The 57,671-nt window shown below is 34.0% G+C and carries 43 protein-coding genes and 1 pseudogene (1 of these 44 running past the window's edge); 16 read left to right on the forward strand and 28 right to left on the reverse strand.

Going from position 1 to position 57,671, the window contains the following annotated elements; genetic code table 11:
* From HRU49_RS00360 to HRU49_RS00385, 6 genes are all read right to left on the reverse strand, one after another.
* Positions 1-480, reverse strand: a 480-nt coding sequence (locus HRU49_RS00360; RefSeq protein ID WP_296352986.1) for a YebC/PmpR family DNA-binding transcriptional regulator, incomplete at its 3' end; no start/stop codon positions are given.
* Positions 481-551: 71 nt separating this feature from the next.
* Positions 552-926: a hypothetical protein gene (locus HRU49_RS00365; RefSeq protein ID WP_296352987.1), complete on the reverse strand. Its 375-nt coding sequence runs from the start codon at positions 924-926 to the stop codon at positions 552-554.
* Between the two features lie 17 nt (positions 927-943).
* Positions 944-1,231, reverse strand: coding sequence for a 4a-hydroxytetrahydrobiopterin dehydratase (locus tag HRU49_RS00370; protein ID WP_296352989.1), 288 nt, complete (start codon positions 1,229-1,231; stop codon positions 944-946).
* Between the two features lie 95 nt (positions 1,232-1,326).
* The gene (locus HRU49_RS00375; protein WP_296352991.1) at positions 1,327-2,157 is read right to left on the reverse strand and encodes a sugar nucleotide-binding protein; all 831 of its coding nucleotides are present in this window, start codon (positions 2,155-2,157) and stop codon (positions 1,327-1,329) included.
* Between the two features lie 25 nt (positions 2,158-2,182).
* Positions 2,183-3,265 (reverse strand): glycine cleavage system aminomethyltransferase GcvT, encoded by a 1,083-nt coding sequence (gene gcvT / locus HRU49_RS00380; RefSeq protein ID WP_296352993.1) that lies wholly within the window; start codon positions 3,263-3,265, stop codon positions 2,183-2,185.
* Positions 3,266-3,382: 117 nt separating this feature from the next.
* On the reverse strand, positions 3,383-3,859 hold the full coding sequence (locus HRU49_RS00385) for a hypothetical protein (protein ID WP_296352995.1): 477 nt from the start codon (positions 3,857-3,859) through the stop codon (positions 3,383-3,385).
* A gap of 105 nt (positions 3,860-3,964) precedes the next feature.
* Here HRU49_RS00385 and HRU49_RS00390 point away from each other — a divergent pair, with 105 nt between their 5' ends.
* The gene (locus HRU49_RS00390) at positions 3,965-6,892 is read left to right on the forward strand and encodes an FAD-binding and (Fe-S)-binding domain-containing protein (RefSeq protein WP_296352996.1); all 2,928 of its coding nucleotides are present in this window, start codon (positions 3,965-3,967) and stop codon (positions 6,890-6,892) included.
* On the opposite strand, the gene HRU49_RS00395 is transcribed toward HRU49_RS00390, so the two are convergent.
* Entirely contained in the window at positions 6,884-7,741 is an 858-nt protein-coding gene (locus HRU49_RS00395) for a UDP-2,3-diacylglucosamine diphosphatase (RefSeq protein ID WP_296352998.1), read from the reverse strand. The two genes, HRU49_RS00390 and HRU49_RS00395, sit on opposite strands and share 9 nt — an antisense overlap.
* 206 nt (positions 7,742-7,947) lie before the next feature.
* On the opposite strand from HRU49_RS00395, the gene aroC reads away from it, so the two are divergent.
* The 6 genes from aroC (at position 7,948) to HRU49_RS00425 (ending at position 13,857) form a co-directional block, all read left to right on the forward strand.
* On the forward strand, positions 7,948-9,018 hold the full coding sequence (aroC, locus tag HRU49_RS00400; protein WP_296353000.1) for a chorismate synthase: 1,071 nt from the start codon (positions 7,948-7,950) through the stop codon (positions 9,016-9,018).
* Positions 9,019-9,066: 48 nt separating this feature from the next.
* Positions 9,067-10,392 carry a dicarboxylate/amino acid:cation symporter gene (locus tag HRU49_RS00405; protein ID WP_296353003.1) on the forward strand — a complete coding sequence of 442 codons (1,326 nt, stop codon included), beginning with the start codon at positions 9,067-9,069 and terminating at the stop codon, positions 10,390-10,392.
* Between the two features lie 65 nt (positions 10,393-10,457).
* Entirely contained in the window at positions 10,458-11,495 is a 1,038-nt protein-coding gene (gshB, locus tag HRU49_RS00410) for a glutathione synthase (protein WP_296353005.1), read from the forward strand.
* Positions 11,496-11,531: 36 nt separating this feature from the next.
* Positions 11,532-11,864 carry a hypothetical protein gene (locus HRU49_RS00415; protein WP_296353007.1) on the forward strand — a complete coding sequence of 111 codons (333 nt, stop codon included), beginning with the start codon at positions 11,532-11,534 and terminating at the stop codon, positions 11,862-11,864.
* Between the two features lie 2 nt (positions 11,865-11,866).
* Positions 11,867-12,697, forward strand: a complete 831-nt coding sequence (locus HRU49_RS00420) for an N-formylglutamate amidohydrolase (protein ID WP_296353009.1) — start codon at positions 11,867-11,869, stop codon at positions 12,695-12,697.
* A complete protein-coding gene (locus HRU49_RS00425) occupies positions 12,697-13,857 on the forward strand; it encodes a tyrosine/phenylalanine carboxypeptidase domain-containing protein (protein ID WP_296353011.1) in 1,161 nt (386 codons plus the stop codon). Before HRU49_RS00420 ends, HRU49_RS00425 begins: the two co-directional genes overlap by 1 nt.
* A 499-nt stretch (positions 13,858-14,356) precedes the next feature.
* On the opposite strand, the gene HRU49_RS00430 is transcribed toward HRU49_RS00425, so the two are convergent.
* Entirely contained in the window at positions 14,357-14,779 is a 423-nt protein-coding gene (locus HRU49_RS00430; protein ID WP_296353013.1) for a DCC1-like thiol-disulfide oxidoreductase family protein, read from the reverse strand.
* Positions 14,780-15,041: 262 nt separating this feature from the next.
* The gene (locus HRU49_RS00435) at positions 15,042-17,207 is read right to left on the reverse strand and encodes a DNA mismatch repair protein MutS (RefSeq protein WP_296353014.1); all 2,166 of its coding nucleotides are present in this window, start codon (positions 17,205-17,207) and stop codon (positions 15,042-15,044) included.
* 101 nt (positions 17,208-17,308) lie between these two features.
* Between HRU49_RS00435 and HRU49_RS00440 the strand changes: the two genes are divergently transcribed.
* On the forward strand, positions 17,309-17,983 hold the full coding sequence (locus tag HRU49_RS00440; RefSeq protein ID WP_296353017.1) for a uracil-DNA glycosylase: 675 nt from the start codon (positions 17,309-17,311) through the stop codon (positions 17,981-17,983).
* A 348-nt stretch (positions 17,984-18,331) separates the two neighbouring features.
* Here the strand turns inward: HRU49_RS00440 and HRU49_RS00445 are convergent, their stop codons facing one another.
* The 5 genes from HRU49_RS00445 to HRU49_RS00465 are packed head-to-tail and all read right to left on the reverse strand — an operon-like array spanning position 18,332 to position 22,301.
* A complete protein-coding gene (locus HRU49_RS00445; RefSeq protein ID WP_296353018.1) occupies positions 18,332-19,186 on the reverse strand; it encodes a substrate-binding domain-containing protein in 855 nt (284 codons plus the stop codon).
* A gap of 25 nt (positions 19,187-19,211) precedes the next feature.
* Positions 19,212-20,084 (reverse strand): nucleoside phosphorylase, encoded by an 873-nt coding sequence (locus HRU49_RS00450; RefSeq protein ID WP_296353020.1) that lies wholly within the window; start codon positions 20,082-20,084, stop codon positions 19,212-19,214.
* On the reverse strand, positions 20,074-21,015 hold the full coding sequence (locus HRU49_RS00455; RefSeq protein ID WP_296353022.1) for a DUF1835 domain-containing protein: 942 nt from the start codon (positions 21,013-21,015) through the stop codon (positions 20,074-20,076). Before HRU49_RS00455 ends, HRU49_RS00450 begins: the two co-directional genes overlap by 11 nt.
* A 2-nt stretch (positions 21,016-21,017) precedes the next feature.
* The gene (locus tag HRU49_RS00460; RefSeq protein WP_296353023.1) at positions 21,018-21,350 is read right to left on the reverse strand and encodes a translation initiation factor; all 333 of its coding nucleotides are present in this window, start codon (positions 21,348-21,350) and stop codon (positions 21,018-21,020) included.
* Positions 21,351-22,301, reverse strand: coding sequence for a 2-oxoglutarate and iron-dependent oxygenase domain-containing protein (locus HRU49_RS00465; RefSeq protein WP_296353025.1), 951 nt, complete (start codon positions 22,299-22,301; stop codon positions 21,351-21,353).
* A gap of 146 nt (positions 22,302-22,447) precedes the next feature.
* Here HRU49_RS00465 and HRU49_RS00470 point away from each other — a divergent pair.
* From HRU49_RS00470 to HRU49_RS00480, 3 genes and pseudogenes are all read left to right on the forward strand, one after another.
* Positions 22,448-24,448 (forward strand): annotated as a pseudogene (locus HRU49_RS00470) (dehydrogenase E1 component subunit alpha/beta).
* 102 nt (positions 24,449-24,550) lie between these two features.
* A complete protein-coding gene (locus HRU49_RS00475; protein ID WP_296353027.1) occupies positions 24,551-26,878 on the forward strand; it encodes a T9SS type A sorting domain-containing protein in 2,328 nt (775 codons plus the stop codon).
* 522 nt (positions 26,879-27,400) lie between these two features.
* Positions 27,401-27,736, forward strand: a complete 336-nt coding sequence (locus tag HRU49_RS00480) for a hypothetical protein (RefSeq protein WP_363146041.1) — start codon at positions 27,401-27,403, stop codon at positions 27,734-27,736.
* On the opposite strand, the gene HRU49_RS00485 is transcribed toward HRU49_RS00480, so the two are convergent.
* Complete coding sequence (locus HRU49_RS00485) at positions 27,733-28,299, reverse strand: biopolymer transporter ExbD (RefSeq protein WP_296353029.1); 567 nt, start codon at positions 28,297-28,299, stop codon at positions 27,733-27,735. The genes HRU49_RS00480 and HRU49_RS00485 overlap by 4 nt on opposite strands.
* A 139-nt stretch (positions 28,300-28,438) precedes the next feature.
* Here HRU49_RS00485 and HRU49_RS00490 point away from each other — a divergent pair, with 139 nt between their 5' ends.
* Together HRU49_RS00490 and HRU49_RS00495 are read left to right on the forward strand one after the other, a co-directional pair.
* Positions 28,439-29,947 (forward strand): DEAD/DEAH box helicase family protein, encoded by a 1,509-nt coding sequence (locus HRU49_RS00490; RefSeq protein WP_296353030.1) that lies wholly within the window; start codon positions 28,439-28,441, stop codon positions 29,945-29,947.
* A gap of 99 nt (positions 29,948-30,046) precedes the next feature.
* Entirely contained in the window at positions 30,047-30,787 is a 741-nt protein-coding gene (locus HRU49_RS00495) for a hypothetical protein (protein WP_296353032.1), read from the forward strand.
* On the opposite strand, the gene HRU49_RS00500 is transcribed toward HRU49_RS00495, so the two are convergent.
* From HRU49_RS00500 to HRU49_RS00510, 3 genes are all read right to left on the reverse strand, one after another.
* A complete protein-coding gene (locus tag HRU49_RS00500; protein WP_296353033.1) occupies positions 30,777-31,337 on the reverse strand; it encodes a pseudouridine synthase in 561 nt (186 codons plus the stop codon). The two genes, HRU49_RS00495 and HRU49_RS00500, sit on opposite strands and share 11 nt — an antisense overlap.
* A 52-nt stretch (positions 31,338-31,389) precedes the next feature.
* On the reverse strand, positions 31,390-32,202 hold the full coding sequence (locus HRU49_RS00505; RefSeq protein WP_296353036.1) for a DUF1853 family protein: 813 nt from the start codon (positions 32,200-32,202) through the stop codon (positions 31,390-31,392).
* A gap of 77 nt (positions 32,203-32,279) precedes the next feature.
* A complete protein-coding gene (locus tag HRU49_RS00510; protein WP_296353039.1) occupies positions 32,280-37,175 on the reverse strand; it encodes a PQQ-dependent sugar dehydrogenase in 4,896 nt (1,631 codons plus the stop codon).
* A gap of 312 nt (positions 37,176-37,487) precedes the next feature.
* On the opposite strand from HRU49_RS00510, the gene HRU49_RS00515 reads away from it, so the two are divergent.
* A complete protein-coding gene (locus HRU49_RS00515) occupies positions 37,488-38,051 on the forward strand; it encodes a DUF4251 domain-containing protein (RefSeq protein WP_296353041.1) in 564 nt (187 codons plus the stop codon).
* A 341-nt stretch (positions 38,052-38,392) separates the two neighbouring features.
* Here the strand turns inward: HRU49_RS00515 and HRU49_RS00520 are convergent, their stop codons facing one another.
* On the reverse strand, positions 38,393-38,638 hold the full coding sequence (locus HRU49_RS00520; RefSeq protein ID WP_296353043.1) for a hypothetical protein: 246 nt from the start codon (positions 38,636-38,638) through the stop codon (positions 38,393-38,395).
* Entirely contained in the window at positions 38,635-39,195 is a 561-nt protein-coding gene (locus tag HRU49_RS00525) for a YceI family protein (RefSeq protein ID WP_296353044.1), read from the reverse strand. The genes HRU49_RS00520 and HRU49_RS00525 overlap by 4 nt, the downstream gene beginning before the upstream one ends.
* Before the next feature lie 128 nt (positions 39,196-39,323).
* Between HRU49_RS00525 and HRU49_RS00530 the strand changes: the two genes are divergently transcribed.
* Positions 39,324-40,166 carry a winged helix-turn-helix domain-containing protein gene (locus tag HRU49_RS00530; protein ID WP_296353046.1) on the forward strand — a complete coding sequence of 281 codons (843 nt, stop codon included), beginning with the start codon at positions 39,324-39,326 and terminating at the stop codon, positions 40,164-40,166.
* Here HRU49_RS00530 and HRU49_RS00535 read toward each other — a convergent pair.
* From HRU49_RS00535 to HRU49_RS00565, 7 genes are all read right to left on the reverse strand, one after another.
* On the reverse strand, positions 40,161-41,150 hold the full coding sequence (locus HRU49_RS00535) for a type IX secretion system membrane protein PorP/SprF (protein ID WP_296353048.1): 990 nt from the start codon (positions 41,148-41,150) through the stop codon (positions 40,161-40,163). The genes HRU49_RS00530 and HRU49_RS00535 overlap by 6 nt on opposite strands.
* 27 nt (positions 41,151-41,177) lie before the next feature.
* On the reverse strand, positions 41,178-49,400 hold the full coding sequence (locus HRU49_RS00540; protein ID WP_296353049.1) for a T9SS type B sorting domain-containing protein: 8,223 nt from the start codon (positions 49,398-49,400) through the stop codon (positions 41,178-41,180).
* A 67-nt stretch (positions 49,401-49,467) separates the two neighbouring features.
* Positions 49,468-51,669: a PorP/SprF family type IX secretion system membrane protein gene (locus tag HRU49_RS00545; protein ID WP_296353050.1), complete on the reverse strand. Its 2,202-nt coding sequence runs from the start codon at positions 51,667-51,669 to the stop codon at positions 49,468-49,470.
* Positions 51,670-51,672: 3 nt separating this feature from the next.
* Positions 51,673-51,798, reverse strand: a complete 126-nt coding sequence (locus HRU49_RS00550; protein WP_296353052.1) for a hypothetical protein — start codon at positions 51,796-51,798, stop codon at positions 51,673-51,675.
* Complete coding sequence (locus HRU49_RS00555; protein WP_296353055.1) at positions 51,799-53,217, reverse strand: gliding motility-associated C-terminal domain-containing protein; 1,419 nt, start codon at positions 53,215-53,217, stop codon at positions 51,799-51,801.
* Positions 53,218-53,322: 105 nt separating this feature from the next.
* Positions 53,323-54,642: a hypothetical protein gene (locus HRU49_RS00560; RefSeq protein ID WP_296353056.1), complete on the reverse strand. Its 1,320-nt coding sequence runs from the start codon at positions 54,640-54,642 to the stop codon at positions 53,323-53,325.
* A gap of 268 nt (positions 54,643-54,910) precedes the next feature.
* Positions 54,911-55,381 (reverse strand): hypothetical protein, encoded by a 471-nt coding sequence (locus HRU49_RS00565; protein WP_296353059.1) that lies wholly within the window; start codon positions 55,379-55,381, stop codon positions 54,911-54,913.
* Between the two features lie 404 nt (positions 55,382-55,785).
* Between HRU49_RS00565 and HRU49_RS00570 the strand changes: the two genes are divergently transcribed.
* The gene (locus HRU49_RS00570) at positions 55,786-56,370 is read left to right on the forward strand and encodes a hypothetical protein (protein ID WP_296353061.1); all 585 of its coding nucleotides are present in this window, start codon (positions 55,786-55,788) and stop codon (positions 56,368-56,370) included.
* A 1,017-nt stretch (positions 56,371-57,387) separates the two neighbouring features.
* On the opposite strand, the gene HRU49_RS00575 is transcribed toward HRU49_RS00570, so the two are convergent.
* Positions 57,388-57,671, reverse strand: the 3' portion of a protein-coding gene (locus HRU49_RS00575; protein ID WP_296353063.1) for a HupE/UreJ family protein. 298 nt of this gene lie beyond the right edge of the window; 284 of the gene's 582 nt are visible here — the last part of the coding sequence; its start codon lies beyond the right edge, outside the window; the stop codon is at positions 57,388-57,390.

The following is a 57,671-nucleotide window of genomic DNA, read 5'->3' on the forward strand; positions in this document are numbered from 1 at the left end:
TTCCTCTACTCCAAAATCAATTAATTCTAATTCTAGTTCTTCCATATCTAAATCATCACCTTTAATTTTAAAATTACAAGTGTGATCAAACATAAAAACAACAGAACCGGAAGTACCTAAACTACCATCGCATTTATTAAAGTAAGACCTCACATTAGCCACAGTACGTGTATTATTATCCGTAGCAGTTTCTACTAAGATTGCAATACCATGTTGCGCATAGCCTTCAAAAACAACTTCTTTATAATCGCCTTGATTCTTGTCGCTGGCGCGTTTTATGGCACGCTCTATATTATCTTTAGGCATATTTACTGCCTTGGCATTTTGGATAACAGCTCTTAGACGTGCATTACTATCTGGATCTGGACCTCCTTCCTTTACTGCCATTACAATATCTTTACCGATGCGTGTAAAGGCTTTACTCATCGCGGCCCAGCGCTTCATTTTTCTGGCTTTTCTAAACTCAAAAGCTCTTCCCATAGTAGTGTGTTAAAATTAGTTTATTTAATAATGCGCCTTTTTTTGAAGGCAAACAAATTTAAAAAAATCAATTAATCATTTGGGATATGCTTGCCCAAAAAATTCTGATTGGTATTGTTTAGCGTATTGATAACCTTTTGGCGTTTGGTATTAAGATCAGAGTTCGTCCTATTGTATCCTTTATTAAAGTAGTTATTTAAATAAAACTCATCATTTTTAAAAACCTCGATATCCTTATCTAGAAAAAAGCGCTTGTCTTCATCTAATTGCTCTAGAAATAGCCAAAAAACGCCTCTAGATAAACTATCATTTTCAGTTTTTGGTTGGTAATGTGAAGTTGCAACGATTTCACGGATAGATTTCAACTCGCTACAAAAGGAAGCGTCTTGAGCCCTAATCGCAATAGTAATAAGTGATAGCGTAAAAAGTAGTCGTAATTTAAACATGAAAAAAATTACATAACTTACTCTTCAACTTCAACTATAGCTTCAATTGCTTCTGCAAGTTTAAAGTCTTTATTAGTAACTCCATCCGCATCATGCGTAGAAAGAGAAATCTTAAGCACATTATAAATATTAGACCAATTTGGGTGATGATTCTGTGCTTCACATTCAAAGGCAATGCGGCTCATTGCACTAAAACAATCTTTGAAATTATCAAATTCAAATTCAGCGTGAATGGCATTATCATAATATTCCCAATCCGGAAAGTGGAGTAATTTTTTTTCTATAGTAGCGGCATCTAACTTCATAAGTTCATTTTAATATTTGAAGTTATGAAATTACGGTTAGTACTACAAGTATTAGGACATCAATAAACTATAAAATCGTCAAAGCCCCTATAAATCTATTTTAAAAGGTCTTCTAAGACCTTATCACTTGTAATTTGAAGATGCTTAGGTAGCTTATTGAATTTAGGTAATACTGCTAGATAGCGATCTTCATTAGTTGTATAAACATGCTTGAATAGTACCTTTTTGTCTGTTAGTGAAGAAAGGATATTTTTGACAAATTCATCATGATGCACTAAATCTGTACTTCCGAGATGAAACACCCCATACTTGTTTCTGTTGATAATATAATGTATTTGCTGTGTTACTTTCTTATCGAGAGTAACATTCATTATAAGATTTGGGAAAATTTCTACTGATTCATTTTCAGTAATTAAACTTTTCATTTCTTGAATTCTTGGGCAATTATTCCCAAAAACCATGGGTAATCTCAACACTGCCACTTGCTTTTTTGGCAAGCGTAAAAGCATATTTTCAATTTTAATCTTGAAATGTCCGTAAATACTATGACTGAGTGTTTTGTCTAATTCGTAGCTAGGATATTTACTGTAAGCATCAAAAGCATTGGCAGAAGATAAGAAAATGATTTTACTACCGAATTCTAGAGCATACTCAGCAATGTGTTGATGTGCAATTGTTTGCGCATTAAAGTCACCACGAACGGCAGAAATGATTACAGTAGGTCTAGCAGCTTCTAAAATTTCATAAACATCGTCTTCCTCAACATTGTATTGAAAGAAGTGTTTATTGGTTTCAAATTCCTTTTTCGGAGTTCGATAGGTTCCAAAAGTTTTAAAGTAAGGGCCTAATTCTTTATAAATGGCATTGCCTAAATAGCCACTAGCTCCAAGAATTAATATGCGATGCTTGTTTACAGTATTCTTCATTAATCAAACAACATTCGAACAAAATTTATACTTTATAGAATGGTAGTTTAACAACGGTTGCAGGAATGGCTTTCTTTCTTACCTGAATATTAATCTTACTGTCAACCGACGAAAAAACTTTAGGCACATAGCCTAAACCAATACCAACACCTAAGCTTGGACTCATAGTCCCTGAAGTAACGTTTCCTATTGTATTTCCATTGCCATCAACAATAGCATAACCATGACGTGGAATTCCACGATCATCTAATTTGAAGGCTACTAACTTGCGCTCAGGAGTATGTTCTTTTTCAGCTTGAAGGGCTTCACTATTTATGAATGATTTGTTAAACTTGCATATCCAGCTTAGGCCAGCTTCGATAGGAGACGTGCTATCATCAATGTCATTACCGTATAAACAGTAACCCATTTCTAATCTAAGCGTATCTCTTGCCGCTAAACCAATTGGTTTAATACCAAAATCTGCACCCGCTTCTAATACTTTATCCCAAATTTGTTTGACTTCTGCGTTTTTACAATAAATCTCAAAACCACCACTTCCAGTATATCCTGTAGCAGATATAATCACATGCTCTATTCCTGCAAAATCTCCAACCACAAAATTGTAGAATTTTATGGCTGATAAATCATAATTAGATAAGGATTGCATGGCTTCAATGGCTTTTGGCCCTTGTATAGCTAATAAGGAATAGTCCTCACTTAAATCGCGCATTTCTGCTCCAACTTCATTTTTAGAAGTTATCCAGTTCCAATCTTTTTCTATATTACTTGCGTTTACTACAAGTAAATAGGTCTCTTCTTTTAGCTTATATATGATTAAATCATCAACAATGCCACCTTCATCATTAGGTAAGCAGCTATATTGCGCTTTGCCAATTTCTAGTTTTGAGGCATCGTTGCTTGATACTTTTTGTATTAATTCAAGCGCATTAGGGCCTTGAATTAGAAATTCTCCCATATGTGAGACATCAAAAACACCAACAGCTTTACGAACAGTTTCGTGTTCGAGATTAACACCTTCGTATTGAACTGGCATATTGTAGCCTGCAAAAGGCACCATTTTAGCGCCAAGGGCTTTATGTGTTTCTGTTAATGCTGTATTTTTCATATGGAATTGATTTCTAAAATTTGAAAGCAAAATTAAATAAATTTTATACGATTACTTTCAAAACAAATCATAAAAAACCACCTCGCTAAATGCAGTTGATTTTAACACCAAATTCACCTAGAATTGGTATCGAACACCTAATGCTATATCAAAGTCTAGATCGTCTCTAAAGGCACCAAATCCTAGTTCTGGTCTAAAGTCTAAAGAGATTAACAACGGTATATCAAAGTTATATTCAATGCCGATATCTCCAGCTAAGAAGAGGAAGGTTTCATCATCTAGTGCATTATCATCAAAACTATAAGAGCCTAGACCACCACCAGCACCAGCATACCAGTTAAAATTACCATCTAATTCCCATATCCATTGATAAAGTCCAGTGAGCTTAAAGCCATCATAACCATTTCCGGTTCTCCATCCAAAGTTTGCTTCTAAGCGATTATTACCGCCCAAGGCACGTTGATACGAAATTTCAGCACCGAAACCATCACTATCTCCTAATCTTAATCCAATAGTATTGTCTGCTATCTCTTGTGCATTCATAAATGCAAATCCTGCTAAAATTGTAAAGCTTGTCAAAATTAATTTCTTCATAAAATTACGTTTTTAATTGAAAGGTCTATTTGAAACAAAAATAACGTCAATACTGACATTATATTTGGATTTCTTTATAGTTTTATGAAAATATTTATTTCATAAATGATAAAAGATAAAGCCTTAAAAGAATTAAAATCAAAGCTTAATGGTGAACTTTGTTATGATGATTTAATGCTTAAACTGTATGCTACAGATGCTTCAGTATATAGAATGATACCCGCTGCTGTTGCACTTCCTAGAGATGTGAATGATTTAAAACGTCTTATACATTTTGCAAAAACAAATACTACTTCTCTGATTCTAAGAACTGCTGGCACCTCTTTAGCAGGACAAGTTGTCGGTAAAGGTATCGTTGTAGATTTTTCAAAGTATTTCAATAAGATTTTAAACATTAATGAAACTGAGCAAACAGTTACAGTGCAACCTGGGGTTATTAGGGATGAATTAAATAACTATCTCAAACCCTTTGGATTATTTTTTGGCCCAAACACATCGACATCCAACCGCTGTATGATTGGCGGAATGGTTGGCAACAATTCATCTGGAACAACTTCAATACAGTATGGTGTAACCAGAGACAAAATAATAGCACTCAAAACCTTATTGTCTGATGGGAGTGAAGTTGTGTTTTCAGACCTTTCTAATGATGCTTTTAATGGCAAAATGGAATTAAAGACTTTGGAAGGTAAGTTGTATAGAACACTGTATAAGAAACTAAAGTCCAAAGCGGTTCAAAATCAAATAAAAACCAGTTATCCAAAGCCAGGAATTCACAGAAGAAATACGGGCTATGCGATAGACGAACTAATAAACACGAATATATTTTCTCCATCTAATAAGGATTTCAATATGTCTTTATTATTAGCTGGGAGTGAAGGAACATTAGCATTAACAACTGAAATCACTTTAAAATTAGATGTGTTACCACCAGAAAAAAGTGCATTAATTGCCTTTCATTTTAACAGTATATCTGATTGTATGAAAGCTGTAAAATCTGTGATGCACCACCAATTACATACTTGCGAAATGATGGATGATACCATTCTAAATTTAACGAAGCATAATAAGACACAACAAGCTAATAGAGCTTTTGTTATTGGTGACCCAAAAGCGATACTAATGTGCGAGGTAAAAGCGGATACAGATAAATCTCTAAATACTCAAATTGATGCATTATTATCAGAAGGAAGAACAAATGCTTTAAGTTATGCCGCAGCCATTTTAAAAGGTAATGACATTAACAAAGCTATGGAATTGCGAAAGGCAGGTCTAGGTTTATTAGGCAATATGATTGGTGATAATAAAACCGTGGCTTGCATAGAAGATACAGCTGTGGCTTTAGATGATTTGGATAGCTATATAGCCGAGTTTACTCAACTAATGGATTCTTATGATCAAAATGCTGTGTATTACGCTCACGCTGGTGCTGGAGAACTTCATTTACGTCCTATACTAAATCTAAAATCTTCGAAAGATGTTAAGCTTTTTAGAGCAATTACTACTGATATTGCCAAACTGGTAAAGCGTTATAACGGATCTATGTCAGGTGAGCATGGCGATGGTATTGTAAGGGCAGAATTTATCCCTATGATGATTGGAGAGGTTAATTATGACATCTTAAGGCAAATAAAATTCACTTTTGATCCCGAGAACATTTTTAATCCAGGTAAAATAGTGGATGCGTTTCCAATGGATAAGAATTTACGATATGAAACGGGACGCAAAGAACCTGAAATTGATACTGTTTTAGATTTTTCCAGTTCACAAGGAATCCTAAGAGAAACAGAAAAATGCAATGGTTCAGGCGATTGTAGAAAGTTACCTGAGTTTGGAGGGACTATGTGCCCTAGTTACAGAGCTACCAGAAATGAGAAAGATACGACTAGAGCTCGTGCTAATGCTTTACGTGAGTACCTCACCAACTCTGAGAAGCCAAATCGTTTTAATCATAAAGAATTAAAGGATGTTTTTGATTTATGTCTAAGTTGTAAAGCTTGTTCTAGTGAATGCCCAAGTAGTGTTGACGTAGCAAGTTTAAAAGCAGAATTCCTATATCATTATCAAGAGGCAAATGGTTATAAATTTAAAGATCGATTTTTTGCAAACTCCACTAGGTATAACAAAATAGCATCCAGAGCTCCGAGATTTTACAACGCATTATTTAATTCTAAATTTGTATCGAGATTTATAAAATTAGCTTTAGGCATTCATCGAAAGCGTAGTTTTCCAATGATATCAAAATCATATACAAGTATACAGGCAAGAACGGACAGTACTCATTCTAACTTAACCATAGATAATCCTATTAAAACGGTAATACTTTTTGTTGATGAGTTTACCAATTATTTGGAATCTTCAATAGCTATTGATGCTAAATTACTACTTAACTCATTAGGGTATAATGTGCTGCAAATATGTCATTTAGAAAGCGGTAGAAGTTATTTATCTAAGGGGCTTTTAAAAGAAGCTAAAGCCATTGCTAATGAAAATGTCAATTTCTTTACTGACGGTATAAACGAGGATTTTTATTTAGTAGGTATCGAGCCTTCCGCTATACTTACGTTTAAAGATGAATACCCAAGGTTAGCAGATGATAAAGTCGCATCCAAATCAATAGCGGAACGTACATTCTTAATTGAAGAATTTATTCAAAATGAAATTCAATTAGATCATATAAAATCGGATCAGTTTACTAAAGACACTAAGACTATTAAATTTCATGGTCATTGCTATCAGAAGGCTTTAACCAATCAAAGATCAAGTTTTGATGTTTTAAATCTACCTTTAAACTATTCGGTATCTATAATACCAAGTGGCTGCTGTGGAATGGCAGGGAGTTTTGGTTATGAAAAAGATCATTATGACATAAGCATGATTGTAGGAGAGCAAACCTTATTTCCAGCAATACGAAAAGCTGATGCAGACACGATTATCTCTGCAAATGGCACAAGCTGTAGACATCAGATTAAAGATGGTACTGGGCGAATAGCAAAACACCCAATCACAATACTTAAAGAAGCATTAGTTTAATTTCTTTTGTTTCTTTTTAGGCTGCTCCACGATGGTAATTGCAGCGATAAGTTCATTAGTATCCATTTCCTTTAAATCTTCATCAGCAAAGAACGGTGAAAGCTTATCATTATTGTAGTTATAGATTTTCCAACGTTTAAATTGGTATTCGAGTGCCGTAAAGTTTTCCACCCAATCACCAGAATTTAGATACGTAGTCTTACCATACTTATTTTCTTTAATCAATATTTTAGGCTGATGAATATGACCACATACCACATAATCATAACCATTTTCTATCGCTAACTCTGTAGCTACATTTTCAAAATTACTTATGTATTTTACCGCGCCTTTTACACTGTTTTTAATTCTTTTAGACAAGGAGTAACGTTCTTTTCCCACTTGCTCAAGGCACCAATTAACAAAACGATTAATAAGAATTAGAATATCATAACCCCAACCACCAAGTTTAGCCAACCATTTTGCATTTTGAATAGACATGTCAAAAACATCACCATGAAAGAACCACGCTTTTTTTCCATCTAAATCTAATACGGCTTTATTTACAATAGAAATATTACCAATTTCTGTATCACTAAACTTGCGTAACATTTCATCATGATTACCAGTAATATAAATTACTTCTGTACTATTAGCAGCAAAATCCATGATTTTCTTGATAACGCTTAAATGAGATTTTGGGAAATACCGTTTTTTAAACTGCCAAACATCCACAATGTCGCCGTTAAGGATTAACGTCTTGGGTTCAATACTGTTGAGATAAGTCAATAGCTGTTTTGCATGACACCCAAAGGTGCCAAGGTGAACATCTGAGATGACTACTATTTCAACTTTTCGTTTTAGATTCAATTTTCAACTTTACGGATACAAAGAACTAAACCAACTATTAACTTAGTGTAACAGAATAATTAACTATTTATGAGTAAAATGTTACCAATATGTTACTAGAATTCAAATAATTACTTCAGGCTTAACCTTAATCTAACAACGCAAAAAATTGGGATGCATTTTTGTTTCTCTGATAATAGATTTACATTAGCGTAAAATATGATTTAATGGCAGGAAATTCCTTTGGAAAAGTATTTAAACTAACTACATTCGGTGAATCACATGGTATTGCAATAGGTGGTATAATTGATGGATGCCCGTCAGGCTTGAAGTTAAATTTAGACGCAATACAATATGAACTTGATCGTCGTAAACCAGGACAATCTAAAATTGTAACACAGCGTAAAGAACCAGATTCAGTTGAGTTTCTATCAGGTGTTTTTGAAGGAGTAACTACCGGAACACCTATAGGTTTTGTAATTAAAAACACCAACCAAAAATCAAAAGACTATTCACATATTAAGAATGTTTACCGTCCGAGTCATGCCGATTACACCTACGATAAAAAGTATGGCATAAGAGATTATCGTGGTGGTGGTCGTAGTTCTGCAAGAGAAACTGCTTCAAGGGTAGTTGCGGGCGCTATAGCCAAGCAATTGATTTCATCTATTAAAATTAATGCATTTACCTCTTCAGTAGGTGATATTTTTATTGACAAACCTTATCAAGACTTAAATTTTTCAAAAATAGAATCTAATGCCATTCGTTGCCCAGATGAAGCAATTGCAGAACGAATGATTAATAAAGTTAAAGAGATCAAAAAGAAAGGTGATACTATAGGCGGTACTATAACCTGCGTACTGCAGAATATACCTGTTGGTTTAGGTGAACCTGTCTTTGATAAACTGCATGCCGAATTAGGTAAAGCTATGCTTTCAATAAATGCTGTTAAAGGTTTTGAATATGGCAGTGGGTTTTGCGGTGCTAAAATGAAAGGTAGCGAGCACAATGATAAATTTAACGAAGACGGCAGTACACAAACCAATTTATCAGGTGGAGTACAAGGAGGAATAAGTAATGGGATGGATATATATTTTAGAGTTGCTTTTAAACCTGTAGCGACAACGTTGCAAAAGCAAGAGACGATAAACAGTGCTGGTGAGACTGTCGAAATGCAGGGAAAAGGACGTCATGACCCGTGTGTAGTGCCAAGAGCAGTGCCAATTGTGGAAGCTATGGCAGCATTAGTTCTGGCCGATTATACCTTATTACGCAGACAAGAAACTAAAGACTGGTAATAATTAAATAAATAGATTTCTATATCTAGGAAATCAAACACTATTTTCATGAAAAAATTAGCATTACATTGGAAGATCATCATCGGAATGGTATTAGGTATCATTTTTGGTTTTATAATGAATTCTTTCAACGGTCAACAATTTGTTACTGATTGGATAGCACCATTCGGTAAAATCTTTATTAATCTTCTAAAGTTAATTGCAGTTCCCTTAATTCTTGCCTCGTTAATAAAAGGGATTTCAGACTTAAAGGACATCTCTAAAATTAGAGATATGGGTTTAAAAACTATTGCCATTTATATTGGAACTACTTTGGTGGCTATTGTTATTGGTTTATCGATTGTCAATTTCGTAAAACCTGGAACAGGGATGCCACAAGAGACACTAAAAAAAATTAAGTTAAAGTATGAAAATGATGCTGGTGTAACTGATAAATTGGTTAAGGCGAGTGCACAACAAGATGCTGGACCTTTACAAGCGTTAGTTGATATTTTTCCAAGTAATATATTTCAATCTATGGCAGATGCCAAAATGCTGCAGGTGATCTTTTTTGCTCTTTTTGTTGGTATTTGTTTGCTTTTAATTGGCGAAAAGAAGGCCAAGCCTATGGTAGATATTTTCGATGCTTTAAATGAGGTTGTGATGAAGATGGTAGATGTTATTATGCTCTTTGCACCTTATGCAGTATTTGCTTTAATGGCTAACGTTATTATTGCTTTTGATGATACTGAAATATTAGTAAAACTCTTGCAATATGCATTATGTGTTGTTGGTGGTTTAGTTCTAATGATTGGATTCTATCTGATTCTTATAAAGGTATTCACCAAAAAATCACCACTTTGGTTCTTGAGTAAAATAAGTCCTGCACAGCTATTAGCATTTTCAACAAGTAGTAGTGCTGCCACATTACCTGTAACCATGGAACGTGTTGAAGAGCATATTGGTGTTGATAAAGAAGTCTCAGGATTTGTTTTACCTGTAGGTGCTACAGTTAACATGGATGGCACAAGTCTTTATCAAGGGATTGCAGCTGTATTTATTATGCAGGTAATTTGGCCTGAAGGTTTAACCTTAACCAACCAATTAGTTATTGTAGCTACGGCACTTTTAGCGTCTATTGGCAGTGCTGCAGTACCAAGTGCTGGTATGGTTATGTTGGTAATTGTACTCGAATCTATTGGGTTTCCCCCAGAATTATTGCCTATTGGTTTAGCTTTAATTTTCGCGGTAGATCGACCACTAGACATGTGTAGAACTGTAGTTAATGTTACGGGTGATGCTACGGTTTCTATGATAGTAGCAAAATCATTAGGGAAGCTGCATGACAAACCCAAGGCAAAAAACTGGGATGATCATTTTCAGGAGGTGAAATAATTTTTTCAACTTCAATAAAAGTTATTAAATTTAAATAACACTTTACTAACCAAAAATTTCTCTAGATGAATATTTGCTTTATAATGTATCCTTGGGAAAAGATAGACCCGGAAAATGATACCAGTTTAGCATTAATTAAAGAATGTGTAAAACGTGGTCATGGCGTTGCCATGTGTACACCTGCTAATCTTACCATACGAGATAGCGTTACTAATGCGTTTTGTACGGTTGTTGGACGTATGGATAAAGTTCCGTCGACACTCAAATCTTTCTACAATAAGGCAAAACTTAGAGAAGAAATGTTACCTCTTGCAGGTTTTGATGCCATATTTTTTAGAGCAAATCCACCGCTAGATCCAATAATGCTTAATTTTTTAGATTCTGTGAAGGACGATGTATTCATTGTAAATTCATTGCAAGGCATGCGTGAAGCTAATAATAAGCTATATACAGCGGCTTTTGGTGATGCGCATAGTAATATTATTCCAAACACACACGTGTCAAAAAATAAAAACTACTTAATCAAACAGATTAAAGAATCAAAAGCTGATAAAATGATATTAAAGCCATTGAATGGTTTTGGTGGTTCTGGTGTTATTCTTATCGAAAAGTCAGCTATGAACAATATTAACTCACTACTTGATTTTTATATTTCCACTGGAGATGGTGAGTCTAACTATGTCATTCTTCAAGATTATATAGAAGGAGCTGATCAAGGCGATGTTAGAATTCTGTTATTAAATGGTGAGCCTGTGGGTGCCATGAAACGTGTTCCTTGTTCTGATGACCACCGGTCTAATGTTTCTGCTGGAGGCAGCGTTCAAAGGCATTCACTAACCAAGGCAGAAAAGGCGTTGTGTAAGCAAATTGGACCAAAGCTAGTTAAAGACGGTTTGTATTTTGTAGGCATTGATGTTATAGGGGGAAAGCTTGTTGAAGTTAATGTAATGTCACCAGGTGGTATTACTTATATCAACAAGGTTTATAAAAATAAACATAAAGTCGAAGAGAAGGTAATTGACTTTTTGGAGAGTAAGGTTTTGGATAAATTACAAGCCTTTGATAGACGTACAAGACTTCGTAAAGCTGTGGATGAGGCTTAATCAATACTTTTTAAACAATCTCAGATTTATATTTAAATGAAAATACCAGATTGGACAAGAGATGAGCTTGTTGCATACATATTATTGTTTGCTGCGCATTCTGACTTTAAAGAAGATAATAACGAACGTAACGCCATAATATCTAATGTTGATATGCAGACGTTCCAAGATATTCATAGCGAATTTGATTGTGATAACGATTATCAAAGTATCAAGAAAATCATAATGAGTTTGGAGCAGCACAATTACGATAAAGATGATATTGATATGTTACTCTCTGATGTAAAAGTATTATTCTTTTCTGATGGTGAATTCAACGTCTTAGAACAAAATATGATGCGTTTCTTAGAAAAACTTTTAAAGAATTAGCCATGCAAAAATTGTCTTTACGTGCAATTATTTCTAAAATAAAATCTGAAGAGACATTTCATGCCGTGGTAGAGGATTATTCATTTACTATAAAGATTAATGAATATGTACCATATGTCTGCGGTGCTGTACATGACGGACATCAATTTAGAAAAAGCCTTTGGGATAATTGTTTACACTCTGAATATGACCGTTGGTACGAAGAGGATCCTGAAACTAAAAATATGGTTATATCACACCCTATTCTTATAGCAGGATGTGATTCTAGATTTGAATATGATCTTAATCGAGATCCAAAAAACGCTGTTTTTGATACAGCTTGGGGAAAACAACTCTGGAAAACCCCTTTAAAAGAAACCGAAAAGGTCAAAAGCTTAGAGAAACATGCAAATTTCTATAAAGTTGTTCATGCTTTAATTGAAACCATAGAGTCCAAGTTTGGAACTTGTATTGTTTATGATATGCATAGTTATAATTGGAAACGATGGGATAGGGAAGTGCCCTTATGGAACCTAGGAACCTCTAATATTGATAATGACCGTTATGGTGATCTTGCAGAGACTTGGAGACAGGCTTTAGCAAGCATTATTTTACCTCACGACATAAAGCCAACAGCAAAGATTAACGACACCTTCCAAGGTAACGGATATTTCTTGAAATATATTACCAAAAACTTTAAGAATACCTTAGTTTTGGCAACTGAAATTGCTAAGGTGTATTGTGATGAATATGCTCAAGTTAACTATCCTGAAGTGGTAGCTTCAGTTGAGCGTCAATTGAGAAATTTAATTCCACAACATGCTAGCGAATTTTACCAAAGGTTTAAACCATAATGTCCCAGATAAAGACCACAGAAGAATTTCAAGATTTATTTGATATTGATGCTAATCTTAATCGATTGGTTAAAAATATCGAACTTCTCAATTATATTAATCCACAAAATATAGCAGCTGAAAAGAAAACGTTTTTTTCTTCTAAATACAATTATGAGCCTGTTTTTAAGTATCCAAAGATGCGGTTCAATGGCTATAAACTTCATCGCTTGTTCTTTTCGCAGCGTTTAGAGCGTATTGAAGATGTTGATATTAGACAACTTTATGAAGATATTATTTATGAATATTCTGGATTAATTGAGTGTATAGAAACAATTGGGCAAGGACGTAAATTTTATTTCAATAGCCTCAAAAGCTTTGGAACACCTACTGAAAAGGATATTGAAAATGCCAAATTTATTCTGCGATTTGATGATTCGGATTTTGATGAGAAAATGCTCCCTGTGTTTAATGTTAATGAGGCCAAAGATTATTTTGATGATTTCTCTAAACGTTACGACTTTAAATACAACATAAAGATTTCAAACAATCTTTCTGCTGCTGCAATGGTTCTTAACAATACGCAAACCTTGGTACTTCGAAAAAGTCATAAATACAGTTTGAGTCAATTAAAAGTTTTAACCAATCATGAAATAGGTGTACACATGGTCACAACGTTTAATGGCTTAGATCAGCCTTTAAAGGTGTTTTCAAATGGATTCCCTAATAATGTTGAAACTCAAGAAGGATTAGCTGTTTATTCAGAATATATGAGCGGGTGTTTGACTATTATGCGATTAAAAGAGCTCGCATTTCGTGTTATTGCAGTAGACAGCCTTAATAAAGGCTATTCGTTTTCAGACACATTTCATTTACTTCATAATCAACATAAATTAAATAGAGACAAGGCTTTTGCAATTACACTTCGCGTTCATAGAGGTGGAGGATTTACAAAAGACCATTTATACTTACGTGGATTGCGCAATGTATATCAATATGCCAAGGCAAATAAAGATCTTTCAATTCTTTTAATTGGGAAAGTAAGTCAAGAGTACATTCCTACCATGGAAAAATTGCTTAACTATGGTCTAGCCATAAAACCAAAGTATTATACAGATGCTTATGTGTCTAACAATAATACTAACCCAAACTTAGATTTTATCCTTGGAGGCTTAAAGTAAAGCCCCAAAACTAAATGTTTCCGTCTATCACTTTGTAATACTTTCAAGGAGCTAAACTTCATCCTTGACAGAATTTAACTCATTCCTAGCTAACTAAAGCTAGGGTTAAATTAACCCATTTTGCTTTGAGGCTCGTAACATACTAAGCTTAAAAACCATTAACTTAAAAAAGCTTATATCTAATTTAGTGAGCATGTATTAAATAAGAAACCAAACGTGAGTATAGTGATAGTTTCATTGAGTAACTAGTATATATTGATGAGTAAGATTATAACCAGTTATAGATGTTTTTGGCTTTCTAGAGATTTATAACAATAATAATGGGCATATATCGATTTTTTTATCCGTAGCAGAAAATCACATGTATTTTTGAGTAAACAAAATGTGCTATTAATCATTTCGTTATTCCCTCATAAACGAAATTAATTTTGTTTAAATTAGTTTTAAGTAAGTTGTTAATTTAAGAAAGCCCTTTAGAATCAGTTCTGAATGGCTTTTTTTAATCTAGAAACTTTTCTCTAAGTTCTGGTGTTGGAATCATACAGGCATCCTTTTTCCCATACCACTTATATCTATTTTTTGCTACATAATTATAAAACCAGTCCCGTATAAAATTCGGAACAATTAAAAATATAGCCAATAAATTTGTGGGAAACCCTAATTTTTTAGCAATACGTAATGCGGCATTTGATTTTTGATAAACCCTTTCTTCTTGGGGCTGGTACAACAAAATTGAATCTGTTTTGCGGGTATCTATATTAAATTTATTAATAATGACCTGCCCAATTTCGCCTTGTAGAGGTGCGAATAAAAACGTATTGTGCTTATCTCTTTTGATGACATATAACACACTACTATTACAGAGATTACAAACACCATCGAATAGAATTAATGCCTTGTCTTTTGGTATCTTATGGATCATAATACAAAAATAGGTCTTAGGTGCAATAGAGTGTTAAAAAATTAAGTTAAATCATGATCTGTACCTAGGTCTAACTTAATATTAATTCTAAATTTGGATTTCTTAACACTACCTAGATACCTATTAAATACAAAGGACTTTTTAAACAGATAAATTCATATTTATCCAAAACTTATACTTAAAGCACTTTAAAGTATTTATTTGTATTGTAAATAGTTTGCTAACTCTAAAATAATTACAATCAGGTGTTTAAATAATTAAATTACCTTTTTGCATCGACCAACTCTAGTAAATCCAAGTTAACACTGGTAGTAAACATACCATAATTTACTATGGCTTTTCCCTTTTCTATATCATCTATACTACCAATAGCTTTACCGTCATGCATACGCACTCGATCACCAATCTTAAGTATAGGCTTGGGTTTTTCAACGGGAACTTCTTTTCTCTTTTGCTCCTTTTTCTTTTTTCGAATTATTGCAACTTTTTGCTCAGCCTCTTGTTGAACCTGTTTTTCTTTTGCCTTTTCAATACGTTTTTGCTTGGCAGAAGTTTTTTTTCGTTTTGCATTTTCAATTTGCACAAGTCGAAACAGTTCGGACATTAACTCGCGTTTGCGTTTATTTTCAAAATATTTCTCAGATAAGTCATTTACTTTTTGACCTAGGTAAATAAGCCTTTGATTACTATCGTATAATTCCTGGAAACTTTCTAACTTCTTTTGAATTTTTGCATTAGTCTCTTCTAATTTTTCTGCTTCCGAAAGTTTCTTTTTTTCGTGGTCTTTTAATTTACGTTCCGTACGCTCCAGTTTACTACGTTCTTTTTGAAGTTTCGCTATCGTAGCATCAAATCTTATTTTTCCACGCTCTATCTTCTTTTTAGATCTATTGATTAAACTGTAAGGAATACCATTTTTCTGAGCTACCTCAAAGGTAAAAGAGCTTCCTGCTTGGCCTGTAACTAATTTGTACATTGGTTCTAGGCTTCTCTCATTAAAAAGCATATTAGCATTTTTCATATGTGGCAATTCATTTGCTAATAACTTTAGATTAGAATAGTGGGTCGTAATAATTCCAAACGCTTCTCTTTCATAAAATACTTCAAGAAAGGTTTCAGCGAGGGACCCACCAAGTTCTGGATCACTTCCAGTCCCAAACTCATCAATTAAAAACAAGGTTTTAGAATTTACCTTTTTTAGAAAGTAATTCATTTGTTTTAACCTATAACTATATGTACTCAAATGATTTTCAATGGATTGATTATCGCCAATATCACTTAAAATGCGATCAAATAAACAAACCGAACTGCGTTCATGGACTGGGATTAACATCGCACTTTGCAACATTACTTGCAGCAAACCAACAGTTTTTAAAGTGATACTCTTACCACCAGCATTAGGTCCCGAGATAACCATTATTCGGTTATCATTACTCAAGGCAATTGTTTGAGGAAACGTCTTTTTACCTTCTTCCTTATTAGTTAAATAGAGTAGCGGGTGGTATGCGTCTCTATAGCATAAGGTTCTTTCATTAGTTATTTTTGGCAAAATTGCGTTTATGCTTTTTGCATATTTAGCTTTTGATGCAATGACATCAATCTTCGTCAAGAAGGTTTGATAATCATTAAGAAGCGGTAGGAATAAACGAATATAATCTGTTAAGGCTCTTAGAATCTTTATAACCTCTTCCTTTTCCTCATATTCTAAATTATTGAGTTCTCTTGTGTACTGAAGGGTTGTTTCCGGTTCTATGTATACAATACTTCCAGTTTTGCTACCACCCATTATAGCACCTTTGACTTTACGACGATACATGGCTTTAACAGCTAATACACGTCTGTTCTCAACAACTGACTCTCTAATGTCGTCCAGATAATCTAAGCCATGGTAACGGCTTAGAGCAGATGAAAAACTACTGTTTATTTTACCTTTTAGTTTCCCAATCTCTTGTCGTATATGAGACAGCTCTGGTGATGCATCGTGTTTTATGTCCCCAAAGCGATCTACCACTTGATCAACTTGTTCTATAATTCCGGTGGTTATTTCAATATGCTCACTATACTGCAAAAGCTTTGGGTAGTATTCATGGAACTTTTGAAGAAACTTAAGGATACCGTTTACAGTTAAAGATGTACTCACCAATTTTTGAAGACTTTGGACTTCTAAAAACGTGTTTTCAATCTTCAGTAATTTAAGTTCTTTATGTATTGGTTCAAAACCATGATTGGGTATTCTATTGTCATTATCAAAGGAAGATAGATATTCATTTACATACCCTAATTCACGTAACAACTGAGCCTCTACTTCTATAGGCTTTATTTCCAAAACAGCCTCTCTACCTAAGGCTGTTATAGTATGCTCAGATATCTGCTCTAAAACTGAATAGAATTCGAGATCTTTCAGTGTTTTTTCATGAATTTTAACCACGTTTTTTCAAATTATAGAAATGCAAATTTAATGTAATTGAAGTGATATGCCTAACCACATTTTTTATCCCATCATTTGTTATTTTTGATAAAAGATTAAGTATGATCATAGATATTCATGAAAGTTGGAAAAATCATCTGCAATCAGAGTTTGATAGGCCTTATTTTAAAAGTTTAGTTGACTTTGTTAAAACTGAATATCAAAACCACCAATGTTATCCTAAAAGTTCTGAAATATTTAATGCTTTTAATCATTGTTCTCTTGACGATGTTAAAGTAGTTATTATTGGTCAAGATCCTTATCATGGAGAAGGTCAGGCCAATGGTTTGTGCTTCTCTGTAAATGATGGTGTAACGCATCCACCTTCACTAATAAATATATTTAAGGAAATTGAATCTGATATAAATATTCCATACCCGAAAACTGGCAATCTCTTGCCTTGGGCAAAACAAGGTATTTTACTGCTAAATGCAACATTAACTGTTAGGGCTCACGAAGCCAGAAGTCACCAAGGAAAAGGTTGGGAGGAATTTACAGATGCTGTCATTGAGTTAATTGGTCAAAGAAAAAATAAAGTCATCTTTTTACTCTGGGGTGGTTATGCAAGAAAAAAGAAAAAACTTATCGATACGTCCCTCAATTATGTGTTAGAGACAGGTCATCCATCACCTCTTAGTGCTAACCGCGGCAATTGGTATGGCAATAAACACTTTAGTTCAACTAACTCCCTGTTGGAGCAAGCGGGTTTACCGGCAATTGATTGGTCACTAAAGTAGGTTCAGATTTTTCGGTAATCATAGTTTCTGGTTCTTTGCTCTCAACTTTCTTAGAAGATTTGTTACAACTAAATTTAAGCAATACAAAATTCAAAGCAACTAAAAAAGATAGAATTAGAATAATCGTTAATGTCATATTAATCTTGTTCTAATGTAAATAGCATTGTTTGGGCTTAAACAAATGTAACTAAAAAAATGAAATTCTGAAAGTTATCAACTACAACTGTAAGATGTAGCTGAAATACAATTAGCACATAATAAAGATATACAACGAAGTATAAGAGTATTACAGGATTTTTCAGATACTATTACATCAAGCAAACAATAAATATCCAGAGCTTAAAGATGTTATAATACGTGAATTAACTCTGAATATTTTGCCCTCCTAGGAATGATATCAAGGCTTAAAAGTTCTTCTTGAACCATATTGATTGTCTTAACATCTATGAGTTCCTGAGACCATTCTGTTAGACTAAGCCATTCTTGTACGTCTTCTAATTCTTGTTCATAACGATTAGCAATTGTTCTATCAATACTTGGTATAGACTTAAACTCAGAGCTTGTTTGATTTATAATGTCAAGTATTATCCTAAGGTCGTCTTCATGATGTCTTATAAATTGGTCTCGAACAGCTATTACAAAGCAAGGCCATGGTGAAGGACAAACACCAATTCTTCTGAAGATGCCATCATCAACAAGTGGTTTAGTGGTAAACTTTTCCCACATAAAATAATCTGCTTTATTATTTTTTAAACCTTCAACAGCTCCATCTAAATTTTTAATTACCTCAAAATTGAGATCTTGTTCAAGATTCCAATTGCTATTTTTTGCATTTATATAGGCCATTAAATGAGAACCTGATCCATATCGACTAATTGCTGCGCGTGAACCTTTAAGGTCTTCAATAGTTTTAAAATCTGATCCAGAAGCTACATGAATACCCCAAATTAGAGGTGATTCAACAAATGTTTGCACAATTTTAGACGGATTACCAGCAATAATATCTTTTATAATACCTTCTGTTAGAATTACAGCAATATCTATATCGTCATCGCGAAGGGCCTTACACATGGCACCTGTTCCGCCATAGTAATTGTGCCATCTTAAATTTATGCCCTCCTGCTTGTATTCCCCATTTTTTAAAGTGAGATACCAAGCTAGATTAAAATGCTCTGGAACACCACCAATGTTTACTTTTTTCATTTAGGTTATTCTAATTCTTAGGAAGTTAAATATTTACAATACGTTCTAAAGCATATAAAATAAGCCGCTCAACTGTTTTCTTGGGCTCCTTGCTAAAATTACCCGTAGCTCTATTTGCTATAATGGCATTAAGTGAAAGTGCTTCATGACCCAACAATTTTGAAAGCCCGTAGATTACAGAGGTTTCCATTTCAAAATTGGTAATTCTAAAATCTTTGTAACTAAAGCTGTCCAATTTAGAATTTAAATTGGCATCATACAAGGGCAATCGTAATACGCGTCCTTGAGGACCATAAAAACCACCTGCTGTTCCAGTCATTCCTTTAAAAATAACGTCACTCTCAAAATATCGTTCTAGATATTTACTATTATTTATAATAATTGGTCGCGCTTTATTTGTATCCCAATTTGTGTGGGCAATAAAAGCATCCTCAATTTCAGGATTACTAATACCATGTATTTGATAAAAGTGAAGCATCCCATTAACATCAAGGCCATGTGTGCTCATTAGGAACGCATCAACTGGAATATCTGATTGTAATGACCCAGACGTTCCAATCCTAATGATATTAAGACTGGTTAATTCAGTTTTGGGCTTTCGTGTATTTAAATCAATATTGACAAGAGCATCTAACTCGTTTAAAACAATATCAATATTATCTGGACCAATTCCAGTTGAAATTACGGTAATTCTACGGTCTTTATAATAACCTGTTTGCGTTTTAAATTCACGTTTCTGAGTGCTAAACTCGATACTGTCAAAATGCATTGTAATTTTTTCCACACGATCTTGATCACCAACAAAAATTATGGTATCTGATATGTTCTCAGGTTTCAAATTTAAATGGTAAACACTACCATCAGAGTTAAGAATTAATTCGGAATCCTTAATTGACATGCATAATAGTTTTAACAAGTTTATTCTGTTCTACGCTAAACTGAAATTCTAAGCGTTCAATACCGCCGTAAGTCATGTCGTTATTGACTTCGGCAGCAAAGTTATGTTGCCTTAAAAGCGCTTCATGACCTTTCCTGTTCAACACAACACCTGTTTCAGAAATATCATAAAACACAGAGAGCTTGCTAATTATTCGACGTAGCTGTGTGTCACCAAAACCGTAATAACCCTGATAATTTAAACTATAACCTAATAAATGATGTAATGATTTAACATCATTATCTCTTATAATTCTTAAAATATTATCTTCAATAACGCTCAATCCACTCTTTTGATGAGGAAAGCGCTTTAAATGCGCCTTAAGGCAATTAGTCATATACTTAAAGCTTGATTTTGTAACAATATATGGTTTGAGAATATTATGATCTTTTCCACAATATGTTCTCCATAGGGCGATACACAAATCCTTATCTGTAGTGGTAAGCAATGTTCGTTTATGATAATGATCCAAAAGTTGTTCTGCAGAGAGTTCTGCCAAGCCTTTTAAATTTTTTTCACCTGCCACACGACCACTACAAATAAAGTACAAAGGTCTATTAATGTTTTTTTGATGTAAAAGATTTATGACCCCTAGTAAATTGATATGACAAAATAAATCATACTCAAACCATAGGTAAATTTCATCGTATTTATTAGGATCATCTAATTTAGATAACTCAGCTTTTAATTCTTCAATATCTACTTCAATATCATAGTAATCTTGAAGAAACTTATGTCTAATGTTGAAAAATTCATCAGATGCTATTTCAGGTATTGTAGGCCCTTCACAAAGCATTTCTTGCCATGTTAAAATATCATCTTCAAAATCCAATTCTCTTAAGTAATCCGTTAAAATACTTCCATTGGTAATGTGTAAAATTTGTTTGCTCATATTTAGCCTCCAACTCGTTTAACATTAAACCCTTTTTCTTCAAGAATAGCCATGATTTTATCGCGATAATCGCCTTGGATTATTATTTTATCGCCTTTAAAACTACCACCTACGCTTAGTTTGGTTTTAAGTTCTTTTGTTAGCATTTTAAAGTCCTTGTCAGCACCATGATAACCTTCTAAAATAGTAATTGGCTTTCCTTTTCGCTTTTCATATTTACAGATAATCGGGTCATCTTGAAGCCATATATTATTATCTGAATGCACAGATTTACCCTTTGAATCAGACAGTTCATGATCTGGAAATAATTTTTTAAGCTGATCTTGTAAATCCATTTATTTCTTAATCAATCCTAGTTCTACTAATCGTTCATTTAAAAATGCACCTGCAGTAATGTCATCGTATTGTTTTGGGTTTTCGTTATCAATACAACTATCTAATACATCTAATTTCATTTCACTAATTGGATGCATAAAAAATGGAATGGAATATCTTGAAGTACCCCAAAGTTCACGCGGTGGATTAACAACACGATGAATTGTAGATTTTAATTTGTTATTAGAATGTCTGGATAACATATCTCCAACATTAATCATAAGTTCATCTGGTTCTGCAATGGCATCCAACCATTCGCCATCATGTCTCTGTACTTGTAATCCACGACCTTGAGCACCCATTAATAATGTAATAAGATTAATATCCCCGTGCGCAGCCGCTCTTACCGCATTTTTTGGTTCTTGAACAATAGGTGGGTAATGAATTGGTCTTAATATGGAATTACCGTTGTGAATGTAATTATCAAAATAAGTCTCTTCAAGATTAAGATGAAGGGCAAGCGCGCGAAGGACGTATTTTGCTGTTTTTTCGAGCATTCTGTAGGTTTCCTTTCCAACCTTATTAAATGCTGGCAGTTCTTTTACTTCAACATTGTCTGGGTACTCTTTTTTCCTTTCCTCATCATCTTCAACATATTGTCCGAAATGCCAAAACTCTTTTAAGTCGCCTTCTTTTTTACCCTTTGCACTTTCTTTGCCAAAAGACACATAACCGCGTTGCCCTCCAATACCAGGAATTTCATAACTTTCTTTTACCTCTAAAGGCAAATTAAAAAAGTTTCTCACTTCGGTATAAAGTCGGTCTACCAAATCATCGTCTAAGAAATGTCCTTTCAATGCAACAAAGCCAATATCTTGATAAGCTTTGCCTATTTCGTCAATAAACTTTTGTTTTCTATTAGAATCCTCAGAAAGGAAGTCTTTTAAATCTACGCTAGGTATTCTATCCATTTGAAGTTAGCTTTAAATTTTTATCAATATACAAATCTAATGAAAATAGACTAAAATATTCGTGTTGTAGTTACTGACAATTCTACGTCTTACTCTGCATTATTGAAGCATTTTATTTACATTTGAAGCATTACAATAAAGAACTTATGCCTACCATAACAAAAAGCAATATTGAATACGATAAGCGCAGTCTCAGCGATAAAGTTTTACTTAAACTTTATTATAACATGCTTAAGCCTCGCTTAATTGAAGAAAAAATGCTTATCCTTTTACGTCAAGGAAAAATTTCAAAATGGTTTTCTGGAATTGGTCAAGAGGCGATTTCGGTTGGTGTTACGATGGCTTGAAAGCGTAGTGAGTATATTCTACCAATGCACCGTAATCTCGGTGTTTTCACAACAAGAGAAATTTCACTACATCGCTTGTTTTGCCAATGGCAGGGAAAGGCTAGTGGTTTTACTAATGGCAGAGACCGTTCTTTTCATTTTGGAACACAAGAATACAATATTGTAGGTATGATTTCACATCTAGGACCTCAACTAGGCGTTGCAGATGGTATTGCTTTGGCTAATCTACTAAAGAAAAACAATCAGGTCACTGCAGTATTTACAGGAGAGGGTGGTACAAGTGAGGGTGATTTTCATGAAGCTTTAAATGTAGCTTCAGTATGGCAATTACCTGTTATATTTTGCATTGAAAACAACGGATACGGTTTATCTACACCAACGAATGAGCAATATCGATGCAAGCATTTAGCGGATAGAGGCAAAGGTTATGGAATAGAATCCTTCATTTTAGACGGAAATAATATTATTGAAACCTATTCTAAAGTTAAAAAATTGGCAGAAAGCGTTAGAAAACGCCCACGACCAATATTAATAGAATTCAAGACATTTAGACGACGTGGCCATGAGGAAGCGAGTGGTACCAAATATGTCCCTAAAGAATTAATGGCTGAATGGGAAGCTAAAGATCCAATTGAAAACTTTAGAAGTTATTTATTCAGTAAACAAATTCTTTCGGCAGAGACTGATCAAAAGTATACGGCTGATATTAAAGAAGAAATTGATAAAGGACTAGATACTGCTTATGCTGAAGAAGCAATTGTTCCCAATTTAACTAACGAATTAAGTGATGTCTATAAGTCGTTTGATTACAATGAAATAGCACCATCTAAAGAGACCAAAGTTTTACGATTTGTAGATGCAATTTCTGAGGGTTTAAAGCAATCAATGGAGGCACATAAAGATTTGGTTATAATGGGACAAGATATTGCGGAATATGGTGGTGTTTTTAAAATAACTGAAGGCTTTGTTGAACAATTTGGAAAAGAAAGAGTTCGTAATACCCCTATTTGCGAATCTGCTATTGTAGAAACAAGCATGGGCCTATCTATTGCAGGAATGAAAGCTGTTGTAGAGATGCAGTTTTCTGATTTTGTAACATCAGGATTTAATCCCATTGTAAATTATCTAGCCAAATCTCATTATCGCTGGGAACAAAATGCTGATGTAGTTGTTAGAATGCCTTGTGGTGCTGGTGTAGCTGCAGGACCGTTTCACTCACAGACCAATGAAGCATGGTTTACCAAAACACCCGGATTGAAGGTGATTTACCCTGCTTTTCCTTATGACGCGAAAGGCCTGTTATGTACCGCTATAAATGATCCTAATCCAATATTATTTTTTGAACATAAAGCGCTCTACAGGAGTGTAAGACAAGATGTTCCTACAAGTTACTATACATTACCTTTAGGAAAGGCTATTAAATTAAAAGAAGGTGATTCTATTTCCATTATCACCTATGGAGCGGGTGTGCATTGGGCTATAGAATTATTAGATTCTAATCCAGAAATATCAGCCGATCTTATAGATTTACGAACCTTGCAGCCTTTAGATAAAACAGCAGTCATTGAATCCGTTAAGAAAACTGGAAAAGCCATCATTTTACAGGAAGATTCTATGTTTGGTGGAATTGCTAGTGATATTTCTTCAATGCTTATGGAAGAGTGTTTTGAATATTTAGATGCGCCTGTGAAAAGAGTGGCAAGTTTAGAAACTCCAATACCATTTGCTGCGCAATTAGAGAATCAATATTTACCAAAAAAACGCTTTGATACTGCTCTTAAAGCGCTACTTAAGTATTAAACATAAATTTTAGTAAAAGAACAAATTTTAAAATAAAAATGTTATTGCAACTTTGTTGCAATAACATTTTTATTTTACATTTAGACGTCTTAATAACTAACTATGAAAAATAAATTCCTATTCAGCTTTTTATTAGCTTCGTTTTTGTCTTTTGCACAAGTAATCCCTAATCAACAACAACCACCGAGCTGGACCGTTGAGAACTTAAGTTCTGTAAAACCTTATAAACTTCCTAGTTTTAATCTGAAAGCGTTACAAGATGAAGATCTTATAAATGATAAGGATAAGTCAAAACCTTGGCGATTTGGCCACGATATTTACGTAGATCATGATTTTAATGATGTAGGTAAATGGACAACATTACCTAATGGTGATAAAATATGGCGTATGTCCTATCAATCCGAAGGTGCTGTAACTCTAAATTTTATGTTTGATATCTTCTACTTGCCAGAAGGATCTAAGCTTTATGTTTATAATGATGAAAAAAACGACGTCTTGAGACCTTTTACGCATTACAATAATACTCCTGAAGAAATTTTGGGTACTTGGATGGTATATGGAGATCAAGCATGGATTGAATATTATCAGCCTGCAAGTGTTACAGAAGAAGCAAAACTAACTTTAGGATCTGTTGTTCACGGCTACAGAACAATAGACCATTCTGGTAATAGCCCCCAAAAAGCACTTAACGATTCAGGTCCTTGTAATGTAGATGTAAATTGTGATATTACTTCTTTTAACACTTCAGCACACGATATCAAGGAAAACGTTAAAAGTTCCGTGGGAATGATTGTTGTAGGAGGTGGAACAGGTATATGTTCAGGAGCATTGGTAAATAATACTAATAACGATGGCACACCATATTTTTTAACTGCAAATCACTGTTTAGGTGGTTCTGTAGCAGGTTGGGCATACAGATTTAATTGGGCAAGTGACGCATCAGTTGCTGATTGCGCAACATTTGCACCAAGTGTTGATAATTCATTTAATCAAACAACAAGTGGTGGAATTTTGAGGGCTTCAAGTTCAGAATCTGACATGGCATTAATTGAAATAACAGACACTTCATTTTTTACTACTAATGCATCCAATTTAGTTTGGGCTGGTTGGAATAGATCTACTTCTGCAACTCCTTCCTTAACTGTAGGAATTCATCATCCTAGTGGAGACATACAAAAGGTCTGTGTGGATGTTAATGCCCCAACGAGACAAGCAATCAATTTTAATGGAAACCCTTCAACAGAAATATGGCGTGTTGCAGACTGGGACTTAGGTGTTACTGAGCCAGGCTCTTCTGGCTCTCCTTTATTTGATCAAAATGGACTAGTGATTGGTAAACTTTCAGGTGGTTTTGCTGCTTGTAGTGGTGTTAATGATAATAATACAGAAGATTGGTACGGGCGTTTTGGTGTGGCATGGGATTTTGGTAGCAATGCTTCATCAAGATTAAGAGATTGGTTAGATCCAGGGAATTCTGGTGTCACTACACTTGAGCAATTTCCCCCGCTTACTACATTTGATAACGATGCTTCTGTTTCAGCAGGATCGAATGATGTGTTAATTTGTAATGAGGATTTTACACCCGAGGTAACTTTAATTAATAGAGGAAATTTACCACTAACGTCTGCGTCTATCACATATAGTTTTGATTCAGAACCTGATACTACAATTAACTGGACAGGAAATTTGGCACAAGATGCAAGTACCGTTATTGCAAGTCCTACTTATTCTAATTTAGGTACTGGTGGTCATGTTTTTTCAATAAGTGTCTCTAATCCTAATGGTGTTGTAGACGAGAATACGTCAGACGACAATTTCACCTTTAATTTTGACGTTTCTCCAGATTATTCTACTAACAGTGTAGTTTTTAATATATCTACAGATGATTACGCCGGAGAAACATCTTGGGAATTAAGGGATAGTTCAGGGACTCTTGTAGAGAGTGGACCTGTAACAGACTACATGGACAACACAACTTATCAAGAGACTATATCAATCGCTTCTTTCAATGAGTGCTATACATTTACAATTTTAGATTCTTATGGCGATGGAATTTGTTGTGGTTTTGGATTTGGTGCATATGATCTGCAAGATGGGGACGGAAACATCATAATTTCAGGTGGAGATTTTGGTGCTTCAGAATCTGTGCGATTTAGAGCGTTGAATCCTTTAAGCATAAATGAATTCGATTTGGCTAGTTCAGTTAATCTATATCCTAATCCTGTGAAGGATAATTTGAATGTAGAATTAAAGACTAGTATTGATGCTAGCTACGAAATTATAAATATGCTAGGTCAAACCATTTCTAAAGGGAAGCTAAATGCAAGCACAATTAATTCTATAGATTTTTCGCAACGAGAATCTGGAGTATATTTCATAAAAATAAATAACGAGAATCAACAGATTGCAAAAAAAATAATCAAAAAATAAGTGTGCTAAATTAATCTTTTAAGAGCTGGTCATAATATAAAATATATGTGGCCAGTTTTTTTTATGAAAAAAACCAACACTTACGCAGTACTGGTTTCTATTCTAACTTAATTGGGTGATTATTCCAACTCATATTCTAATTGTTTCTAAGTCATCATCTAAACTATTAGATGTATTGACAATTTTTGATAAAGTTCTCATAATTGATTTGATTTAATGATTGATCATAAATGATGTGGTACTACCTGTAACGTCGTTTTCTGTTCCAAGTATGACTTTTGGTTTCAATTGTTGTACCTAATAATTGATTGTTGTTTAATGTTCTCATGATGTTCGTTTTTAATTGATTATACTATATAGACGAGTGAAAAAAACATTTGTTACAGTACTTTGTAATACAAAGTACTTATTTAACATATTTTAACTTATTTGTACATTTATATTATGATAAAAGGGGAAGTGGTCTTACTACTAGTAGTTTCGTTTATTTTTTCTTGCCAAAAAGAATCTGATTCTAATTGTTTGCAAAAGACTTTTGAGGTTACAGCAACAGCTTATAATTCTTTGGCGTATCAAACTAGTTCAAACCCAAATATTACAGCTTTTGGTGATAGCTTAATTCCCGGAAAACGCTATATCGCAGTTTCTCGAGATTTACTTGATTCTGGACTTATACACAATACTGAAGTCAAAATAGAAGGTTTTGACAGTACCTTTCTTGTTAAAGATAAAATGAATCGGCGATGGAAAAAGCGTATCGATCTTTATATGGGTATTGATGTAGAAAAAGCAAAAATATGGGGCAAAAAAAAGGTAAACATATCCTATTGTATTTCTGTTAAGGATACGATTAATTAATCACGTTTAACTGGAACTTCTGAAACAATAAAAGGATAGGCCTTTCTTACAACTTTTAATTCTTCGTCTGTAATTTGCTCTGGCGTTTTGTTAAAATACGTTCTAATGTATTCTGAGCGCAAATCATAAAATGCCTTTGTTATTTCATCTTGGACACTAATAAAGAGACTATACTTAGTTAATGCATCATGACTTAAGGAAATTACAGCCTTTTTGGGATGATCTGAAGATTCGACTAATTTATTACCGTGGCAATAGTTACATTGCAATGAGCCATTATTATCTACAAATGCTTTTACAATGTCCTTGACCTCTTCAATTTGAACAATTTTGTCTTCAATTAAGATTTCCTGATTCTGATTTAAGCTTACACTTAACAAATTACGCTCGTGTAAGTCAATAATACATTTAGTTATATCCGGACAATCACTAGGTAGTTGTCTTAAAATACCTTTATCAGCCGATATGGTCGTGGTTACTAAAAAGAAAATGAGTAACAGAAAGGCAATGTCTGCCATAGATCCTGCGTTGACCGTCGCAGGATGTCTTCGAAATGATTTCATAATGTTTTTATTTAAAAATGTTAATATTTTCTAAAGCACAAGAACAGTACCAATATTGTTAAAGGTTATTAACAATACCGCTAAAAAACACTCACAATATGTTATTTTTGCGAAATTAACATTGGGTGAAAATTAAGATATGCCAATAAACGCTATTAAAGAAACTGTCTCTGAGAAAAGGCTCTATGATTATCAAATTAAAGATTTGAATCGCATTTTCGATGTTATGGCAGAAGAGTCTTTTAATTTTAATTTATTGTATCAATTACCTACTGGTGGAGGTAAAACCGTCATATTTTCTGAAATTGTAAGACGTTATATAGAGCGACACAACAAAAAAGTTGTGATTCTTACACATAGAATTGAACTGTGTAAACAAACATCTAATGTGTTATCAGGTTTCAATGTTAAGAATAAAGTGATTAACAGCAAGGTAAAGACCTTACCAGATCAAGATGAATACCAGTGCTTTGTAGCTATGGTAGAAACCTTAAACAATCGTTTATCCGATCAAGATTTTGAGCTTAAAAATGTTGGTCTTGTTATAATAGATGAAGCCCATTACAACTCTTTTAGAAAACTTTTTAAGTTTTTTAATCACTGTTTCATACTTGGAGTTACTGCCACACCCTTAAGCAGTAATATAAAGTTACCAATGAAAGATAATTATGATAAATTAATTGTTGGTGATGATATTTCAACACTAATTAAAAATGGGTTCTTAGCAGACGCGGATATTTATCATTATGACGTCGGCTTAACTACCTTAAAAATTGGTATTAACGGTGATTATACAGTAAAATCTTCAGAGGCGCTTTACTCGAATAGTTTGATGCAGACAAAATTATTGAGTGCTTATGAAGAATTGGCAAAAGGGAAAAAGACGTTAATATTTAATAACGGCATATACACCTCTAAAGAAGTGTTCTATACATTTAAAAAGGCTGGTTATAATGTACAGCATCTAGATAATACAGCAAGTAAGCAAGAGCGTAAAGACATTTTAAAATGGTTTAAGCATACACCAGATGCGGTATTAACTTCAGTAAGTATACTTACTACAGGTTTTGATGAACCTTCTGTGGAATCAATTATTCTAAATCGCGCTACGCGCTCATTAACTTTATATTTTCAAATGATTGGTCGTGGAAGTCGTATTTTTAAAGATAGAACCACATTTCAAGTTATAGATTTAGGAAATAATGTAGCCCGTTTTGGACCTTGGAGTCAACTAGTAGATTGGCAACACATCTTTAAATATCCAGATTTATATTTAGAAAATATAGTTGATGATGAATCTATTGAACGTGATTTTGTCTATGTAATGCCAGATTCGATAAAAGAAAAGTTTAGTAATTCTGAATCTTTGGATTTTGACATTAGAGCTGCCTATAAGGAAGCTTTAAATACTGGTAAAAAATCTTTTACAGTTATAGAGCAATCCATTGCTCAGCATTCTAAGATTTGTATTGAAAATAGTGAAGATGTATTTGACGCAAGAGACTTAACCAAACTTTTACAAGATGAAATTTCTTATCGAATAAAACAATATTGTTATTGTATCATGAACAGTACTCAAAATTATAAGGACTGGTTATTCGATGAATATAATCGCAAATTACGGATTAGCTTCAATGGTAAGTTTTAACGTTTTTTTGTAAGGAATTACATTTATATACGTTTAATTTGATTAAGGGTATGGTTTTTGTACCACAAGTAGAAACACAAAAATACATCTACAATATTAGTGAGTCCTTTCAAAGTCATATTAATAATTTTAAGCTTATTTTTTTCTAAAGCTCATTTTGCACAAGTAAAAGATAAAGAGAATAAGTCTATCCGCATTCCTGCGGAACCCTCCAAAATAAAAAAAGACTCATCACCAGTAAAAATAAAGGTTGCCCCAAAACTAGATAAAAAAGACAATAAGGCAGGAGTTAACAAACCTGAAGATAAGAAGAAGTTTAGTATTAAGGAGTCTGAAAAACCATTTTCTATGACAGATGAAGATGGATTAAAAAGTCCTAGCGAAATTTATGAAAAGCGTTGGAGTAAAGATTTAGAAAAGGGTGGTGTCATTAAAACCATGTCAGATCAATTTCTAGGCGAGCACCGTGTGGATACTAAATTTGTAAATATTGTATGTAGGGATCACGAATATCCAGATGGTGACCGTGTTAGAATTTACATAAATGGATACATTGTAAAATCAAGTTTAGTTTTGCAAAGTAGTTATAGACGCGTAGAAGTAAATCTTGCTGAAGGTAAAAATACCATAGAAATCGAAGCACTTAATCAAGGAGAATCTGGGCCTAATACCGCAGAGTTTGTTGTTTATGACGATAAAGGAAAGCTTATTTCATCAAAAGAATGGAACCTACTCACAGGTGTTAAAGCTATTATAGTTTTTCATAATGAAAAAGTTGTCATTCAAGAACAAACTGAAGAAAATTCAAGATCGGAACAAGATACAACCTCTAATAATTAATTACATCTATTTCACCAGGTGTCATTTTTCCTAAATGGTATTTTCCAATTCTTACTCTAACCAGACGCAATGTCGGATAACCAACTTTTGCCGTCATTTTCCTTACTTGTCTAAACTTTCCTTCGCGAATTGTAATGCTTAACCAAGACGTTTTCCCGTGCTTAGGGTCTCTTACAAATCTTTCAATAATATGATCTGTTCGTTCTAATACTTTGACAACACAAGGTTTCGTAAGATACGATTGTCGGTTTACTGTTATTTCAACACCATGACGTAATTCACAAATTGCACTTGCAGTTATAATACCATGAACCATAACATGATACTCTTTTTCAATATTAGAGCTTGTAATATGATTACTAAATTTACCGTCACTAGTTAAGAGCAACAGACCTTCCGACTTTTCATCTAAACGACCAACAGCCATTATTCGATGCTCTAAATGAAATAATTCACTTAGTAATTTTTTATTTCTTCGTCTATTTTGATTGTTAACGAATTGACTTAAGTAGCCATAAGGTTTGTAAATTTTGAAATAGGAATGTGCCACATTACCAAGGGTTAAATTTATCTTTTCTTATTCTGATTAATAACTATTAAATCTAGTTTGGAGACCACCATGTTATAAAACATTTTTTGAGTTCACCCATTTTATTTTTAACCCAAATCATTGGCGAACGCTCACTTAAAATGGATTTGCTGATTAATTCTTTTGCCATTTCAAAATCCAACCATTGTACATTATTGTTGGGCTCAATTAACCACTCCAACTTTTGAGGTATGCAAAACAACGCATTTTGTAACAAATCAAATCGTGCAAAATCTAAATAATACCCACTAATACATGACGTGTTCAAAGGTTCAATATCCTGCCTCTCATGCCGTCCATAGGGTAGAAATAATTGTGCTTTAAACAATACATGTTGCTTTACAGAATTTATATCAAATTTATAATTTTCAAGAATTTGTTCTGTCTTTGTATGATAGAGTAGCGGTAATTGCTTGTGTTTAAGCTTTTCTAATTTATAGTTTAGATTATCCCTTCTATTTGGACCAACCCAATTTGACATTAAATCTTTGCCTTTAGATTTAATGTCAAATAGGTAGAATTTATATACTATTTCTAAATGAATAGGGATATTTTGATGAATGAGCAAAACATCTAACTCACCCAATGTTTTTTGGTCATCTACAATTTGTAAACTATCAGCTATAATTTGACAATTAGGCATTTGTTGCAGTTGAAACAACACAAATTTCTCAACCCATTTACCCAATCTAAGTGATTTTTGTTCTTGAACAATAAATGGTTGACATGTGTTTGTGGGCATAAACTGCCCCATACCTTGAATCGCATCATTTTCCCATAGTATTTTGGTATTCTGATAACCAAGAAACATTTTGTTAAGATTCATTATGCTAAACTAATCAAAGTATATTAATAAAGGCCATACTTAGCAGTACGACCTAAAGAAAACCTGCTCTAATAAGTTTATTTAATAATTAGTTTTTCAAAACGTCTTGAGCCAGATTGAGACATAAGTTCTATGATATATACACCTGCACTTAACCGGTCTACTGCAATTACTTGCCTATTTTTAAAAATATCAAGTTGGTCTTTCATCGAATTTTTTCCATTTAATTCATATAAGACAAAACTCGTTTCCTCCTCTAAATCACCTTCAATAACAATGGAATTTGTAGAAAAATCAGAATAAATAATCAACTTATTTATAGGTAATTCTGTAACAGTTAGTGCATTCCCTTCAAATCTTAAATAAAATCTACCTGTTTCTGATAAATCTTCATCTGCCGTGAAAGCATATTCACCATCATTCAAAAGTGTAAATGTGTTATAAACAGCATCCTCTAAATAAACATCTATATCAGACGGCAAATCACTTTCATTAATGCTAATTGTAATTTGCTGTCCTTGGTCGGCATTAATACCTAATGGTATAACAACATTTTCCATAGCACTGCTAGATAATGCTTGAATTGAAAAAGGCACGCCGCCAGTGATATCGTCAACTAAAAGCGAATAGATAGCAAAATCTGGTGCATTACCACCATAAAGTGCAGCATCATACCCTGGATCTAAGCCATGACTTGCATTCTCATTAAAATAAAAATCAGTGGTGAATTCTGATGCATTTGAAATAGCTTTTAGTTCTAAATGCCCATGATGAGGAGAGGTACCAGATCTGCCTAAAATAAAATCATCCGAATCACCTGTAACACGCATACTTGGCGTGAATGTAACGATACCTCCGTCCGTTTTACTTTTCACAAAAAATCCTTGTCCTGGAGCAATTAATCTACCAGTAGTAGCACTATTTAATACTTCCCATCCATTTGAAGCATCACCATCATAACCATATATTGCTTGAAAAGAAGTAACGTCTAGTTGAGATTGATTCATTGAAAAGAATGCGTCAAAATCAAGATATGATGAATATGGATTGCCTATTAAATTCCATCCTTCAAATGATGAACCATTAGAGGATATAGAAACCTCAACATTACCAGATTCGATTTCTCCTGTAAAAGTAAAGGTTGTTCCTGAAACACCATCTTCAGAGCTATCTCTTGCAGTTCGATATCCTACTCCAGAATTTATTGGGGTTAAATCATTTGCAGTGGTATCATATATCTGATAGCTTCCTAAAGCTTCATTAAAAGGACCAAAAAGTTTCTGTATTGTATTAGCTGGATTTTCAAATATATTAGAATTATCACCCGCTAAACTTCCAAAATTTTGATTTTTTACAGGCGAAGAAATTAAATCATTCCCAGTAATACCGTTAAAGGCATTAATATGTCGTTTGTATTTTATTACACCAGTTGTACTTCCAGAAACTATTAAACTCGAATATTTATTAGAAACGGAATTTAATAGGATTTCACCATTGTTTACTAAGTTTCCGTTTATGGTCAAGCTGCCACCCTCCATAATTTCAATACTTCCAGTTGCACCAACTGTGTAATCACCGTTTATAGTCACATCTTCATCGACACCAATCATTAAATCCTCACACGCATTAGGTGCTGTAAAAACTGCTGAATTGCTTAAATATGTCGATTTATAGCCATCGGTAAAATCTGCAGTGACTTCAACATCCAATCCATCAGAATTAAGTCCTACCAATGTTATAGTCTGTGGACTAGTTGTAATAGGAAAACTTTGATCATTAACAACTAATGAACCTGTAGCTGGTGGATTAGTATAAGTTACTGTTAATTCTTGAGTGTATGAATTATCTGAAGAATTACATGTAGTCTGGATACCTGCTGTGACATTATCAATAGTTGTTGGATTAGAATAAGGTTTAAATTGTACCATTGACGCTTTTGGTTCCGTTTGAGAATCGTCAGCACCTTGTTGTGTATCACCACCGCGACCTCTTAAATGAATACTCACCAAATCCTGAACACCATCAGTATATAATTGCACTCTTACAGCTTCTGCGTAAATTGGGGGTTGATTAGTATTATCCCACTGATAGATGCCGCTATCAATCCAACCACCAATACCTTCTTCGATAGTAAACCAAAGACCTTGTCTTAAATAACTAACTCGCCAATGTGTATTAGGTTGAGGCTGGTTTGGATATGTACCACCCAAAGTAATATAATTTACAAATTTTGGACTGGACCAATCTGTTCTCCAATAAAAACCATTGTCCGCATCGACAGGCCCTAAATTTTGATTATAACTCTCACCATACTCTGCAAAACTCGTGGTTACCTTGTAATCACCTGATGCTGGATCATAAAGAATGTCTAATGGCGCCCCTCTTCCTGAACCTTGTGAAACAGAACCACTCAATGTAGCTGAAGGCAATAGTGCCAAATTAATCAATGGATTTGGGTTATTTATTGTATCTGAAGAGACACCACTAAGCTGATTTATCCATTGTTCAACTAAATCTACTGCAGGTTGGTCAATAATGGTTTTCGAAATAGGTGGCATCATTACAGAAGCATCTACACTATTCATTCTATGAAATAGAATTGACTTAGATGCATCGCCAGGGTGCACAATTTCTTCGTCTATATCAATACCTAATGGTGTAAGTATACCACTGTTTAATAATTCTGTCGCCTCTAAATTATTATAAACTCTTAAATCAAAATTCGTTCTAATACTATTATCACGTCTGTGACAGTACGCACAATTAAGGTCAAGATATGATCGTGCCTTTTCATCTAAACTGGCACTAGAATCATCTAATCGTTTGTTTGTGTAGATGTCTCCTGTTTCGGCATCGGTAATAGATGTGTCTAAAATTCCTAAATGACTAAGTGTTACTAATTGATTCGCAGTAACCCCTGTTTCGGCATACGTATAATCCGTGTTTAAATAACGAGATTTTAAACCTAATCCACCTTTATTGGCATTATTATGACAGTTAATACAATCTGAGTTCGATGGGAAATGCCATGTTTGGGTTCTTATGCCACCGCCTACCGTAGTAATATCTATTGGTTCATCTAAACTCGATGCTTGAAGTACTGCATCCGTTTGAGCCTCATTCCAATTGTAAGTCAAGAAATACATTTCCCCAACTTCATCAACAACTGAAATTCGTGTTTCTATCTTTTTAGTAATGGACGGATTATTATCATCGACTTGTAAATCAAAATGCTTAACTATAACTGTGCCTGGCGGAAAATCCCAATCCCCGTGTTCAGAATATGCAACTTGCTCTTCACTGCCACTATGAACACCATCATTATTAGGGACAGCTATCCAGCGCTTTTTAAGGGCACCATCAGACCAAAATGATTCGTACAATTCGTAAGGCACATAACCATCAATGACATCTAAGGTGCTTAAATCTGAAAATATGCCAGTCTGAGATAGTAACTGAGGCGCAGGACCGTAATCAGCATCATCGTCTATTAATTTATAAATGTTAGTGGCAAATCCTAAATTTAGAATATACAGTTCACCTTGAGCATCTTCACCAAAAGAGATAATGTCTTCTGGCAAAAATGTACTAATTTGTTCGTACTCTCCGGTACTAATATCAACAGAAAATATTTCATCGCCACCGCCATAATCAGCACAGATATATTTACCAAATAACTCAGGTATACCAGATCCTCTATAAACATATCCACCAGTTATTGAATTGACAATGTCATGACTAAAATCTACAAAAGGTTCCTCATGGGCCATATTATTAAATAAATCAGAATAGCAACCAGGTCCAGCCAACGTACCTTCGTATAATGGCCAACCAAAATTGGAATTTGTGCTCAAAACATTGATCTCTTCACGATTATTAAGGCCTACATCACCAATATAAAACGTACCTGTCTGGCTATCCTTAGTCATTCTAAATGGATTTCTTAACCCTACAGCATAATATTCCTCAAAGAAATCACCTGCAGAGTAAACATCATTTGGATCATTTGTTGTTAAATTAGGTTGACCATATAAAGTTGTTGTTGAGCCTGGTGTTGTGTCAGAAAAAGGATTATCATTTGGAATCCAATATTCTACTCCAGTTATCTCACCTGCAAAACCAGTATCTGCTGGTTTGGTTCTAACTGGAGCGTGACTTTTTGTTGGATCTTTATCTACGTCTAATCGTAAAACACCACCTGCAAGATCTTCTGTAATTTCTTGAGATCTTCTCCAAGATGCCATATCACCTGTAGTTAGGTAGAGAAAACCATCATCACCAAATTCTAAACCACCACCATAATGTGTTGTACCATACATTCTGTTCTTTAGGAGTATGGTTCTAGAATTAGCAACAAATGTCATTGTTGTAGGATCTACTTCAAATCGTTCTAATACAAGGTAGTTTCCTTGGTATTCACTATCGCCATACGAACATCCTTGACTTGTATATCCACCAAATGGAGGCGAATCTTGACCTTGAGCATTTTTGGTAGCATAGTAGACATAAAAATAATTTTGAGGATTAGATACAGCATCAAAATCAGGATGAATGGTCATACCCAAAAATCCACCATCTGAAACGAGGCCAACTTCCGCTGATAGATCAATTAATAAATTCTTATCAGTTGTTGCTTCATCATCTTCGAACCAATAGATTATGCCATTTAATTGTCCTATAACAAATGTACTTTGACTAGGCACTTGCTTAAAGGCAATCGGATAGAAAAATGTGAGATTTGGAAATGCTATTCTGTAGGTAGCATCTAAATCTGTATCTAAGGCCTGTGGAAAAACTCCATTTGAATATGGAGAAATAGTTCCTACACTTGTTAAACCAGGTCCTGAAAAATACGGAAACGACCCAAATAATAATACTGAAGCAATTAAAACTATGAAAGTTCTAAGTGATTTAAATTTAGGATTAAAACGTGTTAATAGGGTTCCAATAAGTTTTTTGGAATAATGTTTCATTTGAATGTTAATTAATAGCTAATTAAATGTAATACTATTACTTAGATTCAATCAAACATTTCGACTAATGTTCATTAAAAACGATAACAGTAATCAATTGATAATCTTTAAAGTATTTTTCAAACTCTAGAAGTCATTTTGTTATGTATGCATAATAAATTAATCTACTGATATTAAATGTTTTAAACATCCATTTTGTTTAATTTTTTCTTAAAAATCATCAACTATAAATTCATTTTATTTTACACCCTTATAAGTAATTAATTATCAAATATTTGATGCATTTATAGATAAAAGAACTATATTTAAGGTATGAAAATAAGGAGCCTATTAATATCAGTATTAATTATATTGTTGGGATGTAAAACTATTCCAAATGAAGAAGATTTAGCATCGGAATCAAGCGAGTTCAAAGCTTTAAAGACTTTAGTTGATTCCCGAAATTTAGTTTTTGAAGCTCAGGTTGCTTATCCCTTTCAAACCAATGATATTATTGATGTTTCTAATGAATTAATGAGCCAAACAGAAAATGCTAACGGTAGATTTAGTCTAAGTGCGAATGAAGATTATTTAAAGTTAAAACATGATTCTACAAGTGCTCGTTTGTCCTATTTTGGTGAGCTTAGAACCTCAGGGTATTCAGACGCTAGAGACACCAACATTGAGTTTAATAATACAGTAAGTGATTATAAAGTCAAGATTAATGAGAAGAAGAGACATATTTCTATTTCGTTCAAAGTTAAAAATGAAACAGAACAATTCAATATTAAATTGCTTTTGTTTTCATCCCAAAAAGGCAACTTAACGGTTTACGGATCTAACAGAACAACGATAAGATATGATGGCGAATTTAGACCTTCAAAAAAACATAATTAATTTTTGCAGTAGCCTTCTTTTATTTTAACAGATTGTAAATCTCTCTAAACTTTATTTTCGTAGTTCTGCTTTGAAATACTAAAGAGCAGCATGTGCTCATTAGATTTTAGTAAAATGCGGGTTCTGTTTTAGCATGCAATGTTATAGGTTTTCTAGTAACAAAGGCTTCATATACGGTAATCATGCCAAGACACTTAGACGAATCTTTATCGTTTTTTACTTTTTGAAATTTTGCTTTTGTGGAGAGATAAATAAACGCTTTATTTTTATTAACTAATATCATGAGTCCATCATAATCAATAGTCGTTTAACGCAAGTTCCTTAGAAGATGGCTTATCTTTTCAATTCATATTCCATAAAAAGGCATAAGTGAAAAATTCAATCCCAACAGGATTACGCCAATCCTTTGTAAACCTTAAATCTTCATATCCTTCGCAATTGATTTCAGGGGCAAAACCAAATGGAAATTTAATAACTCCTTTTAAATAAGTAGAATCAGCTTCTAGTATATATAAGTCATTATCTTTTTGGCCAAAACTCATTAATGTATAATATGTGCAATCAGATAAAAATATTATTTTTTTCATAAGCATAAGCTTACTTCAAAACCAATACCGTCTGCGATAGCGCCATCTCGTAAAGTACTATTGTAATCAATACCCCAACGTTGTCTATCGATCTTGAATCTTGCTGTTAACTGTTGCTTTTCATAATTTACTTTGGCTTGAAAATTTATCGGTAAGGTAATCCCTTTAATTGTGAGATCTGCAAAAATCTGTATATTGTGATTATCGTGATATTTAACTTTTAAAATTGTCAAAATGGAAGTAGGATAATCTGAAGTATTAAAAAAATCTTGATTCTTAAGATGATCTACAAGTCCAATGTTAGCTTCTTCATCTTTAATATCTAGACAAATTATCGAATTCATATCAATTATAAATGTTCCACCTGTGATTACATCATTATTCTTTGTAAAGTAGCCTTCTTTAAAATTTATGGTGCCATAATGGCCACCAAAATAAAATGAATATTCGCCTGACCATTTAATTTCGCTTTTTGATCTATTGATGTCTAATTTTTCTTGTGCAAAGTGGTAAGTCCAAACAAACAGGCACAGAACGATACATAGGATTTTTTTCATGACTAAATTTTTTAATTGAATAATGAGATAAAACTAAAATGTTTAATCCTGAAGAGTGTCAAAAAAATGTAAAAGAAGTGTCAATGACTTGTAAAATTTAAAAGAAATACTTGTTCTTTGTCAATACTATGATGAACAATTATCTAAATATACTCGTCTTATTTCTTATTCTATTTACGTCTTGTGATGATTCTAAACCATTGGGGCTTGAGAAAAAAACAAAGATTGCTCTTAGAGATGTTGGTCATAAACTATTACTAAATCAAAATGATTCTACATCGTTGATTTTACCGGTTAAAAAACTTAATTCTAGGTCATATCGGTTAGAGATAGACACAACCTTGACTATTGAACCACTACTATTAGTTGAAATTATCTCTGATAGTTTCAAGTCAGCTAGTTTACCTGAAAATTATATCATTGAAGTTATTCAATGTAGGAACAATGAAGTGGCTTACAGCTTTCAAAAAAGTACAACAATTGATAAAACTGTTATTCCTTGTGGTGGTCGTTATCTGCCAGTAGGGTTCTATGTAATTGAAGTTAATTATGCAGTAATAAATTCTAATTCATCTCAGTGGTTATATTTTCTTATTCCTTTAGGTATTGTTATTGTAGTGATAATGTTAATTTTTAAACAAAAATCAAGAAAAACACCTAATACAGTTAAAGTTCAATATGAAGTTATTGGTAGTTTTCGATTTTATCCCGAACAGAACAAACTTGTTAAGGAAGCAGAAGAAATAGCTCTATCTAAAAAAGAATGTGAGCTATTAACCTTATTTATACAAAAGCCAAACGTGTTGATTAAACGCGAAGAACTTACTAAGCGTGTTTGGGAAGACAATGGTGTTATTGTGGGTAGAAGTCTAGACACCTACATTTCTAAACTTCGTAAAAAATTACAAAGCGATACAAGTATTAAACTTGTAAATGTTCACGGAGTAGGGTATAAACTCAGAATTTTATAGCCTATAATAACTTTGGCTTGATCCTTTTGTACAAGGACAATTACTTGCACTCTGTAATAAATTCAATCCTATAGTCACTACATGAGTTCCCGAATTAAATCCCGATAAATCATTAAGAGTTAACTGATAGGAATACGCAAAGTAAAGCTTGTTGTGCAAAATCCCAGCCATAGGTCCAACATTTAAAGGGCTGAAAAATTGATCGTTTAAAAAACGATATGATGCACCTAGCCAATAATAGTCACCGTCTTTATTGAATTTTCGGTACTTAAAATTGATGTCTGTTGCAGATCGATTATCACTATCAAAAAACTGAAAGAACATTGAAGGTTCAAATTCGACATATTTATTATGCTTAGGTGTAAAAACATAACCTGTGTAAAATTGATAGTTTAATAAGAGTCTGGGTTCTAAACCACCAGTAAAATCATCAGTATCTTTTGATATTAAGTTATTAGCATTTGCACTGAAATAAAACTTATTCCATCGGTAAAGGAAACCTGCATCAAAATTGTTATTACTGATTGCTCTGTCTCCATTAATAGCAGGGTCTAAAATCGGAATTTCATATGTTGTATTAAAATTTTCGATATCAATTCTAAAATTATTGATATTATAAGAAAGACCAAAAGACAAATATTGCTTCGATTTCCAATCTAAGATTAAATGATGGGCAAATGAGAGCTTTAGTCCCTTCTGCCTAGTATTTCCATTTTTATCGTTATAAGCAGAAATGCCTATACCTGATCGATTCGAAATTCTAAAATCTGCATAAATAGATTGATTGTCTGGAGCGTTTTTAATGCCTACCCATTGGGTTAATCCATTTGCTCGTATCTTTAAATTATCACCAATTCCAGCGTAAGTAGGTGAAATTACAAAGTCGTTATCAGCTAAATACTGGGTCCATACAGGTAAATTTAATTCCTGACTATAGCTAAATGTTGTGAATATAAAAATTATAAAAATTAAAATTCGTTTCATTTCAGTAGGTTTAGTTCAATGTTAGGGTTATCTATAAAGGGTAAAATGTCCCACTAATTCTTTATTTACATTTGGATCATTGGTTTTTACAACGAACCAATAATCGCCAGTTGGTAGTTCATTGCCATTGTAGCGGCCATCCCAAACCTCGCCTACACGATAGGCTGCTACCTTACGACCATAGCGATCGAAAATATCAAACGTCAGGTTTGGATAATTTTCTGCACATCCTGGTGCCCAAGTATCATATTGACCATCTCCATTTGGTGTAAACCAATTAGGAATGCATATGTCTACAAACTCTAACTCTATTTGGGCCTCAGCTCTACATCCATTACTATCGGTAACGATAATAGTGTAAATACCAGATTCTGTAATAATAAAAGTGCTTTGTGTACCATAGTCTTCACCATTCATAGAGAAAGTATAGTCACCTGATCCACCAGAGGGTGATGCAATGATTTCATTAATTTCTCCTTCCGATAGGGTAAGGGCAATATCATCTAAGTCTTCAATATCAAAGAATTCAGTTGTTTGAATACAACCATTGCTATGCCTCACATTGATGTATTGATTTGTTCCTGCTGGCACATTTGTAAATACGTTACTCAATTGATAAGGTCCACCATTTAATGAATAATCTAAATCTGAAGGATCTGTTAAAGAATCATCAACTGTAACAGTGACCCTATTAACCTGAGTATTATTTTCACATGTAAATTCAACGGTAACTTCAGGATCAATAGTAACCGATTCAGGGAAGGTAATATTCCATTGTGATTCACACCCCTGGGCATCCCTAATGTATACGATATGATCTCCACCAGCTAAATCCGTAAAATCAAATTCCGTTTGTGTTGGCCCGCCTGTAGTATAAGGACCATCGTAATTATCCAGACTTACACTGTAAGGCATGTTTCCGCCAGAAATATCAATACTAAACTCACCATTTTCATCACCATCACATAATTCTGGGAATAAGGAATCCGGCACTATTGTTATTAATACGGGATCTGGATTAGTTATTGTAAAATTAAAAGTTAAATAACAACCTAACTGATCCTGTACAATCACTGTATAATCACCTGCTGCTAGATTAGTAAACGTATTAGTTTCAAAGAATTGATTCAATTGCGGTGAAATAGCATATTGAATCGTTCCTGTGCCCCCTGATGCTGTGATTTCAACAAAACCATTATCATCCCCAGAACAGGTTACATCATTAATTGCTATTGTGGCTTCTAGTTGTGCATTAGGTTCTGTAATTGTTATTATTGCAGTGGTCTCATTACAATCACCACTTTCTACATAAACAATATAATCACCAGCAACAAGATCTGTGAAATACCCTGGTGAACTCTGTGTCGCATTTAGAGGATTACCTAAACTATCTTGTAAGGTATAACTATAATCTCCTAATCCACCTTGTGCTGTGGCTAAAATTGATCCAGTATTGTCGCCGGCACAATTAATGAATGAATTAGAAGATTCTAGATTTATAACTAACTCAGGAAGTGGATCAATTGTAATTTCATTTGATGCATTTGATATACAACCATTAGCATCTCGCACATAAAACGCATATGTACCTTCAAGTGCCGAGAATGTTGTGCTTGTATTAAAACTTCCTAACACAGTTGTAAAGTTTTCTGTATTACTATATTCATAAGGACCAGTACCGCCATTTACACTTAGAGTCAGGGTCGATGCTGTTAAACAAGTCTGTGTACTTGCTCTTACTAAATCTACATCTAAAGGCGTAGGATTTGCTATAACAATATCTAAGGAGGTCATTTCACAGCCAAAACCATCTGTAATAGTCACATTATAAGTGCCTGCACCTAAATCATTAAATACATTAGATGTTTGTGGACCTGATGAACTTACAACAGGTAAAATTGTATTTAGGGTATAAACATAATTAGCACCTTCTCCACCAGAAACAGCAGTAATTGTAATACTGGCATCCTGATTACCAAAACATGACAACACACTTGTGCTTGGTGTAAAAGTCGCTGCAATTGGATTAGGCGTATTAAGAGTAATCACTTCAGAAGCAATACAACCTTCTGCATCTCTTACATTAACAGTATACGTACCTGCAGAAAGATTTTCAAAAACATTATTACTAGAATAGGCCACCGTAACACCACCTGTTAATTCAAATTCATAATCTCCCCAGCCGCCATTAGCAATAGCCGTAATAGTACCTTGATTATTATTACAAGTTACATTTGAAGTCTCAGTTACAACAATTGATAAGGCCTCTTGTGGAGAGCTAATTACAATATTTGCAGTGTTTGAACAAAATGGAATATCGGTTTCAGTAATAACAACTGAGAATGACCCAGCATTCATACCATTAACCGTTAATGGATTTGTAGATGTATTAGCATTAACAACTCCAGTAACAGATACACCCAAGTCATCAAATACTTCATAAGTGTATGCCCCTGAATAATTTGTAACATTAATGTCGAAGCTTCCTGTGTTATCGCCAAAACATGTAACACTAGTTGAGCTTAAGGTAAACATCGGAATAATTGCTTCAGGTACTGAAACTGACACTTCAGACGTACAAGACGTAATACTATCCGTAATAGTTATTGCATAAATTCCTGAAGGCACACCTGTAAATGTGTTACCACTTAGACTAATTGTCGCTGGATTTGGTGCAATACTATACGTATAACTACCTGAACCACCTGAACCAGTCAGTGTAATAACACCATCATCATTATTACATGATGGCAATGTTGTTGCTTCTGCTAAAACATCTATTGGTGCATTGATGTCAATGGAAATTAAATTACTACATCCGTTGGCGTCTTGCACTTCAATGGTATGTGTACCTACAAACAGATTAGAAATTGTAAATGGGGCTGTTTGATTTTGAAATGCACCACCATCAATACTATAACTGTAAGGTGCTATACTTGGAGTATCTAAGCTTACTTCTATTTCGAAGTTACCATCGATTAATTCACAGGTGTTGTTAAGTGTTGCAGAGATCACTGGTGTAGGATCTGCATCTACAATAACAGCTGGACTAGAAACAATACACCCAAAAGCGTCTAAAACGTGAATGTAATACGTACCTGCATCTACGTTAAAAACACTATTGGTGTTCCATCCCGCATCGGTTAAAGGTGGGGTAGTAGCAGTAATTGTTATTTGATATTCGTAAGGAGCTGTGCCATTTTGACCAATTGCACTGATAACTCCTGAGTTAGGATTACAATTTGCATTCTGATCTACAGATACACTTAAATCTAAAGCTACAGGTGATTCTAAAATCTCAAAAATCTGAGATGCCGATTCACAACCATTAAAAGATCCTGTTCCATTTTCCGTAAAAACAATATAGTATTGACCTGCTGTAAGGGTTCCTGGATCTGGAGTTGTTACTGTTTCAGGCACACCAAATGTTACAGCTACGGAGTTAGGCCCATCTACTAATTGGTTATCAAACGCCGAATAAATTGAATAATCTACAGAAGTGGTTGTGCTATCAAAATCGTTTATGGTAAACGTTACACTACCATCGGCAGCACCTAAACAACTGACATTAGTCGGAACTACGCTTGATGTCAATGCTGATACAGGATCTATCGCTGCATCTGCAGGCTTCACATAATAACAGTCCGTCACCAAATCGTGAACTACAAATGTATACACTACACCTGGAATTAAATTTGTAAATGTTCTCACATTACCTCCTGGTGTATCTGGTGAAAAATAGGCTGATGTGTAAGGAATCGTATTAAATTCTATAATACCAAACTCATAACTTCCACTTCCTATGGCAGATATGGCAGTAACTTCGGCTGTACCACCTACGGTACAATCCGGAACTGCAACATTGACATTAATATCCAAATCTGACGGAGGTGAAGCTATTGTAATTTGTTGAGACAGACTACACCCATTAGCATCTACAACATTAATTGTGTAAATACCGAAATTGATAATATTAAAGGTGTGATCTTCATTCGTTGTTGCATTATATGGATTCCCTGCAATAACATCTCCAAAATTGTTAGTAATAAAATACGTCATTGGTGTCGTACCACCTGTAACGTTTTCTACAGTGATGGATCCTAGCGAAGAACCACCTGGATTGTTACATGTGATGTCCACTTTACTTAAATCAAAGTTAATAGCATCAGGTTCTGATAGTGATATGGTTTCAGTCGAAGCACATGAATTCGCATCTGTGATGGTAATCGTGTAATTACCAGCAGTTAATCCTGAGGTCTGTGTTCCATAATCTGTTCCAGTAGAATTATTAAATACATTAATCGTAAATGGTGGTGTACCAACAGTGTTATCAATAGTTATATCTATAGCACCATTTGCATCACCATTACATAGAATTGGTTGGCTTTCAACCACAGCACTAAATGCTGGTGGTGTAATAGGGTTTATAGTGATAATAGATGACTGTGCTGAACAACCATTAGCATCCGTAATTTCAAATTGATAGGTTGCTGGTGTTGCTGTGCTATAAGAAAATGTACCAGCAGTAGAACCTACATTGGCAAATGGCCCTCCATTGATGGAAACTGCATAGTCAAAAGGTGCTGTACCCGATGCTGTACCGGTAAGCACGCCATCAGGAGTTGCTGTACAATCTAAATCTTCAGTTAAAATAACTGTAACTGTTGGCGTTGGGATTGGATCTATAGTATATGATTCAAAATAAATACAATCGTTTTCATCTCTTACCTGAAATGTATAAGTGTCTGGTGACAAACCCAAAAACACATTAGAGGCTTGATAAGCTGTTGTTGCAGTTGCTGGGGCTATAATTTGATATTCTAAAATTCCTGAGCCTCCAGATACGCTGGTGATAGTGACATCACTAGTTAAGGCTGGACATACAACAGGTGTACTGGTGATGTCCATATCTGTTGGTGGATTAAGTGCATCAATTACAATGTCATTAGTAATCGCAGTACAACTATTTGTATCGCTAATCGTAATTGTATAGGTGCCTTGAGTTAATCCATTAAATATATTACTAGACTGAAAATTAACACCATCGATACTATATTCATAAGGAGGTGCTCCTCCAGTAACTCCTGTCACCGTAATTGATCCTTCTCCAATACATGTATAATCTGCTGTTAAATCTGCAGTGCCAGATATCGCAATATTCTCATTAATGGTAACTGTCTGTGGATCCGATGTACAAATGGAACTGCCTATTGTATATTGAACAACAACATCATAATCACCAGCTGTAAGTCCAGTAAATACATTTGAATTTGAAAAGGATGCACCACCATTAGTACTGTAAGCTATAGTATTTCCGTTGGCATTAGTAATATCAATAGTTATCGACCCTGTATTACCAATTCCACCACACAATATATCTGTAGGTGTTATCGTAAATTCTGGCGGTAAAAAAGCATCAACCATTATTGATGTGCTTGCTGAACAGTTATTAGAATCTACAACTAAGATATCATATGTTCCAGCAGCGTTTACAACGATTGTAGGAACTGTTTGAAAATCTGTAGCTCCATTTATAAAGTAAAAATATGGCGGAGTACCACCTTCTGGATAAATCGTAATCTCACCATCGGTGCAATCTAATGGAGCGGTTAATGCAGCAGTTACTGTTAATAAAGGCGGCTCAATGATTGTAATAGTTTCAGTATGCAAACATCCATCTTCAGTTTCTACAGTGGCTGTGTAGGTTCCTGGATTTAAATTATCAAAACTATAGGTATTTTCTGTTATAGGACCTACAGTATTAACCAAAGTTCCTCCTTGTTCTAGGGTAAATGTATACTGAGGATCTACATCATTAGCAGCCAATTGAATACTTCCTAATTCCCCATGACATAAAGGTTGAGAAACTGTTGATGTTACTGTAAAATCTCGTTCTCTTATAAGTACATCTGGGACAGAGAAAATACATGGATTTGTAGGCACACCTATTTGTCTTACAAAAACAGAATATGTTCCAGGTGTATTTATTGTAAACACATTACTCGTTTGATAGTTTGCGCCATCGATACTATACTCGTATCCAGAAGGCACATCATTAACCATAATACTTCCTGAAGTCGTACAAATTATATCTGTCGCCACTACTGTTGGCACTAATAGATTTTGAAATACATTAAAGTAGAATCTATTAAAACAACCACCTGGATAGTTAATAGTTAATCGGAATTGACCCGCTGAATCTACCAAAAAATCAGGTCCTACAGCAACTTGGTTCCAAATACAAGCAGAATCTTCATTTGCACAATCGGCATCAGCAACTGCAGTACAGCTAGACGCGTCTAATTGTTCCCAAATTATAGAAGTAGAATCAGAAATATTAGTTTCTATAAATCGTGTATCATCTGCACCGCATAAGAAAATAAGCGGTAATAACTTTCCATCATTTGGACAAGTCACAATTTCGTCAGCATATGGAATAACAGGGTTCTCCACGTCACCACCAAAAAGTGCAACCTCATAAATCTGTTCTATTGATTGACAAGGGGCAACGGCATTATTAAATGAATAATACGTTCCTGTAGACGTCACTGTAATCGTCTGTGTATCACCTATTACAGGAGTTCCTGTTGGACTTGTTGACCAAATGTAAGAATCATAGCCTCCCGCAGCGGTTAATTCGACACTGTCACCACATAGAATAACCTCCTCTAAAAATTCACAATCCAGATCAGCCAAGAAGTTCGTAGCTTCAGGAGATACTAAACATCCTGTATTTGTATTAATACTTGGATCATCTGTTATTTGAAAAGATGGATTAAAGAAGCCATTATAAGTCGCAAAGGCCTGGTTATTTATTATATTAGAACAGGCGTCGGCTAAATCTCCGCACGAATTCACAACTTCAACTTCTATTCTTATCTCATAGCGTGGATCATTTTCTTCAACAAGTGAATTATCAATATCCAAAACTAATTCTCTTGTTACTGGGTTATAACTTGCTACTGTAACACCTGGTGGTAATATGAGATCTGTTGAATGATCATAAACAATGTTTATTGGAAGAATATCACGTATTTGAAAATTAGTTGCATTATCGTTACCAATGTTTTGAAATCCAATCACATAATTTAATGGAGATCCAAGTCCGACTAATGCCCCACCGATATCATTACCTGTTTCATCTTCAACCGTTTTGGTAAGAACAATATCTGGCTCAATAATCTCAACTGCAAAAGCAAAGAAATATGGGAAATATGTGTCACCACTTGTTTCTAACCGAATTGTACCTGATGTAGCACCATTGGCAATTACAGAATTGCCAGGATTTGGAATTGCAATCATCCCCGTATCAAAACCCAAAGTGTTTGTACTATTTGGAATACGATTATTAACGGGAGTAGCATCTAAACTGGTCACGGAACTATTAAAGAAATTAGACACAGGACGATCTACTGTTGACAAGCTAACTCCATTAAGTCTTAATCGATCACCTAAAATTGGACGATCACCTTCTAAGGAAGCGAAGGCAAAATTAGCCCTAACGGGTGCTGGAGCAGGGACAGTTCTAAAACCATCAACAGGAACATCTAAATTTGGATTTCCACCAGCTACACTTATGGCACTAAAGCCATCAAAACTTGTAATTGATTTACCAGGTAGAGTAGGATCTTCGTAAACAATAAAAAGTGACCATCCTGCTGATTGTCCAGTTCCATTATAAGGATTAAATGTAGACGTTTCTCCAAGACCTGAAGAAACATTTGCTACGGTATAAGTTCCTAAATCACCACCTTGACCATAGCTAGTCACAATATTTGTAACATCAGCAAAACAGGCGTATGAAAAACTATTTCCTCCATCAACGGAAGATCCACCAGCTTCAAAAATAACTGTTCCAGAGATATCATTATAGCCACCTGTTGGACCTTTAAGTTTTACTTCAGTAATAGGTTCATCTCCTGGATTAACAGCACCCCAATACAATCCTGCATATATAATCCTATAGCAGTCAGGATTTGGAATTTCTAAATCCGCACTTGATGAACTAAATGTTGTTGGATCACCATCAATATCTATGTATTGCATATCTACATTGTGATTGTAGACAGATCCATTATTAAATGGATTATTATCAGGTCCGAGAATGTTGTTTCCGATTAAAACAATATCGCCTTTTAAATCTTCGTTGAACCTTGGTGTGAAAGGCACATAATTCTGCGCAAATGATGTGATCCCGAAACACAATATTAACACTAGTGCTAACGTATTTGAAAATGTAGGTCTTTTCATGATACTTGATTTTATTTCCTCATCAATCTCATAGGGCAATGAAATCGAGAAGAACTGCTTAACTTATTTAATTTTCTATTTTTATGAGTGACATTTTAATATTATAAGGTCGATCTCCTTTATTCTCCATAGCTTTATTAGCAGCACTAATACTATCAAATTTATTATAGTATATATAGTATTTACTCGAACTGATATCGTAGAAGAAATCTACATTAGCGCGACCAGAAGCTACAACTTTAGTTAAAAATTCATTTCGTTTATTTATATCACTGTGTACCGCAATGACTAAATAATATCCACTTTCAGTATTCTTTACATTCTTTAAAATCTTAATGTTATCACTTTGCTCTTCCCCAAAATCAAAATCATCTGATGTGTATGGACTTACGGGTGGCTTTGTTGTTCGTTTAATATTCGCTAACATTGCTCGGTCTTGCGCATATCTATCCTCTTCATTATCATAGGCCGCACGCTTAATACGTCTTCTTTTTTCGAACTCTGTAGCTATTCTAATTTCTTCAAGACGAACTTCTAACTGCTGTTTGATTTCTTTAGCCTTTAGTTGATCCTCCTGTATATCTTGGATCTTCTTTTTGTAGAATAAATTAACTTCATCTAATTCAGTGGTTTTAAACCTTAACTCGTAAAGAGCATTTAATGAATCAATCTTTTCACCTTGTAATTTTATAACCGCTTCCAAATCTGCATTGATAGCATTAAGTCTATTATTTTCTTCAGTTACACTTTTGAATGGTTTTGGTTGTACAGCAATACCTTGTTCACTTAAATCATTTTCTTCTTTTAGATCTTTAAGATCTTCATCCTTTATTTCGATTATATTTTTGAACTCATCCAGCAGTCTATTCTGTTCAGTCTTTGAACTTTCAGCATCTTTCGTCAAGGTTGCGATGGATTTACCTATTTCATCCTTAGGATTTTCAATGAGCTCTTGTCGTTGTCTTTCTGCTTCTAAAGCTTGTGCTTCAGCTAATAATTTAGCTTGTTCTGCAGCTGCTTCTTTTGCTCGTTGCGCTTCAGCTTCTTCCTTCGCGTTTTGTTCTGCAAGTAATTTTTCTTGGGCTTCTTTAGCTTTTTGTTCTTCAAGGAGTTTAGCCTGTCTCGCAGCTTCCTCTCGTTCTTTCTTCTCGGCATCCTGGATAGCTTGTTGCTCTGCAAGTAATTTTGCTTCTGCTTCAATTTTTGCATTCGTTTCAGCAACCTCTCTAGCTTTTTCTGCTGCTTCTTTTGGTTCTTGAGGTTCTATTTCACGCTTAGCTTTCTTTTCAGCTTCTGGTTTTGCATTTTTCTCAGTGACTTTAAGAGCATTTGCATCTGACTCACGATCTAATTTTGCTTGTTCTCTTCGTTCTGCAGCTCGTGCTCTAATGCCAGCTAATTCTTCTTCTGATGCCTTAACAATAGGACGTTTTCGCTTTTTGGAGAATAGTCCACTAACTTTTTCATCACCAGTATAGTCATACTTTTTTCTTGGAATAAATCTGTAGGCTAAAGAGACTTCATGAGAAGAACCAAATTCAACCAACTCACCAATGGCCTTTTCAATATTATATTCTAATGCAATATTTTTAGTGATATTAAGTCCAAGTCCTCCAGACACACCAAATCGGCTATTATAGCCAACTTGAAACCAGATGCCTTTAGGTACACTAAGAGCGGCTAGTCCTGAAATGATAGTTTCGTCTTTTCTAAATTCTGACATTATCAATCCTGAAAATTTTGTGTCCTTAAAAAATCCACGCCCCTTAAAAAAACCGGTATGCATAACATGAGCCTGAATGCCTTGTCTAGGATCGTCTTGAATCATTTCTGATGTCTCAAAATTGTAAAGAACAAGATTATTAATAGCAACACCAAAATCTAAAAATGTTGTACCGAAGTTTACACCAGGGTTAAGCGTAAATAAAAAGTTCTCTGGAACATTTTGTAATGAAGGATCATCAAAATTGGTAATGACATTCGAAGTATTAATTCCGCTTTTATAAGCAGCAACATTAAGCCCAAAAGTCAAATTTTTATCCGTATTTAATTTAACGTTATATGCAAAGTTTAAAAGACCTCCGAAAGTGGTTAGGACACCATAATTCTGTTGAAAGGCGGATATGCCAGCGCCAATATTCTCTGCGAACCTTCCAGAAAAACTCCCAACAAATGTTTCTGGAGCATTATTAAACTGAATGTTTTCGCGCTTATTATTAAAACTTATATATTTATGTTGTTCTCTAACAAAAGTGAAGGGAGGGCTCATAGCTTAACGGATAAAAACCAAAGAATTTCGAATTGGCAAATCAAAAGAAACAACACCATCATCTTGCTGAGACCAGCTTAGCTGGGCAGCTAAAAATAACACTAATAGGATTGATAAACTTCGTTTCATTTATTTGATTACTGTTATAGTCCCTTTTTTTACGTCACCATCAGTCTTAGTAATGACGTAATAATATAGTTGATTAATACTGGTAAGATTTAAATCAGCAATAGGCCAATTATTTTGATAGTCCATTGTTTGAAATACGACTTTACCTTGTTCATTATAAATAATTACCTCTGTATTTGTTCCAGTTGTATATTGCAATGGTAAAATCCAAGTGTCATTATTTAAATCGCCATTAGGACTAATCATATTTGGAATATTGTCAACATCTGGAAATGGATCAAAACCTTCTTCGATGGTGAATTCATAAATAACAGAAGCTTCACATCCTGTAGTTTCTGTAATCACAACAGTATAATCGCCAAATTCTGTAGCGTTATACGTATTACCTGTTGCGCCAGCAATAACTTGACTATTTAAAAACCAGGTAAATTCTGGAGTAACGGCATTATTAATGACTTCGATACTTAAGGTTTCGCCTTCTATCAAATAATTAAGTTCTTCAACATTTATATCGCTATTAAACAGCTCACTCACTAAATCGATAGAACCAAAAGCTGAACATACTCCTAGATTTACTTGCACTGAAAACGTACCAGACTCATCGGTTTGGATACTTTGGCCTGTTGCATCAGGAATGGCTACACCATCTTTAAACCATTGGTAACTATTACCGCCTAAAGTAGTTAATGTAGTTAGTCCCTGTTCTGGGCAATATGGATTCCCTAAACTTGAGACGATAGTAGCGTCTGCTTCACCACTTGCACTTGCTTCACTAATAGTAACTCTATTTGAAAATGAATTAGAAGTACAAGTTCCATAATTCGTTTCAACAAAGAATGTTCCTTCTTCACTAACTGAAAGAGAAGGACCAGAGGCCACAAAAACTGCAGTTGTTTCGCTAATTTCTTTGTACCAATTGAACGTTAAAGAGGGGTAGTTTAAAGGCGAATCATTGTTGCCTGTTCCCGGATTATCAATCGTTAACAAATAACTGCCACCTGTACAATAGGCACCTGTTGAAACAAGATTATTAATCGTAAAAGGGGAGTCCTGCAATTTATAGTAAGCCGCAAAGGACGTTGAAGGAGTACTTGTTGCTACAGGAGAGGTACTTTTAATTCTTATTCTATAATTCTCGCCAGAAGTTTCTTCAGGTATTGAAAAATCTAAAGACGCAGGAGACGTAGTTACAGAACCAGAAGGTGAAGTATAAAGTATTGTTGCTCCGGAGAAATCACCATCTGCATTAGACATTTCCACAATAAATTGATTAGAGGCATCTAATGCAGATTCTGGTGAAAAAGCAAACGTAACACTATAAGAGTTAAAACTTTCACTAGCACAAGCTTGACTAAAGCCCAAATTAGGTTGTCCAATTGCCAATTGTGCATTAAGTAGCTGTATTGACAATAATGTCAAGACGAGACATAGTGTTATAAACAGTGTTTTTAGGTTAACGGATTGGATCATTGTGTGTTAGGGCTGTAGTTGTCTTATCTATAAGCTAGAGATCGTTAGAAATTTTTAATCTTCATTATCATCGTCAATGAAATCGTTAGAGGCGATAATTCTATTTACCTGCAATCTATAATCAGGTTCTCTAGTGCTAGTGGCATCAATAAACGTTTCCTTATCAGAGCCTTTAGCATATAGATTATTGAAGGCTCTACTACCATACCAGCTTTCTAAATCGTCATTATTAGTATAGCCTTTACGGTATATGTTTCCTTTACAGTTATTAAAATAGGTTCTTGTAAATTGAATCTTTTCAAGATTTTTATTATTTAATACGATTTGATCATCTAAAACAACAGCTGGATAAAAACCAGAAATAACACTTTTATTAATTGCAAAAGACGCATCAGAACCTATAAAAATAGCCTCTTGAACTAGACCAATTTCCATGTCTGACTTAATATCGTTGGATACATTTACAATCGTTAAATTCTCAGCACTTACATAGGTTTCACGTTTTGAAGTATCAGATTCTTCCTTATTGTCATAGGACTTTATAAGTATAGCTCTAGAACCATTGGCACTTGAAACATAAGGTGATCTTACAGCTAGAGAATTTATTAATTGACATTGTGTGCCAAAGTTGAACTCGTAATCGTTACTTCTTGCCCTGTAAGACACTAATTTTTCGAGAATAGCAGAACCACCAAGAATACTGTATGAATTACCTGCACTGTAGCTTACCATTACATGTTCTAATATGGTTTTATTGCCAATACCAGCAAGAGTTAAAGCATTGTAATACCCATGAGATTTAGTACGTTTACCTGCATATTCTATTCTTACATATTTTAAAATACCAGAACTATCCTCAGCATTGAAACCACCATAAGCAATATCCTTTGTTGAAGACGGATTTAATCCATAATTTAAAGAGGCTAATTTTCCGTAAGTATTAAGAGGTGCATCTCCTAAAAGAAAAATACCTCCCCAATCTCCAGCTTTTTTATCACTTCTACTTGACGTAAAAACAATAGGATCAGTTTGAGTTCCGCTTGCTATAATTTTAGAACCACCTGTAATAATCAAGGATGCCTTAGAATCAAAATCACCAATAATAACAGTTCCAGGTTCTATTGTTAACGTAGCACTATCTTTTACAAAAACGTCACCGAGTAACAAATACACATCTCTCTTCAGTAATTTGGTATCCTTGGTTATATTACCACTCAGGATTTGAGTTGGTTCGCCATAATCTGCATTGCTTGGTTTAAATTCTGTCCAATAACTTAGCCAATTATCATAACCAATAATTCCTTTTTCTTGTTGTGCAAAACTGTTGCTTAACACCAATAGAAAAATAAGTGCGGTTTGAATAAAATTTTTCATAGTTGTTAAATTCGTTTGTTAGATTTTGGGGTTTTTTATAATATCATCAAATATAGTAATAAAACCTATGAAATACAATAATTTATCGATAAAATGCACATTTTTATTCTATAATGTAATATTTATCTTACATTATATGCATATTTTATTTAGTCAAAACACAAAATAGAAGACCTACTGTTTAAACTATAATCAATAACCATTCAAAAAAAAACCTCGACATATTTGCCGAGGTTTTAAAAATGAAAATTTAAAGTTTGGTTATTGGTTATTCTTTAAACTCGTTGTATGTATGCAAGGCTTTTAAAGTGGATTCGTAAAAAAGAATCGCAGCAATCAAATCATTAGTGTCTGAATATGGTAGAATCTTGGTTTGAAATTCTACTGTACTTTCAAAATAACTATCTGAAGCTTCTTTATTTTCCTTTAAAGCCTTTTTATTGTCTTTTGTTTCAGGAATTCCTAAGGATGCCATTGTTACTCCTGGTTTAGTGGCAAATGCAATATTTGGTAAAATATTAACTATAACTTCAATGCGCTCTATGTATAAGGTTAGTAATTGTCCTTTAGACATTTCATCAAGTTGTTCACGACTGTGGTACTTAGCGATATTTACTTTACCGCTAATTATACTTAATGACTGATCTTTTTTACTTTTTGATGAGTCACTTTTTTGAGCATGTCCTAAACCCATCATCAGGAAAAAGATTGCAGTAAATAAAATAAATTTTGTTTTCATGTTTATAGTTTTGATTTGGACCAACGGTGACAAATCTATAGAATTTTACACTAAAAACAACAACTTTTAGTGTTTTTCTTTGATTTTTTTTAACATTTTAAATGCAAATTTCTTGGATAAAGTGCATATTTACTAGGTAAAATGCATTTTTTACCGACGAAATACTTATTTACATTTTATCAAATTTTCACTGACTTTTGAGTGATATTTTAGCAAATTTTAATGCTTTTTTAAATTTAAAATGTTAAAATTCCAGTCATTTCTTCTAGAAAATTGCTCGTAGTTCATCGTCAAATTTTGTAATTTATTTCTGTTTATCGCAAAAAAATGACCTTGATGTAATATTTAAGGTCTCTTGAGATTTTTAGCAGAAATTTGATCTAGAACTCAAATCTTAAAATCTCATGAAAAGTCTTTTTACAGCGTTTTGTTTGTTAATTGTATTAAGTTATAACAACCATATATGGGCTCAAGAAAGTCCAATCTATGATAGAGCAGAGGATCAACTTAGTAATACTGATACTATACCAGATTTTAGATCTATGGTCAACAAATTAAAACTCACAGGCACGGTTTACCAAAGTGATGGAGTAACACCTGCTAAGGATGTGATTATCTTCATCGAACAACCAGACGAAAATGGTGACTTTGACTTAAGAAAATCTGGAGACGAGCGTTATGTGTTCCACAGAAGTTGGGTCAAGACAGGTGCAGATGGTAAGTATACCTTCTACACATTTGTCCCAGGTAACGACAGACGTTACAATCAAATGTCTCAAATATTTCCAATTATTAAAGAAACATCTAAAGAAGAAGTACAGTTAGCCTCTTTACTATTTGACAGTGATCCTTTACTAACAAAACGTTGCCGTAAGCGTTTAGTTAAAAAAGGAGGTGAGGGCAGAATCTTAAACACAACGGCAAAAGACGGGCTACTCATTGCTGAAAAAGATATTGTATTGTCAAACCATAGTGAACCGATAAAGTGATCTAAATACAGTAATAACCGCAAAGCTCTGAATTTATATTCGGGGCTTTTTTGTACTTTAAAAAATCGACACATGGGATACATTACCAAACCAAAACCTGTAACATCTTAATTATTATTAAAGTAATCAATAGGTTCAGTAATGATTTTATCATCGGTATCAATAGATCTATAATTAAAATCTCTGCGGATTGGAATTTACTCTTATTATGCAATTACTAGAATCCTTATAGATCTTAACTTTGGAAACTTACAAGAATTTAGTCCAAAGTTTGATTGTGATAAGAATATTGCACGACCATTAGATGATAATAGTGTCCTTATGAGAGCCTTACTCAGAGAAGGATTGGATTATAACTCATATAATTCATGATTACACAAATTTCAGGGCGATTTAATTAATAATAATCTATTCACATTTGGACAGAGTTTTGTTTCTTTTAGATTATTTCATCACATTATTTCGTATCTTTATAGACCTTCAAATCGGATATTATAAATTACAGATATTGAAGAAAATAGTTTAGGAAATTATGCAAAAAATGAAGCCTATTTAAAAGGCTACTGTAGTTTAGCTACTAATCCGTGATAAAGCCATTGGTTAGCAGTAACTGGCTATTAGGGACTATTGTTTGGCTCGTGTTTCATATGTAAGTTTACCATGCACTTTGCTAAAAGCTTTTTATTTCCAAAAATACTGATCTCATTTATGCCTTTAGTAGCTACACTTGATGTGACGTTTCAAAACTGTAATATTTTATAACCAGCGTTAGATGAACAACATATTTTAAGACACCTTATGATTATTACTAGCACTTTCATTCTATGTGGAATCATTTACAAACGTTCTAAATGATGTGGACTAAGCATGCTCTAATAATAACGCAAGATACAGTTTTCTATATCCTATGCTTAATAAGCATTGCTTTTGTAGTCTTTGTTTATGTTAGCAGATATCTCACAAGACATCAGGTTCATGATCATGACGACGATTCTTTAGATGACAGCTAAAAAGTGTCTAGCTATTTAAAGCGTTTAAGAAAATTGTTGCAGCAATACCAAAGCCAGCCCCAGAAATAAAGATATTCCATTTCATATGTTCGCCCTTAATAACTTTAGTATAAAACCATAATGCGATCATAAAAAGAAGTACAATAAACAGCTGCCCAACTTCAATACCTAGATTAAATAAGAAAAGAGGCATTAGGATACTATCCTCAAAAAGCATGAATTTAAAATTACTTGCAAAAGCCAGACCATGAATTAAACCAAATACTAATGCAATAGCATATTTAACTTGAG

This window comes from Winogradskyella sp., assembly GCF_013213975.1.
Lineage (GTDB): Bacteria > Bacteroidota > Bacteroidia > Flavobacteriales > Flavobacteriaceae > Winogradskyella.

What these genes read in the sequence shown, in the direction of transcription:
- HRU49_RS00525 (WP_296353044.1), bottom strand. Translation starts at nt 39,195, where the DNA reads ATGAAAAAAATCCTATGTATCGTTCTGTGCCTGTTTGTTTGGACTTAC.
- HRU49_RS00420 (WP_296353009.1), top strand. Translation starts at nt 11,867, where the DNA reads ATGCAAAAATTGTCTTTACGTGCAATTATTTCTAAAATAAAATCTGAA.
- HRU49_RS00490 (WP_296353030.1), top strand. Translation starts at nt 28,439, where the DNA reads ATGCCAATAAACGCTATTAAAGAAACTGTCTCTGAGAAAAGGCTCTAT.
- HRU49_RS00460 (WP_296353023.1), bottom strand. Translation starts at nt 21,350, where the DNA reads ATGGATTTACAAGATCAGCTTAAAAAATTATTTCCAGATCATGAACTG.
- HRU49_RS00565 (WP_296353059.1), bottom strand. Translation starts at nt 55,381, where the DNA reads ATGAAAACAAAATTTATTTTATTTACTGCAATCTTTTTCCTGATGATG.
- HRU49_RS00560 (WP_296353056.1), bottom strand. Translation starts at nt 54,642, where the DNA reads ATGAAAAATTTTATTCAAACCGCACTTATTTTTCTATTGGTGTTAAGC.
- HRU49_RS00465 (WP_296353025.1), bottom strand. Translation starts at nt 22,301, where the DNA reads ATGGATAGAATACCTAGCGTAGATTTAAAAGACTTCCTTTCTGAGGAT.
- HRU49_RS00515 (WP_296353041.1), top strand. Translation starts at nt 37,488, where the DNA reads ATGAAAATAAGGAGCCTATTAATATCAGTATTAATTATATTGTTGGGA.
- HRU49_RS00535 (WP_296353048.1), bottom strand. Translation starts at nt 41,150, where the DNA reads ATGAAACGAATTTTAATTTTTATAATTTTTATATTCACAACATTTAGC.
- HRU49_RS00455 (WP_296353022.1), bottom strand. Translation starts at nt 21,015, where the DNA reads ATGAGCAAACAAATTTTACACATTACCAATGGAAGTATTTTAACGGAT.
- HRU49_RS00430 (WP_296353013.1), bottom strand. Translation starts at nt 14,779, where the DNA reads ATGATCCATAAGATACCAAAAGACAAGGCATTAATTCTATTCGATGGT.
- HRU49_RS00540 (WP_296353049.1), bottom strand. Translation starts at nt 49,400, where the DNA reads ATGAAAAGACCTACATTTTCAAATACGTTAGCACTAGTGTTAATATTG.
- HRU49_RS00370 (WP_296352989.1), bottom strand. Translation starts at nt 1,231, where the DNA reads ATGAAGTTAGATGCCGCTACTATAGAAAAAAAATTACTCCACTTTCCG.
- HRU49_RS00440 (WP_296353017.1), top strand. Translation starts at nt 17,309, where the DNA reads ATGATCATAGATATTCATGAAAGTTGGAAAAATCATCTGCAATCAGAG.
- HRU49_RS00520 (WP_296353043.1), bottom strand. Translation starts at nt 38,638, where the DNA reads ATGAAAAAAATAATATTTTTATCTGATTGCACATATTATACATTAATG.
- HRU49_RS00375 (WP_296352991.1), bottom strand. Translation starts at nt 2,157, where the DNA reads ATGAAGAATACTGTAAACAAGCATCGCATATTAATTCTTGGAGCTAGT.
- HRU49_RS00550 (WP_296353052.1), bottom strand. Translation starts at nt 51,798, where the DNA reads ATGAAACGAAGTTTATCAATCCTATTAGTGTTATTTTTAGCTGCCCAG.
- gshB (WP_296353005.1), top strand. Translation starts at nt 10,458, where the DNA reads ATGAATATTTGCTTTATAATGTATCCTTGGGAAAAGATAGACCCGGAA.
- HRU49_RS00385 (WP_296352995.1), bottom strand. Translation starts at nt 3,859, where the DNA reads ATGAAGAAATTAATTTTGACAAGCTTTACAATTTTAGCAGGATTTGCA.
- HRU49_RS00390 (WP_296352996.1), top strand. Translation starts at nt 3,965, where the DNA reads ATGATAAAAGATAAAGCCTTAAAAGAATTAAAATCAAAGCTTAATGGT.
- HRU49_RS00545 (WP_296353050.1), bottom strand. Translation starts at nt 51,669, where the DNA reads ATGAGCCCTCCCTTCACTTTTGTTAGAGAACAACATAAATATATAAGT.
- HRU49_RS00445 (WP_296353018.1), bottom strand. Translation starts at nt 19,186, where the DNA reads ATGAAAAAAGTAAACATTGGTGGTGTTCCAGAGCATTTTAATCTAGCT.
- HRU49_RS00510 (WP_296353039.1), bottom strand. Translation starts at nt 37,175, where the DNA reads ATGAAACATTATTCCAAAAAACTTATTGGAACCCTATTAACACGTTTT.
- gcvT (WP_296352993.1), bottom strand. Translation starts at nt 3,265, where the DNA reads ATGAAAAATACAGCATTAACAGAAACACATAAAGCCCTTGGCGCTAAA.
- HRU49_RS00425 (WP_296353011.1), top strand. Translation starts at nt 12,697, where the DNA reads ATGTCCCAGATAAAGACCACAGAAGAATTTCAAGATTTATTTGATATT.
- HRU49_RS00530 (WP_296353046.1), top strand. Translation starts at nt 39,324, where the DNA reads ATGATGAACAATTATCTAAATATACTCGTCTTATTTCTTATTCTATTT.
- HRU49_RS00570 (WP_296353061.1), top strand. Translation starts at nt 55,786, where the DNA reads ATGAAAAGTCTTTTTACAGCGTTTTGTTTGTTAATTGTATTAAGTTAT.
- aroC (WP_296353000.1), top strand. Translation starts at nt 7,948, where the DNA reads ATGGCAGGAAATTCCTTTGGAAAAGTATTTAAACTAACTACATTCGGT.
- HRU49_RS00415 (WP_296353007.1), top strand. Translation starts at nt 11,532, where the DNA reads ATGAAAATACCAGATTGGACAAGAGATGAGCTTGTTGCATACATATTA.
- HRU49_RS00475 (WP_296353027.1), top strand. Translation starts at nt 24,551, where the DNA reads ATGAAAAATAAATTCCTATTCAGCTTTTTATTAGCTTCGTTTTTGTCT.
- HRU49_RS00505 (WP_296353036.1), bottom strand. Translation starts at nt 32,202, where the DNA reads ATGAATCTTAACAAAATGTTTCTTGGTTATCAGAATACCAAAATACTA.
- HRU49_RS00365 (WP_296352987.1), bottom strand. Translation starts at nt 926, where the DNA reads ATGTTTAAATTACGACTACTTTTTACGCTATCACTTATTACTATTGCG.
- HRU49_RS00485 (WP_296353029.1), bottom strand. Translation starts at nt 28,299, where the DNA reads ATGAAATCATTTCGAAGACATCCTGCGACGGTCAACGCAGGATCTATG.
- HRU49_RS00450 (WP_296353020.1), bottom strand. Translation starts at nt 20,084, where the DNA reads ATGTCAATTAAGGATTCCGAATTAATTCTTAACTCTGATGGTAGTGTT.
- HRU49_RS00405 (WP_296353003.1), top strand. Translation starts at nt 9,067, where the DNA reads ATGAAAAAATTAGCATTACATTGGAAGATCATCATCGGAATGGTATTA.